Source organism: Paenibacillus sp. FSL E2-0151 (assembly GCF_037993015.1).
Taxonomy (GTDB): domain Bacteria; phylum Bacillota; class Bacilli; order Paenibacillales; family Paenibacillaceae; genus Paenibacillus; species Paenibacillus amylolyticus.
In genome coordinates, this window is sequence record NZ_CP150308.1 from 2,590,234 (window position 1) to 2,647,904 (window position 57,671).

Below are 57,671 nucleotides of genomic sequence, written 5' to 3' on the forward strand. Positions count from 1 at the left end.
GAGAATCAGTTACGTTATAACGCTTATATTCAGCAAGTGAACGAACAAATTAAAATCATGCGTGTTGGCGTGGAAGGGAGATAACCTAAATTGAACATTAGTAATAGTTTTAGTATCAGTAGCTCAGCTCTGACAGCCCAACGGTTGCGGATGGACGTAATATCTTCCAACATTGCCAACGCAGAGACTACACGCGCGAGCGTATCCAATGGTGAAGCGGTCCCTTACAAACGTAAAATGGTTGTGCTTGAGCCGAATAAAACGTCATTTGGTACGATGCTGCAAAATCAGATGAGAGGTAGCGGTTCAGGAGATGGCGTAAGAGTAACGGAGATTCGCGAGGATCAGTCACCTCTGAAGCCTGTGTATGACCCTTCTCATCCGGATGCAAACGCAGAAGGATATGTATTTATGCCTAATGTGGATATTGCGAAAGAAATGGTCGACATGATCTCTGCTTCGCGTTCATATGAAGCAAACGTAACAGCACTGAATTCAACCAAAGCGATGATCTCCAAAGCTTTGGAGATTGGAAGATAATCTGCTTAAAAATGAAAATAAGAAAAATACAAACCAGGGATGAAGGGGAGGGACATTAATGATTCAGAACAACATGTTTAGCACACAGGGGATACAACCGCTACAGATGAAGAGTGCAACCGAAAGTAAGCCTTCTACACCAGCCGAAACCATTCAGAGCTTCGGTACATACTTACAGAATGCATTAGGGTCCGTTGCAGCACAGGAGGCTCAATCGCATGAAATGTCGAATCAATTTTTGGTCGGCAAAGCGAATGTGGATCAAGTGATGATTGCTTCAGAACAGGCCTTGTTAAGCCTACAACTCACAACTCAAGTCCGAAACAAAGTGGTCGAAGCATACCAAGAAGTTATGCGAACGCAGTTATAAAATAACCTACTTGCGCTTCGATAATAGCGCTGATCATTACAACAAAGCAGCTGCGATGCTGCTCCTGATCGTCAACCTATGAAACGGCTAGGGTTGAGTAAGGACAGACTAAGCAAAGTTTCGGATGGGGTGACAGAGTGAATGAGAGAATCGCCCAGTACAGGGATAAGGCATCCCAGTATTGGAATAGTTTTAGCAAAAAGCAAAAAGTATTATTTATATCCACCTTCCTGTTCCTGATTTTGGCTGCAGTTGTACTCACGATGCAATTGTCCAAAACGGAATATGAAGTTGCTTTTACAGATTTGAATGCAAGTGATTCAGCGGGCGTGATCAGTTATCTCGATTCATCTAGCATTCCATACAAATTAAGTTCAGATGGCAAGACCATATCCGTACCGAGTACAAGTGTTGCAATTGCAAAGGTGAATGTTGGATCTCAAGGGATTATTCAGAATGGTTCATTAGGGTATAAGTCATTCGAGGAGTCATCATCCCCCATCGGGATGACGGATAAAGAGTTTGATGTAAAGTACAACAATGCTATAAACGGAGAAGTTGAACAGTTACTTCAGCGGATGCAAGGGATACAGGATGCTAAAGTACTCGTGAATATGCCGAAAGATAACATCTTTGCTGGTTTAGAAGAACAAGACAAAGCATCAGCATCGGTAGCTCTCCAATTCAAACCGGGTTATCATCCAAATCAGGCAGCGGTAGATGGCTACTTTAACTTGGTTAAGACTGCAATTCCTAATCTGCCTGTTGAGAACATCACAATTACAAACACAGATGAAGCAGAATTGATCCCAACTGCCCGAGGTGGCAGTGGCGGGTTGTCTTCCGAAGTTCAAGAGAACATGGCACTACAGAAAAAGTTTGAAAACGATGTCCGTAATAACGTAAAACAATTCCTTTCCCAGATTGTAGGCGAAGACAAAGTTAATGTATTGGTAGCCTCCAAGCTTAATTTTGACAAAGAAACACGTAAGGAAAATCTGGTCACACCTGTTGATGTAGATAATATGAAAGGCATCGAGATCAGTGTGCAGGAGATTCAAAAGAGTTACACTGGCGCAAGCAATCCAACAGGTGGTGTTGCTGGCACAGGACAAGAGGAAGTTCCGGGTTACCCATCATCTGATGCAACCGGTAACTCTACCTCCGAAGAATCATCAAGCACTATAAACTACGATGTTAATCGGATTGCCAAGGATATTATTTCCAGTCCGTATACTGTAAAAGACTTAACCATTAACGTTGCGGTTGAACCACCGAATGGAGAAACAGAATTACAGGGACCGGTTCAGGACGCAATTGAGAATATTTTGGTTAACATTGTTCGTGCTTCACTGGCAGACTCAGGCACTATAATAAGTGACGCCGATCTGACAAAGAAAGTTTCAGTTATGTCACAAGGCTTCCAGACTGCCTCTGCAGACAATACAGGTTTCCAGCTTTCCTCAACGATGATGTGGGGTGGAGGCGCACTCATAGCGGCATTGATCGCAGCGGTAGTTATTTTGTTAGTACGCCGTCGCCGCAAACAAAACGAAGTCGAAGAAGAAGAGATTCCTCTTCCAATAGCAACAGAGTTCCCGTCCATTACGCTGGACAGTGTAACGAACGAAAGTCAGGTGCGCAAACAATTGGAGAGTTTGGCCAAGAAAAAGCCAGACGAATTCGTCAATCTGCTGCGTACATGGCTGGCTGACGAATAGAGGTGAGCGCATTGGCAAAGGCAAGCAGTCAAGGTTTGACTGGCAAACAAAAAGCAGCAATATTGTTGATTACATTAGGTCCGGAAGTATCGGCTCAGATCTTCAAACATCTGCGTGACGAAGAGATCGAGCAACTTACGTTGGAGATTGCCAACGTTCGCAAGGTTGATTCTTCCGAAAAGGATATGATCATGGCCGAGTTTCACCAGATCTGTCTGGCGCAGGAATATATCTCTCAGGGCGGTATCAATTACGCCAGAGAAATCCTGGAAAAAGCTCTGGGTTCATCAAAAGCACTTGAAGTCATTAATCGTTTGACAGCTACGCTGCAAGTCAGACCATTTGACTTTGCGCGCAAAGCAGATCCGAATCAAATTTTGAACTTTATTCAGAATGAAAGCCCGCAAACGATTGCCCTGGTTCTGTCTTACCTGCAATTCGAACAGGCAGCAGCGATTCTATCATCCTTGCCACAAGAGAAACAGGCAGATGTCGCTCGCCGGGTGGCTGTTATGGATAGTACTTCGCCAGAAGTTATCTCTCAAGTGGAGCGGGTTCTGGAACAGAAGTTATCCTCTACCGTAACGCAGGATTACACCAATGCAGGTGGTATAGAATCGATCGTTCAGATTCTGAACGGAGTCGATCGGGGTACAGAACGTACCATTTTGGACTCGCTTGAAATTCAGGATCCAGAGCTTGCAGAGGAAATCAAAAAACGCATGTTTGTATTCGAAGATATCGTCAATGTGGATGATCGTTCGATTCAGCGTATTATTCGGGATATCGACAACGCAGATTTGCAGCTGGCGCTCAAAGTGGCAAGCGAAGAAGTTCGGGATGCCGTGTTCCGGAATATGTCGAAACGGATGTCCGAAACATTCAAAGAAGAGATGGAATTCATGGGACCTGTGCGATTGCGTGATGTTGAGGAAGCTCAGACTCGTATCGTAGGAACGATACGCAGATTGGAAGAAGCCGGTGAGATCATTATCGCACGTGGTGGAGGAGATGATATCATTGTCTAATTTGATTAAATCTTTCCAGTATGTACCGGTTGATGACCGTAAAAAACTTGAAAATCATCATCATTATGGTGGTGCTGAGGAGTCTGAAACGGAATTAAGTGGTGTGAGTGCTGAAGGTTCTGAAGTTGAAACACTTCAAGCACGCGTGGACGAAGAAACACAACGTCTCACCGCAGAGATGCTGGAAGATGCCAAGGAGTTTGCAGAAAAGCAAGTACGTGAAGCTTCGGAAGAAGCAGAGCGCATGCTTCAAGAGGCCCGTGAACAGATCGACAGCTGGTGGCAGGAACAACGGCAACAGGATGAACATCTGACCGAAGCACTTCGTTCACAAGGTTTCCAACAGGGTTTTGAAGAAGGCAAAGTACAAGCTGAACTGGATCTCCAGGTGCAGATCGAAAAGATGATGAATGAAGCCCAGGAAGTGCTCAAGGAAGCTTATGTAGCTAAAGATCAGATCATTCAGGAAGCCGAACCGTTCCTCGTGGAGCTCGCTTGCGGGATCGCTGAGAAAGTCATTGATAAGCAACTTACCATTGAACCCGATCATACATTGGAACTGATTCGTCAGAGTTTGTCACGTAAACGGGAGCAGGGTTTGATCACACTCTGTGTGGCACCTGATCAGTTTACATTTGTACAGGCAGCTCGTGAAGAATTGTCTCTGTCCATTGACTCTCAGGCAGAATTGCAGATTTTGCCTGATTCAACGGTCAAAGATAAGGGATGTGTCATTCGTTCTTCGTTTGGAAGTGTAGATGCGAGAATTGATACACAGCTTGCTGAGATTAAAAAAGAACTGGTCCGCATAGCACTTGAGGATGAGGAGCGAAAAAATCAACATGAAGGTTCTTAGTTCACAGCGATATATGGAACATTTGCGCCAATTCGATCCTGTTCGTATTAACGGCAAAGTTACTCAGGTCATTGGTCTTATGGTGGAGTCAGAAGGGCCAGATGCAAGTATCGGTGACGTATGTTATATCTATCCTGGGAAATCGGCCAAGCCTCTTCAGGCCGAAGTTGTTGGGTTTCGAGATAACAAAGTGCTGCTCATGCCACTGGGTGAACTTCAATCCATCGGTCCTGGTTGTGATGTAGTAGGTACGGGTAAACCACTCGGCGTTCAGGTAGGCTCCGAATTGCTCGGTAAAGTATTGGACGGACTTGGACAACCGCTGGACGGTTCCCTCCTTCCATCCAGAATGCCGATGTACTCTACCTCCAATACCCCGGTGAATCCAATGGATCGTCCACGTGTACTTGAAACGATGGGTGTTGGTGTAAGAGCTATCGACGGATTGTTGACCGTAGGTAAGGGACAGCGTGTAGGTATTTTTGCCGGTTCTGGTGTTGGTAAGAGTACATTGATGGGCATGATTGCTCGTAATACAGCAGCAGATGTCAATGTCATCGCGCTTGTGGGTGAGCGTGGACGTGAGGTGCGCGACTTTATTGAACGGGATCTGGGTCCGGAAGGACTGGAACGCTCCGTAGTCATTGTTGCAACTTCAGATCAGCCTGCCCTGATTCGGATTAAGGGAGCAGTTATTGCGACCACTATTGCAGAGTATTTCCGAGATCGTGGAATGAACGTGATGCTCATGATGGATTCGGTAACTCGATATGCGATGGCACAAAGGGAAGTTGGTCTGGCCGTAGGTGAACCTCCGGCAATGAGAGGATATACGCCATCGGTTTTTGCAAGTTTGCCCAAACTGCTTGAACGGGCAGGCACAGGGCCTACGGGTTCGATTACAGCCTTTTACACCGTTCTGGTTGATGGAGATGACATGAATGAACCGATCGCGGATGCGGTAAGGGGTATTCTGGATGGACACATTGTATTAAATCGATCCATTGCAAATAAAGGTCATTTTCCGGCGATTGATGTGTTAGCCAGCATAAGCCGTGTTATGAAGGATATTGCTCCAGAAGAGCAGTTGGAAGCCGTTAATAATATGAAACGTTTGATGGCTGTGTACAAAGAATCGGAAGATTTGATCAATATTGGAGCTTACCAGCGGGGATCAAATGCAGCCATAGATGAATCGATAGACCAGATTGATAGTATATGGAACTTTACCAAGCAGAAAGTCGACGAGAAAGTCACTTTAAGTGAAGTACAGGAACGTTTGATTCTTGAATTTGCAAGGAGATGAATGGGTAAACGATGAAATTTCGATATCATTTCCAGAAAGTTGTTGACCTGAAGAGTAATGAAAAAACACAGGCAGAGTGGATGTTATCCACAGCGATCGGTAAACTTCAGACGGAGGAAGAACATCTGATACAACTTCTTAATGATAGAAGTAATCTGATCGGCATTATCCAATCTGCTACGGAAAATACAGCGTCTGTAAACAGTCTGCAGGAGATGCAGCGTTATGTACATCACCTTGACGAGTGCATTTCACGCAAAAACAGTGATGTTAAACATGCTCAGGTCAATGTGCAACGGAATCAGACGTTTCTGAACGGTAAGATGGTTGATGAAAAAGTATGGCTTGGAGCGAGAGACAAGGCCAAGATCAAATTTCAGCAGGAGATGCTCCTCCGGGAACAGAACGATCTGGACGAGATGGCTACTGTACGCTTCGCTGCCAAAGCCGGACGCGCGAATTGATGTGAGCCGGACGCGAAGTTGTCTCGTGAAGGAGGAATGAACGATGGCTGTTAAAGATGATAGCGACATGGAAAAAGAGTCGGGAGGCGGTTGGGAAAAGTTTCTCATGATTTCTATCCCGATTGTATTCACCGTGGTATTACTAGGTGTACTACTTACGCTATTTAATGTAGATATTCGTAATAATTTGTTTGAATTCGCCAACAAGATACCGGTAGTTAAGGAATGGGTACCTGATCCTGTACTGGATCCGGAGAAGGAGAAGCTGGAGAAGAGTGAGCAGCAGGTTGAAAGTGCTGAAGCCACAATCGAAAAGCTGAAATCCCAAGTAACTGCCAAAGAAACAGAACTCAAGGCAGCACAGGAAGCAACAACAACTGAAGCAAAGAAGGCCACGGACCTTCAGAAGAAGTTGGATGATGCGGAAAAAGCGGCTGAAACGGCTACAGCAGCAACGCCGGAAACGGAATCTGATTATCAGAAACAAATCAAAGATTTGGCTAAAATGTATGCTGACATGAGCCCAAGCAAAGCTGCACCGATTTTGCAAAATATGACGAATGAGGAAATGGTATTGTTGTTGAATGCCATGCAGTCATCTGCTCGGACCAAGGTGCTTGAAAAGATGGACCCGAAAACAGCAGCCGATGTCACCATGATGATGAAGGATGCTAAACCGTCCGGAGATCTGGCACTGGATGCGCTGCAATCCAGATTGAAGAAAGAAACCGCAGCAACTTCAACTGCATCCACAACCACAAGCAAAAACCTGGATAAAAACCAGCTTAGTCAAACATTTGCTTCGATGTCTGCTTCAAGTGGTGCCAAGCTATTATTGGAAACATACAAGTTAAGTCCTGACAAAACATTGACCATCCTGAATTCAGTAGATGATGCAACACGCTCTCAATTGCTTGAGAACATGTCTTCAGAGGACTCGGTTGAAACTGCAAAAATTTTGAACAGATTAATGGGTAACAAGTAGAACTGATTACTCTGTATAACCGAGAGGAGGTGAAAATAAATGTCGATTGTATATCAAATGGCATCCACAGCATCTGCAAAAGCAACGGGGACAGGTCAGACAACCGGAGCACAATCGAAAGGTTCAGCTGCAGGTGCTAGCGGTGAATTTCTCCAAACTCTTGCACAATCGCTATCTGGAGGAAACACAGAAGGTGATAGTTCAAGCGCTACTGGAAGTTTAACTGCCAATCCGTTGTTGTTTTCCTTTGCTACAAGTGAAGAAGGAGAAGCGGCATCAATCACAGATATACTGAATTCGTTGTTCACGGACTTGGATTCACTTGACGAAGCTTTGGAAAATGACCCAGCTCTACTTGCAGGTTTGCAAACTCTGATTCAACAGATGTATACACAATTAAGTGATCCTTCAGGTACTAATGCAGAAGGTTCCGACGAGTCTTCGAACGGAGCCGAAAGTGTAAAAACAGTACCCGCAATTGAACTGTCGCAGCATCCTGCAGCAGTACGTTTTGTTCTGCAAGATATGCTTACACAATTAGTAGCTGGAATGAATGATCCTGAGAGTAACGTTGCGAAGAACGCTCCTGAATTCAAACATTTGTTACAATCTCTGCAGAGTCAGCTTCAAGAGGCTGGAGTGGATACCACTAGTAACAAAGGATGGACTGAACTGAAATCCATACTGGATACATTGACTGCAGTTAAGGATCAGACTGCACAAGTTGCTCCAAGTACTTCGCTTCAAACATCCAAACAGGATTCGGTCGTACCACAAGTTCTTGTTGCGGCAGTGGCGAATTCTGGATCCCAGGTGAAAGCTGAAGCTGAGACAACATCTGCTTCAAATGCAGGTGGAGAAGTGGAACACTCAACCATCATTACTGCAGGAGAGCTGTCCTTGCGCTCATCAGGTACAACAGCAGGAAAACCGGCTGAACCTGTAATGCAAACATCACAGTTTGCCAAGGAAATGACACAGTTTGTTGTTAACAAGCTGGATATTGTCCAGCAAAAAGGATTTTCCGAGGCGACCATCTCACTTCGGCCTGAGCATCTAGGTAAGTTGGATGTTCAAATTACCTTACAGAACGGGCAGTTGGTTGCACGGTTTATGACTGAGCATACGATGGCTAAAGACATGCTTGAACAACAAATGACGCAGCTGCGTTCATCACTTCAAGCCCAGGGAATTCAAGTGGAACGACTTGAGGTTACCCAGAACAGTTCAATCGGATCACAGATGTATCAGGACGGAGGCCGTCAGCCGGGAAGTAACTCTCAACAACAACGCCGTTCGCGTGAGCGTGAGGAACAATCGGATGATGCTATAGCTACAGCAGGGATTCAAGAAGAATTGCGTAACTGGCGTAGCGAGCAAGTCGAAGGAAATGAATTACAGAGAGATACGTTTAGTGCTGAGGCTTAAACAGAAATGAGGTGAGCATATGGCTAATGAAATTGTTTCAACGAATAATACCTGGCCGAACTATTCGGCAGCCAATAAAGCAACCACAAGTGCCGCAACAAAGGAATTGGGTAAAGATCAGTTTCTAAAAATCCTGATTACCCAGCTGCAAAATCAAGACCCGATGCAGCCGATGGAGGATAAGGAATTTATCGCTCAAATGGCACAGTTCAGCTCAGTGGAACAACTGGTCAATATTTCTACGCAGCTTAAAACATTGAACCAGTCCCTTGGTGCTGTATCCGGTATGATTGGCATGGAGGTAAGTTGGCTTTCTTCTAATAAAGATGATAACGGAACTCTTCGTCAGGGTATTGTAGATTCCATCATTGTAAGAGATAGCGTTCAATACGCAAAAGTGGGCAACGACGAGATTAAGCTGGATGAGATCATTCAGGTGAATTATCCAAAACAGGCAGAAGAGAGTCAAACTCCGGTACAGAACGTTCAGGATGTAACTCCTGAAACGAACGAGAGCCAGGAAGTTGAATCATCCGCTGAAACGGGTGATACGGAAGATAGCGGGAAAACGATATGAGTGATCGCATAACGGTTGGACAATTATACGCAGGCCCGATTACACCGAATATGCTTCAAAGACCCAAAACGGGAGAAGCTTTGGCTATACCCGAAAAACCTTTTGCAAAAGTGCTGGAAGATAACCTTCTGAAATTGAGCAATCATGCTGCCAAACGATTGGAACAGCGTGGTATTGAACTCAAGACTGAGCAAATGGAACAGATTGGTTCTGCTTTGGACAAAGCTGCTGCCAAAGGAGCCAAAGAGTCATTGATTTTAATGCAGGATATGGCTTTTATCGTCAATGTCAAAAATCGTACTGTGGTTACAGCTATGGATAGTGAGAGCATGAAGGATAATGTGTTCACTCAGATTGATAGTGCCGTAATCATTTCTTAACCGGCTGGCCCTTCTCGGGAGCCGGAATGCCGCTGACCGACTGATGCGGTAACCAAATGAAGACTGGGAGGATTTTTAAAAATGATAAAATCAATGTACTCAGGCGTTTCCGGGATGCGGGGTTTCCAAACAAAACTCGACGTAATTGGTAACAATATTGCGAACGTAAACACGGTTGGCTTCAAAGGCAGTCGGGTTATGTTCAAAGATATTATGAGCCAAACAACGGCAGGGGTAACTGCTCCTGGCGATGCAAGTGGTGGTGTCAATGCGAAACAAATCGGTCTTGGTGTAACGGTAGGTTCAATTGATACGCTGCATCTGGCAGGTAGCCCAATGACAACGAATAATCCAACAGATCTTCGGATTAATGGAGATGGATTCTTCTTGGTACGTTTGAGTGAAGATCAGGAAGTACCTTACCTGACTCGTGCAGGGGATTTCCATGTGGATGCTGCACGTAACCTTTTGACTTCGGATGGATTGTTTGTTCTGGATAACGGTGGTGGAAATATTACGATACCGGATGATGTTGTTTCCTTCACGATAGGTCAGGATGGAACAATTAACCAAACCATGGCAGACGGAACCATCGAAGCGGGTCCACAGATTGGAATAGGTAAAGTTGTCAATCCAGAAGGCCTTGAGAAAATTGGGGGCAACTTGTACCGTATGACAGCAAACGCGAATCCGGATGGGGCGCTGGAACCATTAACAGCGAACAGTGCTGAGGACGGAACAGGAGCAATCATTGCTGGACAGCTCGAGATGTCTAACGTGGATCTGACAGGAGAGTTTACTGAGATGATCGTAGCTCAACGTGGATTCCAGGCAAACTCCCGAATCATTACAACGTCGGATGAAATACTTCAGGAAGTTGTTAACCTGAAACGTTAATAACTGATTAATGAATTTTTAAAACGTGGGGGAGCTTGCTCCTCCCACTCTGATTAAGGGGGCTTAGCATGATTTCGGTTACGCGGTTAAATGGTTCTCCCATGTGGTTAAATGCGCTGATGGTTGAAATTGTGGAAGAGACGCCGGATACGTATATTACTCTGGTAACTGGAAAGAGACTGATTGTGCTTGAAAAAGCCGCTGACGTTATTTCCAAGATTAAAGATTACAACCGTGAAATCGGGGTTCAGGCAGCCACTATTAAAGTGCAGCAAACGGAGGAATCCTGATGAAAAAAATGATGCCCTGGCTTGCAACAATGTTGCTGGCGATAACACTCATTGTGGTGGTTGTGTTTGTATTTATGCAAGGACAGAACGGGAATAAGGACGACACACATACGGCGGCAGCCTCAGAAGCTAAGAAGATGACTGCGGATGAGATTGTAGAGGTTTCCTCTGAGCTTGGAGAAATTAAAACCAATTTGGCTGATACGGATCATGTTGTAGTTGTCAGCTTCTCATTCAAGTTGTCAGACAAAACAGCCAAAGAAGATTTCGAGAAAATCAAAGAAATTACAGTGAAGCCTATTATCATTCAGACGTTTGCGGATACAAAGTCTGAGGAGCTGGCTACAGCGAAGGGCCGCGTACAATTTAATGAGAGATTGACGGGACTAATTAATGAAGCTTTACCTGAAGGTAAGTTGAGCAGCACCAGTTTTTCAGCTTTTGTAATGGCGCCAATGTAAATGAACAGAACACGCTGTAGACCTGTAAGGGGGTGAGAACATGGTGGATGTATTATCACAAAATGAGATTGACGCCCTATTAGCAGCCCTTTCTTCTGGTGAAATGGACGCAGAAGAATTGAAGAAGGAAGAAACTCAGAAGAAAATCAGATCGTACGATTTTAAGCGGGCAGTGCGTTTTTCCAAAGACCATATCAGAAGCTTGACTCGTATTCACGAAAACTTTGCACGCTTTCTCACCACTTATTTTTCAGCCCAACTGCGGACGTTCGTTCAAATCAATGTCGTTCAGGTCGAACAGTTGCCTTATGATGAGTTTATCCGTTCTATTCCTAAGATGACGATATTGAACATTTTTGAAGCGGAGCCACTACAGGGACGAATGGTGATGGAAGTCCATCCAAACGTGGGATATGCGATGTTGGATCGCCTGCTTGGTGGAACCGGAATTGCTCCAACCAAGATCGCATCCATGACGGAGATTGAGACGACCATCATGGAGCGGATATTCAGCCGAGCATTTGAAAGTTTGCAGGAAGCATGGAAGACTGTGTTGGATATTTCCCCAAGGATGGAAGCGCTCGAGACCAATCCGCAATTTATGCAGATTGTATCTCCCAATGAGACCATTGCTCTGATCTCGCTCAGTACCAAAATTGGTGACACGACAGGCATGATCAATCTATGTATACCGCATGTCGTTCTTGAACCTATTATGTCACGGTTGTCAACTCATCAGTGGTTTGTTTCGGAGAAGAAAACGAGAGCTCCGGAGGAGTATGATGCTCTAAAAGAGCGTGTAAACAAAGCCAAGTTACCAATCGTTGCGGAATTGGGAGAATCGAGAATTTCAATTGCAGAATTTCTGGGTTTGTCCGTTGGCGATGTCATTACGTTGAACAAACCAGTTGATGAGGGACTTTCCATTAAAGTGGGTGACAAACTGAAATACATGGGCAGTCCGGGGACAATCAAAGACCGTGTGGCTGTGCAAATAGACAAGATTGTCACCGAAGGAGTTGAAGAATTTGACGAGTAAGGATTATTTATCCCAAGAAGAAATCGATGCTTTGCTCAGGCAATCGGAATCGATAAACAGCTCGGAACCCGCTGAAAAGACGGTTGATGATTTTTTGACCGAGCTGGAGCAGGATGCCTTGGGGGAGATTGGTAACATTACATTTGGTAGCGCGGCAACAGCCTTATCCACGCTATTAGGCCTCAAAGTAGATATTACAACACCTAAAGTTTCTATCATTAGTCGAACGCAGTTTGAAGAAGCTTTTCCTAAGCCACATGTTGCCGTTCATGTGAATTACGTGGATGGATTCGAAGGTATTAACTCACTTGTTATCAAGAAGAGAGATGCCCAAGTCATCGCTGATTTGATGTTGGGTGGAGAAGGAAATCCGGTCGATGAAGAACTGAATGAAATCCATATTAGTGCAGTACAGGAAGCGATGAACCAGATGATGGGTTCCTCTGCAACCTCAATGTCCACGATTTTTAATCGTTTTGTGAATATTTCCCCTCCGGGAATCGATATTCTCAATCTGGAGAGTGGAGAGGGTGTAAGTAATCTTCCAGCAGATGAGACACTTATCCAAGTTTCATTTCGTTTGTTAATCGGGGATCTGATCGATTCCAATCTGATGCAGTTGCTTCCAGTACATTTTGCCAAAAGCATGGTAGATATGCTGATTGGAGGCGCTCAGGAGTCAACTGCCAGCGCACCAGTGGCATCAACACCTGAACCTGCGCCATCAGCTGTACCAGCAACGCCACCACCGGTTGCGGAGCAGCCGCCCGTTCAGCACCAACAGGCTCCACAGGCTCCACAACAGCCTGCTCAGGACTATAACGGATATGGACAGGCCCCGATGGGTATGCCTCAAGGAATGCCGCCACAGCAGCCGTATGGCATGCCACCGCAGCAACCTTATGGTGCACCTCAACATTACGGTGGAATGCCAAATAGGAATGTTAACGTACAACCAGTTCAATTCGCCAATTTGCAAAATGGGGCGTATGGTCAGGTAGACGAAAACAATTTGAATTTATTGATGGACATTCCCCTTAAGGTCACCGTAGAATTAGGAAGGACCCAGAAGCAAATTAAAGATATTTTGGAACTGTCACAGGGTTCGATTGTCGAACTGGATAAGTTAGCCGGGGAACCTGTCGATATTTTGGTGAATAACAAACTGATCGCCAAGGGAGAAGTTGTCGTTATTGACGAAAACTTTGGTGTTCGTGTTATAGATATCGTTAGCCAATGGGACCGAATTCAGAAATTACAATAAGCACAATTTAGGGAGGACTTGAATCAAGATGGCAAACCGAATTTTAGTCGTAGACGACGCTGCATTTATGAGAATGATGATCCGGGACATTTTGTCCAAAAATGGATATGAGGTTGTTGGTGAGGCACAGGATGGCTCACAAGCAATTGAGAAATTTAAAGAGCTTCGTCCGGATCTAATCACAATGGATATTACGATGCCTGAGATGGACGGCATTGCAGCTTTGAAAGAAATCAAGAAGATTGATGCTAACGCTAAAGTAATTATGTGCTCCGCGATGGGTCAACAAGCGATGGTAATCGACGCTATTCAAGCAGGTGCTAAAGACTTTATCGTTAAACCGTTCCAATCTGACCGGGTTATCGAAGCGATCAGCAAGACACTGGGCGTTTAAGAGACATGATGATGGCTCAGGGTGATATTCCAGGAGGAGCTGGCGTGGGAAGTAATTATTATTTACAGCTTGTATGGGTGATTGTTGTCCTGGCCGTCATCCTGGCCCTTATTGTTTATCTGATCCGTTTTCTAAACAAAAGGAATCAGCAAATGTTCCGGCACGGCACAATTCGTACCCTGGGCGGAGTTGGACTGGGGCAAAACAAGTCGTTGCAAATTATGGAAATTGGTGGGTGTGTATATCTGCTTGGTGTAGGTGAAGACATCCAGTTGATAGATAAGGTTTCGGATTTGGAAGAGGCCCAAAGAATCATTGATTCCTTCGAACGAGATGCTGCTGCACAACAAGGAAATCTCTCACCTCTCATTGCCAAGCTCACAAAACGTTTCCGTAAAGAAGAACCGCCGCGGGAAATGGAACTAGAGGACACAACTTCTTTTCACGAAATGTTTGAATCCAAACTTCGGCAGATGCCTAACCGTAAAGAGAAGATGGAAAAGCTCCTGGATAAAGACAATACTACAGATCGGTCGAGGGATTCATGAAGAAAAAGATTTGGTTAGCGTGTTGTTTATTAGGACTTATCAGTCTGGCATCTGTAACGGTTGCCTTTGCCGAACCCATTCCGAATATTGATATTCAGATTGGAAACGGTGATGGAGGGACACCAAGCACGAGTTCACTGTCCATCATTCTGTTAATTACAGTGCTTAGTATTGCTCCAGCAATGCTTGTACTGATGACCAGTTTTACCCGGATTGTAATTGTGCTCGGTTTTATACGTACATCTTTGGGTACACAACAAATGCCACCCAATCAGGTGCTGGTCGGTTTGGCGCTATTTCTGACACTTTTCATTATGTCGCCGACGTTGTCTTCCATAAATCAGGTAGCGCTTCAGCCCTATCTCCAGGGAGAGCTTACGCAAACCGAGGCACTTGAAAAAGCAGCGGATCCCATGAAGAAATTTATGTTTAGTCACACCAGAGAAAAAGATCTTCTGCTGTTTATGAAGTACAATCAGACTGAACAACCAAAGACCTATCAGGATATCCCAATTACTGTTATGGTGCCGGCATATGTAATCAGTGAGTTGAAGACAGCATTCCAGATGGGGTTTATGATTTTTATTCCGTTTCTGGTTATAGACATTGTTGTCGCGAGTACACTCATGGCAATGGGGATGATGATGCTTCCGCCGGTCATGATCTCATTACCTTTCAAAATACTGCTCTTTGTCCTTGTGGACGGGTGGTATCTGGTTGTCAAGTCACTGTTACTGAGTTTTAACACTTGATCCGGAAAGTTAAAGGAGGACGGTCATGACTTCGGAATTTATTATCGGTCTGGCCGGGAAAGCGGTATACACGTCATTGCTGGCCAGCGCACCTATGCTTATACTAGCTCTGGTTGTAGGACTTGCAATCAGTATTTTTCAAGCGACAACTCAAATTCAGGAACAAACATTAGCTTTTGTGCCCAAGATTGTTGCCGTACTTCTGTCAGTACTTTTGTTTGGACCTTGGATCTTAAATATCTTGGTCGATTTCACGTTTAACATTCTCGATAATCTATACAGATACATAGGGTAGGCTTTAGCAGATGGAGACATTGTTGCAAAGTTTCCCTGTCGCTCTGCTTATGTTTTGTCGAATCACATCATTTTTTGTAACTGCGCCAGTTTTTTCGGCTCGAAATGTGCCGGCTTCAGTTAAAATAGGTATCTCTGCATTTGTCACATTATCTGTCTATCTGATTTACGGAATAGACCAGACCGTACCCACAGACCTGAGTTATGTCTTATTGATCATCAGAGAGATTCTAATTGGCCTGCTTTTAGGTTTTGTGGCTTATCTGTTGATGACGGCTGTTCAGACTGCGGGGACCTTTATCGATCTACAGATCGGTTTTGGTATGGCCAATGTATACGATCCAATGACAGGTGCTTCAGCTCCACTTACGGGTAACTTGAAGTATGCATTTGCTATGCTTCTGTTTCTGACAATGAATGGTCACCATTATTTGCTGGATGCGATAGTTTACAGTTACCGGTGGGTACCATTATCTAATGTGTTTTTCCTACGGTTGGCAGATGGAAGTATTGCTGAATTTTTGATTCAGACCTTAGGTCAATCATTTATGCTGGCTTTTCAGATGTCGGCTCCGATTGTAGTTGCGTTGTTTTTGACGGATGTTGGATTGGGTTTTTTGGCCAAAACTGCTCCTCAATTTAATGTATTTGCAGTTGGGTTGCCGCTTAAGTTACTCGTTGGTCTTGCTATTTTGCTTTTGCTGGTTCCCAGTTTCTCCTTTGTATTTAGTCAATTGTTCGAAGCGATATTCAGATCGATGGAAAAATTGCTTGGTACCATTGGACAAAGGCCCGGCTGAGTGAAACGGAGGAAAAGACACGGATGAAACTTCAACTCGACCTCCAGTTGTTTTCAGGGGAGAAGACGGAGAAAGCTACCCCGAAAAAGAGACAGGATACACGAAAAAAAGGACAGGTTGTAAAAAGCGCTGAACTATCTGGCGCATCCATTCTCCTAATCGTGTTTTTGATCATGATGGTATTCAGCAATTTCTATAAAGAACGTATAGTTCGTCTGTTTACAGATATCTTCATCAATCGATTGAGTATGGATATCACCGGAGAGAATGTGATGGCGCTTATGATGCGCTATGGCATTGAAGTTTTGTTATTGATCGCTCCCGTTTTGCTGGGTGCGTTCCTGGTTGCTTTGATCGTTAACTACATGCAAGTTGGTTTTCTTCTTGTAGGGGAAGGTTTGAAGCCAAAACTTGAGAAACTGGACCCGATTAAAGGTTTCAAAAATATATTCTCTCTCCGCTCATTAGTGGAATTTGCTAAATCCATTTTGAAAATGTCGCTTATCGGTTATCTCGTTTACAGTACAATTAAAGGCTACCAGTCAGATATTGCTTCACTTTCTCATTTTTCATTGGATGCTATTTTACATTTCGCTGCGTCGATTACTTTAAGTCTTGGTATCAAGATTGCAGTGGCATTAATGATACTTGCGATATTTGATTACATGTATCAAAAGTATGACCATGAGAAGAAGATTCGTATGTCCAAGCAAGACATCAAAGACGAGTACAAGAAAATGGAAGGTGATCCGCTGATCAAAGGTAAAATCCGGGAACGCCAGCGTCGTATGGCTATGCAGCGCATGATGCAGGAAGTGCCAAATGCGGATGTGATCATCACGAACCCGACCCACTTTGCGGTTGCGCTAAAGTATGAAGGTTCCGAGATGGAGGCACCACAGATTATTGCCAAAGGTCAGGATTATGTCGCCTTGCGTATTAAGGAAATAGCCAAAGAAAACGGTGTTATTACGATGGAAAACAAGCCGCTGGCACGGGCATTGTTCCAGAGAGCCGAGATTGGTGACGCTATACCGGCCGATTTGTTTCAAGCGGTAGCTGAAGTGCTGGCTTATGTATATAAACTAAAGGGCAGAACGAAATAAAAGGGGATCGGAGGCCGTACATTCATTGAAGATTAAAGATATAGCTGTCCTTGCGGGTATCATTGGCATTGTGTTGATGATGATTCTTCCGATCCCAACCTGGCTGTTGGACTTGTTGCTGGTCGTCAATATTTCAATTGCACTGATGATACTCCTTGTTGCAATGAACAGCAAAGAAGCGTTACAGTTTTCTATTTTTCCAGCTTTGCTGTTGATCACTACACTATTCCGACTGGCTCTGAACATTTCGACTACCAAGCTAATTCTTGGTGAAGGGGATGCTGGAGCTGTAGTTGCTACCTTTGGTAGCTGGATTGCTGGAGGGCAAATTGCAATTGGATTTATCGTGTTTTTGATCCTCGTTGTCGTTCAGTTTATCGTTATTACAAAGGGGTCTGAGCGCGTAGCTGAAGTTGCTGCCCGATTCACCCTTGATGCGATGCCTGGTAAACAAATGAGTATTGATGCGGATCTGAATGCGGGTCTGATCAACGAGCAACAAGCTCGTGAGCGTCGTTCCAAAATTGAACGTGAAGCCGATTTCTATGGAGCGATGGATGGAGCAAGTAAATTCGTAAAAGGTGACGCAATTGCAAGTATTATCATCCTCCTGATCAATCTCATTGGTGGATTTATTATCGGTATGACTGTGCATGGGATGGCTTTCGCAGATGCGATGGCAACGTACTCTGTACTGACTATCGGAGATGGATTGGTAAGCCAAATCCCGGCTCTGCTTATTTCCACAGCAGCAGGACTTATCGTCACCAGAGCGTCATCAGAAGGAAACCTGGCAGATGATATTACGGGGCAACTGTTTACATATCCAATACTAATTTATATCGTAGCTTTCGTTATTGCCATGCTCGGTTTCTTCACACCAATTCATGTTATTACTACGCTTCCGTTGGCAGGTGTGTTGGCATATGCCGCGTGGCGTATGCAGAATAATCTGAATTTGAAACAAGTAGCGGAAGAACAGTTGGAAGAAGAACAGCAGATTGAAGAGGTTAGAAGTCCTGAAAGTGTAATTAACCTGCTTCAGGTGGACCCTATTGAGTTTGAATTTGGTTATGGTTTAATCCCGCTTGCTGATAATCAGCAGGGTGGGGACTTATTGGATCGGATCATTATGATTCGGAGGCAGTGTGCTCTTGAACTGGGGTTGGTCGTTCCGGTTATACGGATTCGAGATAATATCCAGCTCAGACCCAATGAGTATGTTATCAAAATCAAGGGTAATGTGGTAGGTGGCGGAGAACTGTTGTTGAATCATTACCTTGCCATGAGTCCTGGCTATGATGAGGAGTCTGTGACAGGTATTGAAACGACGGAACCTGCTTTTGGACTTCCGGCACTATGGATTGATGAAGTAACCAAAGACAGAGCCGAACTTGCAGGATATACGGTCGTTGATCCGCCTTCCGTTGTGGCTACACATCTGACGGAACTGATTAAGAAACATGCGCATGAGTTACTTGGAAGACAAGAAACAAAAGCACTTGTGGATAATCTCAGAGAGAACTATTCTGCCCTTGTGGATGAACTGATCCCTTCTCTACTTTCCATTGGTGATGTACAGAAAGTGCTTGCCAAGTTATTGCGTGAGAAAATATCTATTCGAGATATGGTTACCATCTTCGAGACACTGGCTGACTATGGTACGTATACGAAAGATCCTGATGTGCTGACTGAATACGTCAGACAATCCCTCTCACGTCAGATTACTCAGCAGTTCTCACAGAAAGGTGAGACACTTCGAGTGATCACGGTTGGACCTGGTCTTGAGAAGAAAATTGCTGAAAGTGTGCAACAATCGGATCAAGGCAGTTATCTTGCGCTAGACCCTGTATCTACACAAAGTGTATATCAGAAGCTCAGTGAACAAGTGAACCGTTTGATTCAATCAGGTCAACAACCTGTTGTATTAACTTCTCCAACCATTCGGATGTATCTGCGTCAGGTTATTGAACGTACTATGCAGGACATTCCTGTGCTTTCCTACAGCGAGTTGGAGCCGAATGTTGAAATTCAAAGTATCGGGGTGGTGAACTTATGAGAGTAAAACAATACGTTGTTGAGACCATGCCCGAAGCTATGCTTCAAATTCGCAAAGACCTGGGAAGTGATGCCGTTATTCTGTCCACCAAAGAGATTAAGGTGGGCGGTGTAATGGGAATGTTTCGCAAAAAACGGATCGAAGTTGTAGCTGCAGTGGATAAGAAAGAAAACAAGCAAACAACAAAGCCAGTACAAAATCAATTCACGCCTGTACCTCGTGCATTTGTACCTGAGGCTTATCGGCAAACAGCTCGTTCGTTTGTTGCGGCTTCTGATGAGTCGGTGACAACGAATACAGCTGATCAAAGTGTACAGGACCAATCTGCGGCTGCACCGTCTGTGTTTGAATCGCGTAATATCGGTTCAAACATAGACAGCGGCTCAGGTTCTTCGAGCACGGATCATAAACCGCGACCGCAAGGGGCGGATTTTTCGGGTTCAACAACTGCTCCGAAGCCAACAGGTTCAGACCTGCAGCAGGATAAGTTAATGACTGAATTGCAGGATCTTAAACAGATGGTGACCAGGCTTTCAAAGCAAGGTACTTCTGCGGACCCTGTGCCAGAGGAACTGCATACGATCCGAGAACGTTTGACAGAACAAGATGTTTGGCCTGAAGTATGGGAATCCTGGTTTGATTCAATTCAAGCAAAATGGTCTGAGAATGGATTAAAAGAACAAGATGTAGAGCAAATAGTGAAGCTTGAGGTTATGCACTTTTTGGAGCAACGTATTGAAGAAGGCATTCTTCCTACCACGCGAATCGTCTATGTAGCTGGACCAACCGGTGTAGGGAAAACTACGACAATTGCAAAATTGGCTGCTGAACAAATGTTCAAAAAACAGCGTAAAGTTGGATTCATTACATCAGATACGTATCGGATCTCGGCGGTAGAACAGCTTAGAACGTATGCATCTATACTGAATGTTCCACTTGAGGTGGTGCAATCGCCTGGTGATACACAACGTGCCATTTCTCGATTAGAGAATTGTGATTTGATCTTTATGGATACAGCGGGTAGAAACTACAGAAATGAATTACTTGTTTCGGAACTGCAAAGTTTGCTTGCTCCTGTAGAGAATAGCGAAACCTTTCTGGTCATGAGTATGACTTCCAAAAGTGCTGATATGGTGCAGATCACGGAACATTTCAGTAAATATGGACTGGATAAGGTGATTTTCACCAAAATGGATGAGACTGGGAGCTGCGGTCCGCTATTTAACTTGTTACACCGTTTTCCACTCAAGCTCGCATATGTGGCAAATGGACAAAATGTTCCGGATGATTTGTTGAAACCAGATGCAGATTCGTTGTCCAAACAGTTGCTGGGAGAATGGTCACAATGAAGGATCAGGCAGCTACACTTCGAAGTATGGTCTCCGCGCCATTGGAAATGGAAGGCATTGAGCGAGATATTCGATCCTCGAAAATCATTACTGTGGCCAGTGGTAAGGGAGGTGTTGGCAAATCCAATTTCACACTGAACTTTGCCTTGGCATTGCAGGCTTTGGGGCAAAAGGTACTTGTATTTGATGCCGATATTGGAATGGCTAATATTGATGTTCTTATGGGTACGTCTTCTTCCTATAATCTTTACCACCTGTTGTACCGACAAAAATCCATAAGGGAAATCATACAACTGGGTGCCAGTGGCTTGCCTTACATTGCTGGAGGATCGGGCATGAAAGAGTTGTTCTCATTGTCTGATCGTGATCTGGAGTTTTTCGCCAGTCAAGTCGAGGATATTGCCCAGGAAATGGATTATGTCATCTTTGACACTGGGGCAGGACTCTCCAGAGAGAATATGAAGTTCATCGGTGCTGCTGATGAATGCCTGATTATAACTACACCTGAACCGACTTCAATAACCGATGCTTATGCTTTAGTCAAAGTTATGCACGGCCAGGAAAATGCTACACCCTTTCGGATGATCGTTAACCGGGTGGAAGACGAAAGAGAAGCGGAACGGGTGGCAGAAAAAATAGCTGGAGTGGCGAGGCGGTTTTTGCAGACGGATATTCCGCTGCTTGGGTATATTTCAGAAGACGCCCAGGTAGTCAAGGCGGTTAAAAGGCAAATGCCCTATAGTCTGGCTTATCCGAATGCCAAAGCCTCTAAAGATATAGAAAAACTTGCTCTTCGTTATCTGGCTGTACCTGCAACTCCGGGATCCGGAACCTTGACAGGAATCAGGGGATTTATGAATAAGTGGCTTAAACGAACAACATGATTTCTGAATAAAGGAAACAGGGGTGACACAACATGGCGGCGTATCAAGTATTGGTTGTCGATGATTCCGCTTTTATGCGTAAGATTGTTACGGATTTGATCCAAGCGGATCCGGAATTCAAGGTTACGGCAACGGCATCAAACGGTAGAGAAGCGATTCAAAAATCACTAGAATTGAAACCCGATATTATTACAATGGACGTTGAGATGCCCGAAATGAATGGGTTGGATGCATTAAAATCAATTATGAAGGAATCTTTCGTTCCTGTGATTATGCTCTCTGGTATCAATGAACAAGGCATGAAAGAAACCATTATGGCGCTTGAAGCCGGGGCATTTGACTTCATTCGCAAACCATCTATTTCACATGACCAGGATATTGCTCAAGTTGGTAAAGCCTTGGTTGAGCGCATGCGTGCTGCGATGAATGAGATCAAAAGAAAAGCTGATCGTGAGTTATCCATGAAAAATAGAGACATGTTGCGAGGAGCAGTTGCTCCCCCAACTCAGCCAGTACAGAAAGAACTGCCGGCTAGGGATCGAGCGGAGCCTGTGAAAAAAACGATCGAACCTGTCGAGACGATTCAACGCTCTCTTCGAGAGCGCACTGAAGCCTTTCAGGCCAAAGCCAAGAAACCAATTGAACCATTGTCACCTTCAAAACCAGGTCGCGTAGAGAATAAACCGGAGCCTTTGCCAAAGGCTGAGCGTAATTTGGGGACGAAGGCAGAAAAAGCAGTGAGGTCAGCTAATCCAGTACAGACTCCAAAGGAAGTTCGACTACCTAATGCAGCTAGAGTGGCAGCTGATCAAATAGCGGCAACTTCTGCCTCTGCAAAAGCCAAGGATGTAATCAAGCCTAATCCTGTTCCCAAAGGTGGAGGAGGGCTGGAAGGACCATTCAACAAACTTGTGGCAATAGGTTGTTCTACGGGTGGACCGAGGGCTCTCAAGACATTGCTCGAGCAGTTGCCTGCTGATTTGCCTGCACCGGTCATTATTGTGCAGCATATGCCGCCCAATTTCACACGTTCTCTGGCTCAACGATTGAATACATTCAGTCCACTGCATGTGGTTGAAGCTGAAGAGGGCATGGTTCTGAAAAAAGGAACCGCCTATATAGCACCCGGCGGATTCCATGTGAAAGTTAACAAAACAGCAGACGGGAAGTTTATCGTGAAGTTGACTGAAGATCAACCAGTGAATGGACATAGACCTTCAGTGGATACGATGTTTGAGTCACTTCTACCGTTTACATCTTTACAAAGGCATCTTGTTTTGCTAACGGGAATGGGAAGTGATGGAGCACGTATGATGAAGCGATTATACGAAGCTGGAGTTACATCAACCTTTGCCGAGAATGAAGAAACATGTGTTGTATATGGTATGCCGCGTTCTGCTGTAGAGCTGCAATGCGTTCGTCATCTTCTGCCATTGCAGGAGATTGCTTCTAAACTTGTTCAAGCAGTGAAATAACGGAGTGTAACTCACGGAGGAGGTGCCTCACAATGGACATGAACCAATATTTATCCATGTTTATTGATGAGTCTAATGATCATCTGCAATCGCTTAACGAAAACATGCTTCAACTTGAAGGCAATCCGGAAGACCTGGGCATAGTTCAGGTTATATTCCGCTCTGCTCATACCTTGAAGGGTATGGCAGCAACTATGGGCTTTGAAGATTTGGCATCACTGACACATAAAATGGAAAATGTGTTGGATCTGGTTCGTAATGAGAAGTTGAAAATGCAGGATTACATTTTTGATACCATGTTCAAGAGTCTGGACGCTTTGGAAACTATGGTTCAGGATATTACCGAAGGTGGACAAGGTAAAGCAGATGTGTCGTCAATCGTAGCTTCACTTCAAGCCATTGAAAATGGTGAAATGACAAACGGAAATGGACCTGCTACAGAAACAAACAAGCCGGCTAACGCTTCAATCTCTTCGGCTGTGGAGCTGGATGAATTCCAATATTCAGTGCTGGATCAGTCGATCGCCGAAGGTCATCGTGTGTTCTACGTGGATGTGCTTGTTAGCGAGCATAGCCAGTTAAAAGGTGTACGGGCTTATATGGTCTTTGATATGCTGGAACGTTCAGGTGAAGTCGTTAAAGCTTACCCATCCGTTCAGGATATTGAGCAGGAGAAGTTTGAGCGCAGTTTCTCGTTGTATTACATAACAACTAAAGAAGCGCACGAACTGGAAGAAGGCATCATGAGTATCTCTGAAATTGAAAGTGCAAAGCTCATTCAACTGGATCAGGAGACTCTCCAGCAGATGGCCAATCAGGTAGCAGCTACAGTTGAAGCGCCACCCGCACCAACAGCTGTAGCTGAGGTTCCTTCGCCAGATAAGAATTCTGTACCCAAAGAAGAAGCCACAACGGCACCAGCTAAAACAGCTGCACCGAAGCAAGCTGCTGCACCTTCACGTACCATTCGTGTGGATATTGAACGTCTCGACGTATTGATGAACCTGTTCAGTGAATTGTTGATTGACCGTTCACGTCTGGAGCAACTGGCCAGTGAAACAGGCAACAATGATTTATCCGATACAGTAGCTCATTTAAGTCGAGTTAGCACAGATTTGCAAAATATTGTACTGAAATTGCGGATGGTTCCGGTAGATACCGTATTTAATCGATTCCCGCGCATGATCCGTGATCTGGCTAAGACACTTGATAAAAAAATCGATCTGGTGATTACAGGTGCTGAGACGGAACTGGATCGTACGGTAATTGATGAGATTGGTGATCCGCTTGTGCATTTACTGCGTAACGCGGTTGACCATGGTGTGGAATCCATTGCAGAGCGTGTAGCTGCAGGTAAACCAGAGATGGGTACAGTAAACCTGCGTGCCTTCCACAGTGGAAATCACGTATTTATCGAGATTGAAGATGATGGTAAAGGTATCTATCGCGACAAGCTTTTGAAAACCGCGATCAAACGTGGAGTTGTAACCGAAGAACAAGGTGCCAAAATGAGTGATGATGAAGTGAATCAGCTGTTGTTCGCACCTGGTTTTAGTACTGCTGATATTATCTCGGATATCTCTGGCCGGGGTGTTGGCTTGGATGTAGTGAAATCGAAGATCACTTCGCTTGGGGGTAATGTAACGATTCATTCAACTCCAGGCAAAGGCACGAACTTCTCTGTTCAGCTTCCGTTGACACTATCCATTATTGCTGCAATGCTTGTACGACTTGGTTCTGAGAAATATGCTGTTCCGTTGTCTTCCATTGTAGAGACGGCCATTGTACAACGTGAGCAAGTTCGTAATATTCATGGCAATAAAATGATCACGTTCCGTGAGTCACTGATTCCGTACTTGTCTTTGAGCGAAGTATTCTCTGTACCGGATTTCAATGACGCTGATGAGCAAGAAACAGAAATTGTCGTGATTCGCAAAGGCGACCGTCTTGCAGCCGTAGCTGTTGAAGAATTTATTGGACAAAGTGAGATTGTTCTCAAATCAATGGGAACCTATCTTCCTGCTATTGAAGGAATCTCTGGAGCAACCATTCTCGGAGATGGACAAGTAGCCCTGATTCTTGATCCTAATGCATTTATTAAATAAGCATAGAGCTAAGTCTTACATTTAATAGGGAGGTTTTTTACATGGAAGAAGAGTTGAAAGTCATCGTCTTTAAATTGGGTTCCGAAGAGTATGGTATTGAGGTAGACAAGGTTCAGACGATTGAGCGCATGATGCCAATTACCCGTGTCCCCAAGACACTTTCCTTTGTAAAAGGAGTTATTAATCTACGCGGTGTTGTAATTCCAGTCATTGATCTACGCGGTCGTTTCTCCCTTCCGGAAACGGAATACACGGATCAGACTCGTATTGTTATCGTAGGTGTAGACGACATGCAAGTTGGCTTTATCGTAGATTCTGCTAATGATGTTATTGATATCAAAAGCAGTGCGATCGATAGCCCCCCAGAAGTGGTTGGCGGCGTCAAAGCGAGATACCTGCGAGGTGTTGCTAAATTGGAAGATTCACGCTTGTTGATTATGCTCAACCTAAACGAAGTATTAAATAAAAGCGAGATTGTACAGCTGGAAAGTGTTGAGGGCTAGTACCGTGGAGATGTTCAACCGATTTGAGGTATTCCAGATGGATGTGCTCAAAGAGGTCGGTAACATTGGAGCAGGCAACGCCGCAACGGCGTTGTCTCAACTCCTCAACAGACCGATTGACATGGGTGTACCTACAGTACAAATGCTCCCTTTTGAAGAAGTTGCCGAAAAAGTGGGCGGAGATGAACGCATCGTGGTTACCGTGTTTCTTCGTGTAGAAGGCGAAGCACCGGGAAATCTTTTCTTTATGATGACACCAGAGGCTGCTAAAATGTTGTTGAATAGACTTGCCGGGTTTGATCTGAAAGAAGGACTCGATTTTACAGATATGGAACAATCAGCGCTTTCCGAGATTGGAAATATTTTGGCTGGATCCTATCTTTCTTCTCTGGCAGATTTCACGAAGTTGTCTATGTATCCAACTGTCCCTGGACTTGCCATCGACATGGCGGGTGCCATTCTAAGTTATGGCTTGCTGCAATTTGGCGAGATGGGTGACGCTGCATTGTTGATTGACACATCTTTCTTTGAAGGTGAAGATCAAGTTGAGGGTCAGTTTTTCCTCATTCCGGATCCACCATCCTTTGCAAAGATATTTGAATCACTAGGGGTGCCACTGAGCCATGATTGAGGACAAAAGCGTCGTTAAAGTCGGTATGGCGGATTTAAACATCGCTCATCTTCCTGGTGTAATCCGTACGACTGGCTTGGGTTCGTGTGTGGGATTAACAATGTATGACCCACATTTGAAGCTGGCTGGAATGGCGCATGTCATGCTTCCTACTTCAGAGATCGCCCGTGAAGGGAAACTGAACACTGCGAAATATGCGGATACGGCGTTGCCTGAGCTTTTGGAAAAGATGATTAAACTAGGCGCTTCTCACTCACGTATTGTGTCTAAAATGGCCGGAGGCTCTCAGATGTTTGCCTTTGCTGGCGCTGGAGATACAATGCGTATTGGACCAAGGAATGCAGATTCTTGTCGAGAGTGGCTTCAAAAACTCAATATCCCTCTTCTAGCAGAAGATACGGGTGGGAATTATGGACGAACGATTGAGATGGATTGTGAAACTGGACTTTTGACTATTCGAAGCGTACAAATGGGTGTAAAGGAACTATAAGACTATGATAGGAAACTACCGCATTAATCTTGGAGCAGGCATCGTTGGGTTTATTCTTACTTTTTTTGTAGCATACAGCAGCAATGTGCTGATGACCAGTTTAATTCGCGGATTGATCGGATTCGTAGCCTGGTTTGTCCTTGCATATGGTTTACGCTGGGGATTGGGATTGCTGCTGAACCCTCAGATCGAGGGAAATGGGTATGGTTATGATTCACCAAGTGCTCAAGATCAAAGAGGTTCACAGGTGGACATTAAAATCGAAGACGATGGACAAGAGCTGAATGATTTGCTCAAGAGTGGACAGAACGCTTCATCTGGGGACGATCTTCCGCCATCTGAGACGAAAGCTCCAACGGGATTCGCCCCTTTGGATCCGCCTAAACTTGTCCGGACCAAGGATCCGGAGGAATTGGCGCAGGCCGTTCGTCACCTGACAGACAAATAAGGAGGGTGAAAGTAATTGAACGAGCGTAAAGCTTCACATTTGAACCATTCTGATCTGTGGGAAAAGTGGAAAGAACATGGAGATCTTGAAGCCAAGAAAACGTTGATTGAAAAGTATCTTCATATTGTAAATTATGTATCCGGTCGACTGGCTGTTGGTTTACCCAAAAATGTTCCCAAGGATGACTTGGAGAGCAATGGCGTTATGGGGTTAATTGATGCATTGGAGAAGTTCGACTATGAACGTGGTCTGCAATTTGAAACTTATGCATCATGGAGGGTCCGCGGAGCCATTCTTGACGGTCTGCGTCAAGGTGATTGGGTTCCGCGTTCTGTGCGTGAGAAGGCCAAGCGAATTGAAGACGCCTACCAACAGCTGGAACAAAGTTATCTCAGGTCTGTTAGTGATGAGGAAATGAGCGAGTACTTGGACGTATCCACTAAAGATTTTCAACATATGCTTCAGGAAGTGGCAGTCATGTCACTTTGCTCGCTGGAGGACCCAATTCGTGAGGAAGAGTCTGAGACTCGTCTGTCTTTGATGGTGGATGAGAAAGCCAAAAATCCGGATTATAAAGTGAATGAGTTTTATTTGAAGGAAGCTTTGGTGCAAGGGCTTGACAAGTTGACGGTAAAAGAGAGAACGGTTGTTTCACTCTTGTATTACGATGATCTTTCTCTTAGTGAAATTGCTGAGGTTATGTCTCTTTCTCCGTCTCGTATATCCCAGTTACATTCCAAGGCAATATTACGATTACGCGGCACGTTGGACAAACAGAAAGATTTGTTGATGCGTAAAGATTAATAGAGAGAAGTAATATCATTGGAGTTTGGGGAGTGGAAAGTCTAAAAGGGGGAAGAATTGCGGTGACACAGCGGACTGCTTTGGAACAATGTTTAAACATTGTTTTATCGGACGACAAATGCACAGCCTACCTTGAATTTTCCAAAGAGGAAGAAGGCTTTGCCTGCACGATCGATGAACTTGAACAATTTGTGGCAAACAAGGGCATCAAACAAGGTGTATCGCGAGAGGCATTATTACTTTTTGTGAACAACCCTGAAACCTATTTGAAAGATAAATACAAGATTGCAGAAGGTGTCGCTCCCATTCAAGGAACAGATGGCTTCATCAAGGTCCTGGTTGGAATGGACGATACGAATGAACGACGACCACTGGAATCGGAAGATGGAACTGTCGATTACAAAGAAGTGACCCGATTAAACAATGTCCGTAGTGGTCAGATCATTGCAGAGCGGATCGCTCCTAGCGATGGCATACCAGGCAGGGCAGTAACGGGTGAGGAAATTCCTTATCGTCCGGGAAAAGAAGCTCGGTTTAAAGTTGGGAAAAACGTTGTGATTAACCCGGATGGTTCTGCGATGTATGCTGCACTGGATGGGCTGGTTACCAAAACGGACGGTAACAAACTGAATGTGTTTCCGGTTTATGAAGTCAATGGTGACGTTGACTACAATAACGGTAATATCGACTTTGTAGGCACAGTTGTCATACGAGGCAATGTACTTACCGGATTTAAAGTAAAAGCAGCAGGTGACATTCGTGTCGTCGGAGGTGTCGAAGGAGCTGAACTGGAAGCAGGCGGCTCAATCGAAATTACCGGTGGTATTATTGGATATAACAAAGGACTGGTACAAGCAGGCCATAATGTTAAATGTACTTTCATTCAAGAAGGCAACGTAGATGCCGGTGAAGATGTTCTGGTTTCCCAAAGTATTATGCATTCTAATATTCGTGCTGGCCACGGTGTCATCTGTGCGGGAACCAAAGGTCTTATTGTTGGTGGCTCGATCCAGGCTGGTCAGAACGTCTCAGCGCGTGTTGTGGGCAACAGCATGTCCACGGTCACTTCCATAGAAGTTGGTGTGCTGCCAAAGCTGCGTAACGAACTCAATGATTTGCGTAAGGAAGTCAGAGAACAGATGGATTCCTTGGACAAAACGAAGAAAGCTTTGACATTGCTGGATCAATTAGCTGCCGCTGGACAACTAACTCCAGATAAGATGTCGATGCGAATCAAACTGAATGCTACGCAGAAATCTGCTCTTCGTATAAGTGAAGAAACGAAAATGCGTATCTTTGAAATTGAAAAGGCACTTGAAGATACAAGTAATGCTCGTGTTGATATTCTGAAGATGATTTATGGAGGCTCTAAAATAGTTATCGGCAGATACACGAAATTTATTAAAGATCCAGTGAGTCGAATTTCATTTTATTATCACGATGGTGATATTACGATGGTTCCATACGTTTAAGTACAGCATTCAGGCACAGGAAGAAATCCATTCGAAACCGTGAGGTGAGCGTATGAGTTTCAAAGCAGTGGAGTTGCAGATTGCGGTACCACGAACAAGTGAAGCGGGACGTTATCAAAGTGAAGCCCAGCAGCGACCGATTACGGATCAGAATCTTTTGGCAGAGCAAACGTCGAAAGAAGCAAATGAAGCAAGGCAACGAAGTGAAGCAATGGACGAAACTTCACAGACTTCGGTGCGTGATGGGCATAACCATGATGGAGATCAGCAGAGTGGTTCCGATGGACAGGAGACGGTTCAGGCTCAAGCTCAAGAAACTGTGAAACCTGCAGAGCACCCTTACAAGGGAAAACACATAGATCTGTCTTTATAATAAATGGTTGTTATGGACATGCAGTCTTGCGCACCGATGGTTGAATCAGAAGGAGAGAACCCAATTTGTCACCATGGATCATTATTGTCATATTAGGGGCCTGCGCCATCGCCTACGCTTGTATTATGCCACGGAAAAACAAGGTGCAAGAGCCTGGGCATCAACTGGTGCAGGAGATGGAATCTACGCTTGAGCACTACATGACCGAGATCGAAAATGATAATGATGCTCTTATTCAACGTGTGGCTGAAATGAAGGGAGAAGCGACAGCAGCCGATCAACGTATGCAATTGCAACTTCAGGAATTACAGCAGCGGTTGGATCAGCTGGAACAGAGCAAAAAGAACGAAGCTGTCGCATCACCTGTTCCACACTCCGGTAATGTATCTGTACAATCTTCCGAAGGTTTGCAAGCACAAGCACTCGTGAAAAGTGTACAAGCAGAGGCGGCCCAGCAGGCGTTAGAAGCAGACCAACAGACCAGTGAAGTCGAATCTTTGCCTGGGCGTGAATCGATTAAAGATCGATATGCAGAACTCTTTAATCTACATGCTGAAGGTAAGTCGATGGATGCCATATCCAAGCAGACAGGCATTCAGCGAGGTGAGGTACAGTTAATACTGCAACTGGCAGAACGGGAGGAAAGCTAAGTCATGGACAAGCGATCCTTATGGATTGGTCTGGGGAGCGGCATGATTATTGGTGCAGTTTTGCTTCAACTGGCCACAGTTGGACAAAATGCATTGTCGGATAGTAATCTGGACCCCGAGCAGACTGCCAATATGACCAAAGAACAGCTTGAAACAGCTGCAAAAAGCCTGGATATGAAGGTGGTCGGTTCTGAAGAGGAATTGTACACAGAAGCTGAGTGGGTAGAGAAGAAAAAGCAGGAAAGCAGTGAGTTGCAAGGGGAAACAGCAACACCACCTGAGACAGTAACCTCTACGGAAACACCTACCGAGCCTGAGAAGCCACAAGAGCCTGCTACAAGTGAAGTTGAAGGGCAGAAAGAGATAACTGAGCCGAAAACAACAGAACCTGTAACGCCAAGCAATCCGAAAGGCGCAACAGTATCATTTAAAGTACGTTCAGGCAACAGTCTGGCGATCGTTGCAGCAAACCTAAAAACTGCGGGAATCGTAGATGATGCTCAAGCATTCATAAAGGCTGGCAAGGCTGAGCGAATCAATACCAAAATCCAGGTGGGTACCTATGCGCTTGAAAAAGGCGAAAGTTTCAAATCCATTATCGCAAAAATCACGAAAGAACCGTCAAACTGAGCATGCTCGGACAGGACGGTTTTTGCGTATTAAACGGTACATTTTCAAAGCTTGATAATAATTAGCGCCTGAGTTACATATCAAGTTTAAAATGATTCGATACTAGCAAAAAACGAAAAGTAGTTTTTAGCTTCAAAGACTGTTGCATCGGACAGTCAGTTATGCTATATTAGATAACGGTGTTAAAACACACGCATGTGCTAATTTTGTTGAGGGTGCTTTCCTTATGGAGAGTCTTGGCGAAAAATGATGCCGGCGGAGGACACAATAAAAACCATATTAGGAGGTGTGTGAAGATGGCAGTAATCTCCATGAAGCAGCTTCTCGAAGCTGGGGTACACTTCGGTCACCAAACTCGTCGTTGGAACCCAAAAATGGATCGTTATATCTTCACTGAAAGAAACGGAATTTACATCATCGATTTGCAAAAAACGGTGAAAAAAGTCGAAGAGGCTTACAATTTCGTTAAAGGAATCGCAGGAGAGAATGGTAAAATTCTTTTCGTGGGTACTAAGAAACAAGCTCAAGATTCTGTTAAAGAAGAAGCTGAACGTGCTGGTCAATTCTACATTAACCAACGCTGGCTCGGCGGTACCCTGACTAACTTCCAAACTATTCAAAAACGTATTGATCGTTTGAAACAGTTGGAAGCTTGGGAAGAAGACGGTACATTCGCTGTATTGCCTAAAAAAGAAGTAATCTTGCTTCGCAAAGAAAAAGATCGTCTGGAGAAATTCTTGGGCGGTATTAAAAATATGAAAGGCCTGCCAAGCGCCCTGTTCATCATCGATCCACGCAAAGAGCGTATCGCTGTTGCGGAAGCTCGCAAATTGGGTATCCCAATTGTTGGTATCGTTGATACTAACTGCGATCCGGATGAGATCGATTATGTTATCCCAGGTAATGACGACGCGATCCGCGCTGTTAAATTGCTTACAGGTAAAATGGCTGATGCTGTAATCGAAGCTAACCAAGGCGAAGAAACTTCCGCTTAATAGATTCGAACATATGTTATAAACTAAATGAAAAGGGTGGTTGGCAGGTGGATAACCTCTCACTGCCCTTTTTTTAGAGTGTACGTACAATACTTAATGTTGGAGGGAATTTATAATGGCAGTTAATGCGAGTGCAGTAAAAGAACTTCGCGAAAGAACGGGCGCTGGTATGCTCGATTGCAAAAAAGCACTGGAAGAAGCAAACGGTGATGTAACAAAAGCAGCTGAATTGTTGCGTGAGAAAGGTCTTTCTGCAGCAGCAAGCAAAGCAGGCCGTGCAGCAACTGAAGGCGTTGTTGAATCTTACATCCACGCTGGTGGACGTATTGGTGTCTTGGTTGAAGTTAACTGTGAAACAGACTTCGTTGGTAAAACGGATCAATTTAAAGATTTCGTTAAAGATGTAGCTATGCAAATCGCTGCAGCTAATCCTAAATTCGTTACACGTGAAGAAGTTCCTGCAGATGAGCTGGAAAAAGAAAAAGAAATTCTGAAAGCTCAAGCTCTTAACGAAGGCAAACCAGAAAAAATCATTGAAAAAATGGTTGAAGGCCGTATCGGTAAATACTACGAAGAGTACTGCCTGCTGGAACAAACTTTCGTTAAAGATCCAGACAAAACGATCTCTCAATTGCTGAACGAAAAAATCAGCCAAATTGGTGAAAACATCTCCATCCGTCGTTTCGTTCGTTACGAACTGGGTGAAGGTCTTGAGAAAAAAGTAGACAACTTCGTAGAAGAAGTAATGTCCCAAGTAAACAAATAAGACGGTTTCTATAAACCGGCGAGCAGAATTGATTTTCGAAGATATAAGAATGATGAAACTTCGAAGCGTAAACTCCCTTATATCTCAGGAAAACAGTGCCATACCGGTTAAACGTTTTTCCTAAAAGAGCGGAACACAACTGTGTTCCTTTCTTTTTAAGCAGGAGGCCATGCGCGAGAAGTTTTGTTGGTTGAACACCAAGCGTGTTCGATTCAAAGTGGAGGGTGAATAATTGGAACAGCCAGTATTTAAACGTGTTGTCTTAAAGGTCAGCGGAGAGTCTCTTTCCGGTCAAAACGGCTACGGTATTGATGCAGATACGATCTCGTCGATTGCCCAACAGGTAAAAGAGGTTGTTGCACTTGGTGTACAGGTTGCTATTGTATGTGGCGGCGGAAACATCTGGCGTGGAATTGCCGGTAGCGAAAACGGCATCGATCGTGCAACTGCCGATTATATGGGTATGCTGGCGACAGTAATGAACTCGCTGGCACTGCAGGATGCTTTGGAACAGATTGAAGTGCCTACGCGTGTACAGACATCTATTGCAATGCAACAGATTGCAGAGCCTTATATTCGTCGTAGAGCTATTCGCCATCTGGAGAAAGGCCGGGTCGTTATTTTTGCAGCAGGTACAGGTAACCCGTTCTTTTCCACGGATACAACAGCAGCACTGCGCGCAGCGGAGATTGAAGCAGAAGTTATCTTGATGGCCAAAAATAAAGTTGATGGTGTATACTCAGCAGATCCGTTTAAGGACAGTACAGCTGTGAAATTTGATCAGTTGACTTACATGGATATTCTTAACAAAGACCTTGGTGTAATGGATTCAACGGCATCCTCGCTTTGTAAGGACAACAACATCCCGTTGATCGTATTTGCCATTACGGAACAAGGTAACATCAAACGTGTTGTTCTGGGCGAACGTATCGGAACAATCGTTAAAGGGAGTGTAGATTAATGCCACAAGCGGTTAAACAACATGCCGAAGAGCGTATGGAAAAAGCAATTCAAGCATTGCGTCGTGACCTGGCTACTTTGCGTGCAGGCCGCGCAACTCCAGCTCTTCTGGACCGAATTCAGGTAGAGTATTATGGAGCAATGACGCCATTGAATCAACTCGCTAATATCAGTACTCCGGATTCCCGTACACTGATGATTCAGCCTTGGGACAAATCCTCCATGAGTGACATCGAGCGTGCCATCATGAAATCGGATCTGGGTCTTACTCCAGCCAATGATGGTAGCATGATCCGTTTGTCTATTCCGGCATTGACGGAAGAACGTAGAGCGGAACTTGTTAAGCTGACGAAGAAGTTCGGTGAAGAAGGTAAAGTAGCGATTCGTAACATTCGCCGTGATGCGAATGATGACATCAAGAAACTGGAAAAGTCAGATATTTCTGAGGATGAATCCCGGAGACATCAAGATGATATCCAAAAATCGACCGACAAGTTTATTGCTGAAGTCGATAAGGTACTCGCTGCCAAAGAAAAAGAAATCATGGAAGTGTAAGACAAGCGCAGCCCCTCCAATACGGTGGGGTTTTGTCTCTTTTTCCAAGCTTCAGATAAAGAAACTTCAGGGATTTTGGAGGAACAGGAATGATCAAACGGGTTCGGTCGTGGTGGAATGGGGCTGACAAGCAGGAAACGCTGACTATATCCGAGGACAATATCCCGCAGCACGTCGCCATCATCATGGACGGCAATGGACGATGGGCCAAACGTTTGGGGCTGCCGCGTATAGCCGGGCACCAAAATGGCATGAAGGCGGTCAAACGTGCGACCATCGCGGCGGATGAACTGGGCATCAAATATCTGACGATGTACGCTTTTTCGACAGAAAACTGGACGCGTCCAAAAGAAGAAGTGGATTTTCTGATGCGACTTCCGCAAGAATTTCTAGCTATAGAGCTGGATGAACTTATAGAAAAAAATGTGCGCATTCGCATGATGGGTCAAGAGGAACATTTACCTTCTCATACCATTAATGCCTTGCGGGAAGCCATTCGTCTTACGGAACATAATACAGGTCTCGTTTTGAATTTTGCAATGAACTATGGAAGTCGTCGTGAAATGACGGACTGTGTTAAACAGATCGCTCTGCAGGTGAAATCGGGGGAACTATCGGCAGAGGATATAACACCTGAACTCATTGATAGACATATGCTGACGGTTGACATGCCTGATCCGGATCTGCTGATCCGGACGAGCGGAGAGTTGAGATTAAGCAACTTTATGCTTTGGCAGCTTGCATATAGTGAATTATGGTTTACGGATATATACTGGCCCGAATTTGGCAAAAAGCATTTGCTTGAAGCAGTAGCCGAATATCAGCGCAGAACAAGGCGTTACGGCGGTTTGAAATAGATGGAGGATGAAGCCGTTGAAACAGCGACTAACGACAGGAATCATAGCAGGTGTGTTGTTTTTAGGTTTTTGCATGCTGGGCGGACCCTGGTACCATGGTTTGGTATTGCTTATGGCTCTCATCGGTTATTATGAATTTGTTAAAATGACCGGGGTGATGCCTTTTTCAGGTGTAGCCCTGATTGGATATGCTGGTGTGTTTGCCATTGTGTTTCCTTGGGAAATGCTTTGGGAGGCAAGACCGCTATCCTTATTTCAGGTCATCTGGATAGTAATGCTTGTACTGATGACAGCTTCGGTTGTCACCAAAAATAAGGTTCCCGTGAATACAGTGGCCATGCTTTTCCTCGGCGTGTTGTATATAGGAATCGGTTTCTATTACATTGCAGAATCCAGACATCTGCATCATGGGTTGTTCTGGACGTTCCTGTTGCTGGGCTCCATATGGGCCAGTGATGCAGGAGCTTATTTTGTAGGGAAACTCATTGGTAAAAACAAACTGTGGCCTTCCATCAGTCCAAACAAGACTATAGAGGGTGCACTGGGTGGCATCGTAATTGCAATTGTTACTTCTGTTATTTTTGCATTAGTATCAGATGGTTTGCTTTCCTGGCAGAGAGCGATTGTGATCGGAATTGCCTGTGCAGTTGTAGGTCAGATGGGTGACTTGATCCAGTCTGCATACAAACGTGTATATAATATCAAGGATTCAGGCAGTCTTCTCCCAGGGCATGGAGGCATTCTTGATCGGTGCGACAGCTGGATTGTTGTTTTTCCATTCGTACATATACTAATGCTACTGCCCTACTAAAGAAGAACATGAGTCTGAGATAACAGCATTGTTCGCCGTAGGCATTGGATAATTAAAGATGAGGTGCAGCATGAAAAAAATTGCGATTCTTGGGTCAACCGGTTCCATTGGAACCCAGACACTGGATGTAGTTGACATGCATCCAGAACTCTTTCAAGTGGAGGGACTGGCTGCCGGAGGCAATACAGACCTGCTGATCGAACAAACCAAACGTTACCGGCCGAACAAAGTATCAGTGGGGTCCAAAGAACTGGCGGAGAAGATAGCTCCACATTTGCCAGCAGGAACGCAACTATTTTATGGCAACGAAGGACTCGTAGAAGTTGCGGCAGGAACCGATGCGCATACGGTTGTTACAGCGGTGGTGGGCAGTATTGGATTGGAGTCAACGCTTGCTGCCATAGATGCAGGCAAACAGATCGGACTGGCCAATAAGGAGACATTGGTTACAGCGGGGCATATCGTTACGACAAGAGCGGCTGCCAAAGGAGTCTCTTTACTGCCCGTTGATAGTGAGCACTCTGCGATATTCCAATGTTTAAATGGTGAAAACAGAGAACGCCTGACAGGCATCACGCTCACCGCTTCAGGTGGATCATTCCGTGATCTTACCCGTGAACAGTTGAAGAACGTGACTATAGAGGATGCACTTAAACATCCGAATTGGTCAATGGGCTCCAAAATCACGATAGACTCGGCAACGATGGTTAACAAGGGTCTTGAGGTCATTGAAGCACATTGGTTATTTGGTCTTCGATATGATCAGATTAATGTATTGCTTCACCCAGAGAGTGTTATTCATTCATATGTGGAATTTGATGACACAAGCATCATCGCACAACTGGGGAATCCGGATATGCGAGTTCCAATTCAATATGCACTGACTTACCCTGACCGCTTGCCATCACCAGCACAGCGTCTGTCTCTTGCTCAAGCTGGGAAATTACATTTCCGTGATATGGATATGGAACGGTTCCCGTGTTTAAGAATGGCGTATGAGTGTGGTAAAATGGGAGGAACCGCAACAACGGCGTTTAATGCAGCCAACGAGGTTGCTGTAGCCCGTTTCTTGCGTAAAGAGATTTCATTCCTTAAAATAGAAGATATTATTGCTTCTGTGCTGGAAGCACACCACAATGTGGACGAGCCTGATCTGCAGGAGATCGCACGTTGTGATCAGGAGAGCCGTAAGCTTGCGGCCAGTCTGTAATCTCTTTTTTCATAACAAATTGGAAGAAGTGATTCTCTTGTGCGGCATCAGAGAATAATGATAATCTAGAGGGACAGACTGCGGTATGTGCCGTGAAGGAGGATGGATAGGGATTGGAAACCATACAAGTGGTATTTCTAACGGTGCTCATGTTCTTTGTCATCGTGACGGTTCATGAATGGGGGCATTATTATTTTGCCAAACGCGCCGGTATTCTTGTACGGGAGTTTGCGATCGGTTTTGGTCCCAAATTGTTCTCATATAAAAGAAACGAGACCCAGTTTACATTGCGTTTGTTGCCTTTTGGTGGATATGCACGGATGGCAGGGGAAGATCCGGAACTGGTAGAGATCCAGGAAGGACAGACCATTGCGGTAAGATCAGCGGATGACCAGGTGAAGATGATCTATCTGGACCAGCTGGATAACCGTAAAAATGTAATACGTGGTGAAGTCATCTCCATTGATATGGAGAGAGCGCTGAAGCTTCAACTCGATGTAGATGGAGAGATTCAGGAGTATCGTATTCATCCTCAAGCAATGTTGGTAAGTCGAGGTAAACAAACGCAGATTGCACCGAAAGATCGTCAATTCGGCAGCAAAACTGTTGGACAGCGTGCATTGGCTATTTTTGCGGGCCCACTCATGAACTTTATCTTGGCCTTTGTGCTGTTTGCTGTATATGCGCAGATGGCAGGAGTTCCAGTGGAAAATCCAAAAAATCTTGTAATTGGTGAAGTGCTTGAAGGTGGGGCAGCGGATCAGGCGAACCTGCAAAAGGGCGATATTATCGAAACCATCAATGGTACTGCAATTGGTACGGATTCACAAAAAATGGTGTCGATGATTGCCGATTCCAAAGACAAGCCGATGGAATGGACGCTGCGCCGGGGTTCGGATACGTTTAATATAACGATTACTCCACGTGCTGTAGAAGGACAAGAGGGCGGTAAAGTGGGAATTGTACCTACGTTACCAACCCGATCTGTTGGATTTGTAGAGACATTTAAAGTCTCAGGCGTGGCCATGGTTGACACAACCAAAATAATATTTGAAGGTTTTAAACATCTGATCAATCAGTTCAACATGGATGATATTGGTGGTCCAGTTCGCACATTTGAAGTGACAGGACAAATTGCTAAACAAGGGATTGAGCAGTTAACGAGATGGGCAGCAATTTTGAGTCTATACCTTGGGATTTTCAACTTGCTACCAATACCTGCATTGGACGGCAGCCGTCTGGTATTTTTGGGAATTGAAGCGCTGCGCGGCAGACCTGTTGATCCCAATCGCGAAGGCATGGTGCATTTCGTCGGATTTGCGATGTTGTTTGTGTTGATGCTGGCAGTAACTTACAATGATATATTACGTTTAATTAACGGATAATTACGGTTGGACTACGCTCTGGACATTCAGAGATAGTCGTTATGGGAGGACGCTGGAGTCTTATGTCAAAGGAAAATGATAAACAGTTCGTGACTGAAATCACACCACAGGGTGAGGATTTCTCACGCTGGTACATTGATGTTATCAAAAAAGCTGATCTCATGGACTATGCACCCGTACGCGGTTGTATTGTGTTCAAACCAGACGGCTTTGAAATCTGGGAACATATTAAGGATGAGTTGGATCGTCGTTTCCGGGAAACGGGTCATCGCAATGCGTACTTCCCGATGTTCATTCCTGAGAGCTTCTTTCAAAAGGAAAAAGAGCACGTGGAAGGTTTTAACCCTGAATTACCATGGGTTACGGAAGCTGGCGGAGAGAAGCTGGAAGAACGTCTGGCAATCCGTCCTACATCCGAAACGATTATTGGTCACATGTATTCCAAGTGGATTCAGTCTTATCGGGATCTTCCGGTACTGATCAACCAGTGGGCTAACGTAGTTCGTTGGGAAAAAAGAACGTTGCCTTTCCTTCGCACAAGTGAGTTCCTGTGGCAGGAAGGTCATACAGCGCATGAGACGGAAGAAGAAGCACGTGAAGAAACGATGAAAATGCTTCAGATTTATCGTGAAGTGGTTGAGGAATACTTGGCTATTCCTGTAATTGTGGGTCAGAAAACCAAGTCCGAGAAGTTTGCGGGTGCGGTGGATACCTACTCGATCGAAGCCATGATGAAGGATGGACGTGCAGTACAAGCAGGTACATCTCACTACATGGGGACGAACTTTGCAAAAGCATTTGAAATCCAGTATCTTAGCCGGAATAATGTGCTGGAGCTGGCTTACACTACTTCATGGGGAGTAAGCACACGTTTGATCGGTGCATTAATTATGGTTCATGGAGATGACCGTGGTCTCGTACTTCCTCCTAAAGTCGCACCGACTCAAGTGGTCATGATTCCAATTGGACCTCCGAAAACACGTGATGCTGTTGTTGGGCGTGCAGATGAGTTGTTCACTGAGTTGAAAAAAGCTGGAGTCCGTGTGAAAATGGATGATCGCAGCGATGTTCGCCCAGGTTGGAAATTCAATGAATACGAGATGCGCGGTGTTCCGATTCGTCTAGAGATTGGTCCACGTGATATGGAAAATGGCGTTTGTGTACTCGTATCACGGATCACAGGTGAGAAGAAAGTGGTAGAACAAGCAAACCTGGTAGAAGAGATCCAGGCTATGCTGACACAGATCCAGGTAGATATGTTAGAGCGTGCTCGCACATTTATGTCGGATAACTTCTACTCCGTGGATACACTCGATGAGATGAAAGAACTGATGGAAAATAAACGCGGGTTTACACTGGCCGGATGGTGCGGTTCGGAAACTTGCGAAGATAAAGTAAGAGAAGTCACAGGTGCAACAAGCCGGAACATTCCGTTCCAGCCTGCGGAAGAAAAGCATACGTGCCTGGCTTGTGGTGAACAGGCAGAACACACGGTTGTGTTTGCAAGAGCATACTAAGTCAGGGTCACATGACTATATACATTGAACTAAACATTTACATGAGAACGTAGAGAACAGAAATAACCTGAAGAAGCGGAGCTAAAAGCTTTCTGAAAGAAAGCTACATCGGAAGCATACACTGCGCCTTTATCCCCGGATTTTCCCCTTTGTAAATGGGAATCAAAAAATCTGGGGGTAACAGCGATCGGAAGGTTGTTCTGTTATCGGAGTGGTAAGTGTAAATATCTTTTTGTTCAATGTATATAATGGCACGTACGGACTGTAAGAGTAATGAATGGAGAGCTTCTGTCGGATAAAATGAGTCGGTGCGAGTTCGGATCGGTGACATTTTTGAATGCAGGGGCTTTTCATGCTTTAAGGGGGTACAAGGAGGAACACGATGAGCGGATTCGAGGAGAAAAGAAAACGGTTTGAGTTGTTGATGAAACAGGCAGAGCTTCCGGCTGGTCTGTTAGAGCCCTATTTTTTGGATGGATGGATTGAACAAGTAGAGACCAATCGAAGTAATCGGGATTGGAATATTCTGATTGCAAAGGATACGTTGGTACCCGCTCCAATCTATCGCACATTTTGCCTGCATATCCAAGAGAAAATGAATCATATCGCCAAAATTTCATTTGGCTTCAAATACACGGACCAAGTACAAAATGGTGATATCGTCAGTGAATATTGGAATCTCTTTCTGGAGTGGGTTACCCGTGAGATTCCATCTGTAAATGGTTGGATGAACCGGACAACCTTTGAATGTGAAGAGGATCTCCTACAACTGACAATGAGTGATGCAACGTCGATGGAATTGGCTCGTAAGAAACAGATAGATCAGGCTATTACGAAATTCTATGAAAAATACTTTCATCTACCTCTTCGCATCAAGATGCAAGTGGGTGAAGTGGGAAGCAATAAAGAGGCCATGGAACAGTTCCAAGCCCAAAAACGTGTAGAAGAACTTGAGGTCATCGAGAAGATGATGAGTGAAGTGGACACAGAAATCCCGGTGGATGAGGAGCAGGGTGATCTGCGTTTGCAAATGGGTTATGACATCAAGGAACCTGCAGTACCTATGCAGGAAATCCAGGATGAAGAGAAAAAGGTCACGCTTCAAGGTTCGGTGTTTGGACTGGATCGTAAAGAACTGCGAAACGGAAATACGTTGTTTACCTTCTACCTGACCGACTTCACGGACTCCATGCAAATGAAGATGTTTGCCAAAACAAAAGAGGATGTTAAAATTCTCAGTTTGTTGGCTAACGGTAAATGGGTAAAAGTGCGTGGTCGTGTAGAATATGACCGGTTTATGCAAATTCCTGAACTGGCCATGATTCCATCGGATTTGATTGAAGTTAAAGCACCGCCGTCTCGCAAAGATAATGCACCAGAGAAACGGGTGGAGTTCCATTTGCACTCTACGATGAGTACGATGGATGCTGTAACTTCAATCGACAAATACGTGAAAATGGCAGCAGAGTGGGGACATAAGGCGATTGCAGTCACTGATCATGGTGGGGTGCAGGTATATCCCGAGGCTTCCAAGGCTGCTAAGAAAAACGGGATTAAAATGATCTACGGCCTCGAGGCCAATGTCGTGAATGACTCTGTTGCCGTTGTAATGGCTCCTCAGCCATTGGATCTCCAAACAGCAACATACATCGTATTTGATATCGAGACCACAGGTTTGTCGGTAACACAGAACAAAATCATTGAGATTGCAGCCGTGAAGATGCAAGATGGTAAAGAAATCGACCGGTTTGCAACGTTTGTGAATCCGCATGAACGCATTCCCTACAACATTCAGCAGTTGACCAATATTAATGATGACATGGTAAAAGACGCACCTGAGCTGGAGCCTGTCATTCGTGAGTTTGTGCAGTTTGCTGGTGATGGTGTGCTTGTTGCGCATAATGCACGTTTTGATATGGGCTTTATCCAGGCTTCGCTGAAGCAAATTGGAATGCCAGAGCTTCCTAACCCTGTCCTTGACACGTTGGAACTGGCGCGATTGTTATTTCCAAAAAATAAGAACCACCGTCTGAATACGATGGCAGATAAATATAAGGTTGGACTTGAAAGTCATCACCGTGCCATTGATGATACGATTGCACTCGCGGGTATACTGATCGGATTATTAAATGATGCTGCTCAGATGAAAGGGTTAACGAGGCTTGATCGCTTGAACGATTATGTAGGTGTCGACTTGTCGAATACAAGACCTTTCCATTGTGGAATCTATGCATTGAATGATGTCGGTAAGAAAAATCTATACAAGCTGGTATCTCTCTCTCATACGGAACATTTCAAGCGGGTACCGTGCATTCCCAAATCAAAACTGATTAATTTGCGTGAAGGGCTTGTTATTATATCGGGCTGTGAAAAAGGGGAGTTTTTCGAAGCGGTGCTTAACAAATCGCTCGAAGAAGCGGAAGAGATCGCTGAGTTCTATGACATACTGGAGATCCAACCACTTACCATGTATATGCATTTGGTGGATAAAGGGTTGGTGGCTACACCCGAAGAAATCAAAACAGCGATCCGTAAAGTCATCGATATAGGTGTAAAATTTAATAAACCAGTCATAGCCACAGGTAACGTGCACTATTTGGAACCGCGTGACAAGTTATATCGGGATATTACCATTCACGGAATTACAGGTTTTAGTCCACTCAAAGATCAACGTAAACCGGATGCACATTTCAGAACGACAGAGGAAATGCTGGAAGAGTTCCAGTTCCTGGGCCAAGATAAAGCTTACGAAGTCGTTGTTACAAATACGGTAGAGTTATCTGACCGCTTTGAGGAAATTAAGTTATTCCCGGACAAATTGTTTACTCCAATTCTGGAAGGTGCGGACGAAGAAATCCGTAATACCTGCTATGACACTGCCAAGTCTATCTATGGCGAGGAATTACCAGAAGTAATAGTTGCACGACTAGAGAAAGAGCTCATTCCAATTATTAAATACGGTTTTTCTGCCAACTATCTGATCTCGGAACGCTTGGTTAAAAAATCGAATCAGGATGGTTACCTCGTAGGTTCGCGGGGATCGGTTGGCTCCTCTGTTGTTGCTACATTCCTGGGTATATCCGAGGTTAATCCACTACCTGCTCATTATATTTGTGTGAATTCAGAATGCAAACACAGCGAGTGGTTCCTGGACGGCAGTGTTCGGAGTGGATTTGACCTTCCAGAGAAAGAGTGTCCGGATTGTGGTGGCACACTTAAAGGAGAAGGCCAGGATATTCCGTTTGAGACCTTCCTTGGATTTAAAGGAGATAAAGTTCCCGATATTGACTTGAACTTCTCTGGTGATTATCAGCCTCATGCTCATAACTATACGAAAGTACTATTTAGTGAGAAGAGTGTTTTCCGTGCGGGGACCATCGGTACGGTGGCTGAGAAAACAGCATTTGGTTTTGCCAAGAAGTACGAGGAACATCATCAGAAGAAATGGCGTGGAGCTGAATTGAATCGTTTGGCCTCTGGCTGTACTGGGGTGAAACGGAGTACTGGTCAGCATCCCGGTGGTATTGTCGTAGTACCTGATTATATCGAGGTCGAAGACGTTACACCTGTTCAGTTTCCGGCTGACGACGTTAATGCGGAGTGGAAAACGACACACTTTGATTATCATGCTTTTGAAGAAAACTTGCTGAAACTTGATATTCTGGGGCACGATGATCCAACTATGATGCGGATGTTGCAGGATTTGACAGGGGTCGATCCAACGACCATTCCGATGAATGATCCGAAAGTCATGAGCATGTTTAACTCAACCGAAGCTTTGGGTGTTACACCGGAACAGATTAGGTCGCCAGTCGCGACGTTTGGCGTGCCGGAGATGGGAACGAAGTTTGTACGTCAGATGCTTGTTGAATCCCAGCCGACGTCTTTTGCCGATTTACTGCAGATTTCCGGATTGTCCCATGGTACAGGGGTATGGCTTGGAAACGCTCAGGATCTGATTAAGAACGGAACGTGTAACATTAAGACGGTAATTGGTTGTCGGGATGATATCATGTTATTTCTGATCTATAAAACGGGAATGGACGCAAGTCTGGCATTTAAGATTACCGAGAGTGTTCGTAAAGGACGGGGTCTGCCACAGGAATGGATTGACGAGATGAAGAATTGTAAAGTGCCTCAATGGTACATTGATTCATGCCTCAAAATCCAGTACATGTTCCCGAAGGCTCACGCGGCCGCTTATGTTATTTCGGCAGTACGTACGGCGTTTTTCAAGCTGTATCATCCGATTGAATATTACGCAACTTACTTTACCGTTCGTGCGGATGAGATTGATATCGAACTGATGTGTCAGGGATATGACGCGATCTATCGCAAAATTACGGAAATTGAGCAATTAGGTTTCCAGGCACCTCCAAAAGAGAAAAACATGTTACCTGTCCTGGAAATGGGTCTGGAAATGGCAGCACGCGGATTCTCGCTGAAATCCATTGACTTATACCGTTCAGAAGCGACAAAGTTCATCGTTGACGGAAAAACACTAATCCCTCCATTTTCAGCTTTGGCAGGAATCGGGGATAATGCAGCTCGCAATATTGCTGCGGCAAGAGATCATGGTGAATTCCTGTCGGTGGAAGACTTCCAGCAGAAGTCGAAAGCAAGTAAGACCATTGTTGAACTCCTGTCGAATATGGGATGTTTCCGTGGCTTGCCAGAGAGCAATCAGCTTTCCCTTTTCTAGGATTGAATTTGGATCTAACCATAGCGATTGTTGAGGGAACGTAATTTTTCCTTCATTAGTAAGTAAACTGCCTGAAGCATCGCTTACTTGTCACTATTACCAGACTATGTTATAATTTTTGAAGTGAACGAGATAGTACGAATTTCTAAAGAGTGGGGAAACCCACTCTTTAGTCTTTGGTATACAAGAATCTTGGGTATTGAATAATCTGCCAGTGCTTTTTTTGCTGGTGTAACCTAAGTTGGAGGTTATTGGTTTTGAGCACAACGAACATTAAATCTACCGTGGAAGAAATGATCCAACCCTACTTGAACGAACAAGGCTTCGAGCTGGTTGACATCGAATACGTCAAAGAAGGCAGCAACTGGTTTTTACGGGTGTATGTCGACAAAGAGGGTGGCATCGACATCGACGATTGTGTCTTGATCAGCGAAAAGCTGAGCGCCAAGCTGGATGAGAACGATCCGATTCCAACCATCTATTTCCTTGAAGTGTCTTCTCCCGGTGCGGAGCGTCCACTGAAAAAACCTGAGGACGTTACCAAAGCTGTAGGCAAAAATGTTTTTGTTACAACCTACGAGCCGGTGAACGGATTGAAGGAATTTGAAGGCAAGCTGCTTTCCTTTGATGACGATGAACTCGTGATCGAAGCAGGCAAAAAACAGCATGCCATTTCTTATGATAAGGTTGCCAGTGCGCGCCTAGCTATTTTGTTTTAAGTGCCTTGTTCACTTTATTAATGAAAAAGACACATCTCACGATAACGGCAAGGTGCTCATGAGTTCAGAGCCTTTCGCCGTTTTACGTATGAGATGCCATGTTTGAAAGGGGGATCAACATTCATGAGTACGGATTTTATTGAAGCAATGAATGAATTGGAACGGGAAAAAGGGATCAGCAAGGATGTGCTGTTTGAAGCGATCGAGGCTGCACTAATTTCCAGCTACAAGCGGAATTTCAACACGGCCCAGAATGTGCGTGTTGACATGAACCGTAATACGGGAGTTATTCGGGTGTATGCCCGTAAATTGATCGTGGAAGAAGTCCTGGATTCACGTACCGAAATTTCATTGCCTGCTGCACGAGAAATCAACCCACACTTCCAGCTGGAAGATATTGCGGAGATTGAAGTTACGCCGCGTGATTTCGGACGTATCGCGGCACAAACTGCCAAACAGGTAGTGACCCAGCGGATTCGTGAAGCCGAACGCGGCCTGATCTACAACGCTTTCGTAGATAAGGAAGAAGATATCGTTACGGGAGTGGTGCAGCGTCAGGATTTGCGCAATATCTACATCGATCTGGGCAAAATCGAAGCGGCTTTACCGCTGACCGAATTGATGCCGAACGAGAAGTTTGTTCATGGTGACCGTATTAAGGCGTATATCACCAAGGTCGAGAATACGACGAAAGGGCCGCAAATCATTTTGTCCCGTACCCATCCGGGCCTCTTGAAACGTCTCTTTGAACTGGAAGTGCCTGAGATCTTTGACGGTGTAGTTGAAATTCGCTCCGTCGCTCGCGAAGCAGGGTTCCGCTCCAAGATTGCCGTTCATTCCCGCAACGAGGAAGTTGATCCAGTTGGATCTTGTGTAGGTCCTAGGGGAATGCGCGTGCAGACCATTGTGGGTGAGCTGCGCGGTGAAAAAATCGACATCGTTCGTTTCTCCGATCAGGTAGACGAATATGTTGCTAATGCACTGAGTCCTTCCAAAGTATTGGAAGTTCATGTATTTGAGGAAGAAAAGATGGCTCGGGTTATCGTTCCGGACTATCAACTGTCCCTCGCAATTGGTATCAAAGGCCAAAATGCCAGATTGGCAGCCAAATTAACCGGCTGGAAAATCGACATTAAGAGCGAGAGCCAGGCGGAACAGGAATTCGGCAGAGAAAAAGATTCTTCTTCTGAAATGCATCAGGATTCCGTCTCCGTCGACTAAAGTAAAGTACGGGGGGCGCTGACGTATGAAACCAAAAAAAGTGCCGCTGCGCAAATGTGTGGCATGCCAAGAAATGATGCCCAAAAAGCAGCTGATTCGCATTGTTAAAACGCCAGAGGATGAAGTGCTGATCGATTTGACTGGCAAAAAATCCGGACGTGGTGCCTATTTATGCGGCAAAGAGTCCTGTTTTAAGCTCGCACTCAAAAACCGGGCTTTGGATCGGGCGTTAAAAGGCAAAGTCTCACCTGAAATTTACGAGCAATTAGCAGCTGACTTCATCGCGGTTGAGGATGAATTCATAGCAGCACAGGAGCGTGAACATGACTAATATTAAAACGCTGTCTTATTTGGGACTCTCTATGCGTGCAGGTAAACTTGTAACAGGTGAAGAAATTGTACTTAAAGCGATCCGTTCTTCCGAAGCTAAAATGGTTATTGTTGCGGGTGACGCCTCAGCCAATACACAAAAGAAATTTCGCGATAAATGCGGAACTTATAAGGTTCCTCTGTTGATCGGATTTGACCGGGATAGTCTGGGTTCAAGTATCGGTAAAGACACGCGTGTTGTTCTTGCAGTAACGGATCGAGGGTTTGCAAAAATGATCTCCAAGCAAGTCGGTATAATGTCGGAGGTGGAGTATATTGAGTAAACAGGAAAACAAGGATAAATTGCGGGTTTATGAATATGCGAAGTCCCTTAATATGAGTAGTAAAGAAATTATAACCATTCTTAAAAAGCTGGAAATTCCCGTAAACAATCATATGAGTGTCATGGAGAATGGTTCAGTCGGTAAGGTGGAACAATTTTTTAAAGATATAAAATCCACTGCTGCTTCGAAACAAGGCAACGATGCAAAACCAGTTGCAACTTCGGCAGTACGTAGTGACAAACCAGTGGACAGCAACAAGCCGGCCGGCGGAGTGAACACGCCGATTAGCAGCAACCCATCCGGTAGTCCCGTACAAACAAAAATACAACAGGAAAAGCAGGTAGGTATGAACAATAGACCAAATTCCAACAATAACAATGGCACTCAAAGACCCAGCGGCCAAGACAGTCGCAACAGAACGAACTCTTCCCAAGGCTCAAGCCAAGGAGGACAATCAACTAACCGTCCAAGACCAGCTCAAGGTGGACAAAGCAGTACTGCATCCCGTCCGCAAGGAACGGGTGGTCAACGTCCGAATAACAGCGGTGGCGGTCAAGTAAGAACTTCAGGCCCTAACAGCGGTGGTAATACAGGTACTGCTGGCAACCGTAGCGGTGGCCAAGGTCAGAGCCAAGGACAAGGCCAACGTAGAAGCGGCCCAGGTGGTACTACTGGCAGCAACAACAATAGTGGTAACCGTTCGAACAGCGGTGGCGGTGGACGTCGTTATGATGACAACCGTGGCGGTAACTTCCGTGGTAACCGTGGTGGCAAGAACAACCGCAACAGAAATCAACAACAGTACCAACAACGTGAGAAAATTGATAACACACCTAAGAAAATCATCGTTCGTGGTGATATGACCGTTGGTGAAACAGCGAAGTTGCTCCATAAGGATGCTTCCGAAGTTATCAAAAAGCTCATCGCTATGGGTGTTATGGCAACAATCAACCAAGAGCTTGATATCGAAACGATCCTTCTGCTTTCAGGTGAATTCGGTGTTGAGGTTGAAGTGAAGATTGTGCTTGAAGATGACCGTTTCGAAACACTGGAAGAGAATGATGATGCTGCTGACTTGCAGGCTCGTCCACCAGTAGTTACGATCATGGGTCACGTTGACCATGGTAAAACTACTTTGCTGGATGCGATTCGTTCCACGAATGTATCCGATGGCGAAGCAGGCGGAATCACGCAACATATCGGTGCTTATCAAGTTGAAATTAACAACAAAAAAATCACGTTCCTGGATACTCCGGGTCACGAAGCGTTTACAGCGATGCGTGCACGTGGCGCACAAGTTACGGATATGACGATTATTGTCGTAGCTGCGGATGACGGTGTTATGCCACAGACCATTGAGGCGATTAACCATGCCAAAGCTGCTGGGCTACCAATCATCGTTGCTGTCAACAAAATTGACAAGCCGGGCGCTGATCCAGATAAAGTGAAACAAGAATTAACCAGCTATGAACTCGTTCCGGAAGAGTGGGGCGGAGATACCATCTTTGTTAACGTGTCAGCGAAACAAAGAATGGGTCTGGAAGGTCTGCTTGAAATGATTCTGCTCGTTGCAGAAGTGAATGAATACAAAGCGAACCCGGACAAACGTGCCCGTGGTACAGTGATTGAAGCCGAGCTGGATAAAGGACGTGGCCCAGTTGCACGTATCCTCGTACAGCACGGTACATTGAAAGTCGGCGATGCTTTCGTTGCAGGTAACTGCTTCGGTCGTGTTCGTGCGATGGTCAATGACAAAGGTCGCAAATTGAAAGAAGCTGGACCTTCAACACCTGTAGAAATCACAGGTCTGACTGAAGTTCCAGGTGCGGGAGATCCATTCATGGTGTTTGAAGATGAGCGCAAAGCGCGTTCCATCGCTGACAAACGTTCGATCACGCAACGTGAATCCGATCTGGGTACGCATACTCGTGTGACGTTGGATGATCTGTTCCAGCACATCAAAGATGGCGAGATCAAAGATCTGAACGTAATCATCAAAGGTGATGTACAAGGTTCGGTTGAAGCATTGAAAGGTTCCCTTGCGAAGATCGAAGTTGAAGGTGTACGCGTGAAAATTATTCATAGCGGCGCTGGTGCAATCACAGAATCCGACATCATTTTAGCTGCAGCATCCAATGCTATCGTGATCGGTTTCAACGTTCGTCCTGATAACCAGGCGAAATCAACTGCAGATCAAGAGCAAGTAGACATTCGTCTGCATCGCGTGATCTACAGTGTTATCGAAGAAATTGAACAAGCGATGAAAGGTATGCTTGATCCGATCTACAAAGAAAAAGTTATCGGTCATGCTGAAGTTCGGAGCACGTTCTCCATCAGTAAAGTGGGTACCATCGCTGGTTGTATGGTTACCTCGGGTAAAATTACGCGTTCTGCGGAAGCACGCCTGATTCGTGATGGCATTGTCCTTTACGAAGGTAAGCTGGATTCCCTGAAACGTTATAAAGATGATGCCAAAGAAGTAGCACAAGGTTACGAGTGCGGTATCACACTTGATAAATATAATGATCTCAAAGAAGGCGACGTTATCGAAGCTTTCATTATGGAGACAGTACAACGATAAGCAAGGAAGCATGAGGTGAACAACAATGGCTAAGATTCGTACAGGTAGAGTGGGCGAGCAGATCAAGAAAGAAATAAGTCTGCTCATCCAGTCTGAACTGAAAGATCCACGTATCGGCTTTATTACGGTAACGGGAGTCGAAGTGACAGGAGACTTGTCGCAAGCCAAAGTTTATCTGAGTGTCTTCGGTGAACAGGAACAAAAAGATAACACGCTGAAAGCTCTGGCAAAAGCAAATGGATTTTTGCGTTCGGAGCTGGGCAAACGTATCCGGTTCCGGCATGTTCCCGAGTTGATATTTAAGATTGACGAATCCATCGCTTATGGCAGCCGAATTGAGAAGCTGCTTGGCGATATTGGTTCCGACAAGAACGAATCCCAGTAACAGAATAGAGGAGACGGCAATGCACACTTATGAACAGGCGCTCCAGGCCGGAAAGCAATTTCTACTGGAGCATGATGATTACCTGGTCGTGTCGCATGTACAGCCGGACGGTGACGCAGTCAGCTCGACGGTAACGGTGGGCTGGCTGCTGTCATGTCTGGGTAAGACATTCACGATGATTAATGAAGGTGAAATCCCCGGGCGCATGCAATTTCTGTGGGAAGCAGGCAACATTGTGAACATGACCGAACAACCACCGCAGCGAAAATATAAAGCTGTTATCTGTGTGGATTGTGCAGACTTTGCCAGAGTAGGTTTGACACGTCATTATTTCGAAGATGATGCTGTTATCTTGAATATTGATCATCACCCTACAAATGACGGTTATGGTACAGTCAACATCATTAAGTCAGATGCTGCTGCTACGGCTGAAATCTTGTTCGATTTTCTTAACCTGTTCCAAGTAACATGGGATCAAGATGTTGCGACGGCAGTTTATACAGGATTGCTTACCGATACAGGTGGATTCCGCTATGCCAACACCAGCCCAAATGTAATGAAAACGGCCTCCAGACTGCTTGAACATGGCGTGAATGGACCCTATCTCGCCCAGACCTTGTTGGAGCAGGTGACTCTTCCGCAAGTTCGGATTTTGAATCAGGCACTATCAAGCCTGCAGATGACAGATGATGGAAAGATAGCCTGGGTTGTTATTACACCAGATGATATGGTGGCTTGTGGAGCAGCTAATGAAGATCTTGAAGGGGTAGTGAACTATCCACGCAACATTCAGGGCGTGGAAGTTGGTATCTTTTTCAAAGTCATCAACGAGAATGCAGTCAAGGTTTCTTTGCGTTCAGCTGGTAAGATTGATGTTGCTGCACTAGCACAGACCTTTGGCGGAGGCGGGCATGTGCTCGCAGCCGGATGTCGTCTGGAAGGCAGACTTGATGATATTGTCGCAAAAGTACTGAAGCAGGTGAATTCACAATGGTAAAGCCATTTGAAGGTGTACTTCCGGTATATAAACCGGCGGGTTTTACTTCTCATGATGTTGTAGCCAAAATGCGTCGCATTCTCAAAATGAAGCGCATTGGGCATACGGGCACACTTGACCCACAAGTTACAGGCGTTCTGCCGCTCTGTCTTGGACGGGCGACACGTGTGGTAGAGTACATGCAGGAGCTTCCGAAGGAATATCTGGCTACGCTCAGACTGGGACTGTCTACTGACACAGAGGATATGACAGGGGAAGTCATTGAGCGGGCTGAAACGACTGTGGAAGTAACACAGGAACAGGTTCAACAGGTGCTTGAGCAGTTTCTGGGCACGATCTCACAGGTACCACCCATGTATTCTGCCGTAAAGGTAGACGGCAAACGTCTTTATGAGCTTGCTCGTGAAGGTAAGACGGTAGAGCGTAAGAGCCGTGAGGTCACAATCTATGAGCTCGAACTTACTGGGATTGAGACTCAGGGTGAGACCACCGATATATCCTTCCGGGCCTTATGTTCAAAAGGAACTTATATTCGGACATTGTGTGTAGACATTGGTCGGCAACTCGGATATCCATCAACCATGGTTCAACTGGAGCGTACGATATCGGCAGGTATCTCTGCAGATCGTTGTCTTCGAATTGAAGAAGTGGAACAACTTATGGCTGACGGGACTTTGGCGGAGGCGCTGATTCCTGTTGACGAGGCTATTGCTTCAATTCCGGCCCATAAGGTTGGAGAAGAACTAACCAAAGGAGCACTGCAAGGTCAGAAACTGTCTGCGCGTCTTCTGGAACCGCCTGTGGAGCAACCTGGTTTGCTGCGGTTGTATGCTCAGGATGGTACGTTTCTGGGGATATTTGAGCGGGATGAACTAAAACCAACGGTGAGGGCAGTTAAAGTCTTTTTGCCGGAATAAAGAGGTTTCGGGCTTGGAGTTGTGGTGATGCTCTAGCTTGGCCTATCTAGTGAAATGCAGGTGAATGATTGTGAAAACCGTAATGCTAACCTATCCGCAGACGTTACATTCGACTGAGCTGAGCACACTGCCCCAAGTGCTTGCGATTGGTCAATTCGACGGACTGCATCTCGGACATGCAAGTGTCATTTTATCAGCTGTCCGCATTGCGCGGGAAACGGGCATGCAGGCAGCGGTCATGACCTTTCATCCACATCCGAAGGAAGTTATGCGCAAAGGGGATTACGAGGGTTATTTAACTCCCTTGAGAGATAAAGAAGAGATCTTGGCAGGAATGGGCGTTGATGTACTCTATGTGGTGGAGTTCAATGAAGATTTCTCACGGTTGACGCCGCAACAATTCGTACACGACTTGTTGATTCCTCTTCAGACGCGAACAGCGGTGGTGGGTTTTGACTTCCGTTTTGGTCACAAGGGTGCAGGGGATGAACAACTTCTTCGTACTTTGGGAGAAGGAGAGATGATGGTGGAAACCGTTCCTCCTTTCTTGTTAAATGGAGAAAAAGTGAGCAGTTCTCTCATTCGTGGCCTGTTGAAGCGTGGGGAGATGGATGAGGCCAGTCAGTGGCTTGGCCGACCTTACAGCATCAGAGGAACTGTCATTCACGGGGAGAAGCGTGGACGAACGATTGGATTTCCTACAGCCAACCTTGAACTCACAGATCATTACGTTACCCCGTCGAAGGGTGTTTACGCTGTTCGTGTGCAGTATGGCGGACAGGAACTGCCTGGCGTAATGAATCTCGGTGTGAAACCTACGTTTCACGAAAGCGGGATGAAACCTACGTTTGAAGTGCACCTGCTTGATTTTGATGGACACTTATATGACCAGGAACTAAAGGTTGAGCTCGTTCACTATATTCGTGCAGAACGAAAGTTTGACTCCATTGAGGCATTAATTAGCCAGATTCGTGAAGATGCATTAACTGCCGGCCGCCTGTTATCTTAAAGGTTCAGTATTAAATGCATGTTTACATTTACTTTAACTAGGCAATTATGATATACTGTACTACGTTGTCGATTGAGACAACATTAACCTTGGCTTGGTTGCTTGCTCTCACCGGCGGTGACGAGGCTAATGGCGATTATATTGAAGGAGGTGAACAGGATGGCATTGACTCAAGAACGTAAACAACAACTGATCGACGAGCACAAAACTCACGAGTCCGATACAGGATCTCCAGAGGTGCAAGTTGCTATCCTTACGGAAAACATCACAAGTTTGACAGACCACTTGCGTACGCATAAGAAAGACCACCACTCACGTCGTGGACTTTTGAAAATGGTAGGTCAACGTCGTAAGCTTTTGGCTTATGTGAAAAACAAAGATGTTAAACGTTACAGCGCACTGATCGAAAAACTCGGATTGCGTCGTTAATTATCGTACATGTTTTCAAAATCAACCTGGCTGTTATCCGTCATTCTTTTGTCTAAAAGGACAAGCGGAACTTACAGCCGGGTTGTTTTGTAGATGAACATGTTGCCATATATTTGTAGATGGGGCTCCGTGAGGAGCTTTTGTTGTGCAGGTTAGCATGTTGAAAGATCCATACATAGCTAATGAATGCATGACAAGCAGGAAATACTGTGAATATGCAGAATCCATTGAATTAGGAACGAATAAAAGGAGGGGTTTCATGGAACAGCGTGTTGAAATGCAGCTTGGTGGAAGAAAACTTACGCTTGAGACCGGGCGTTTGGCCAAGCAGGCTAATGCTGCCGTTAAGGTAACATACGGGGATACCGTGGTATTGTGTACCGTGACAGCATCAAGTGAGCCGAAAGATCTGGACTTTTTCCCATTAACGGTGAACTATGAAGAAAGATTGTACGCCGTAGGTAAAATCCCAGGAGGATTTATTAAACGTGAAGGCAGACCGAGTGAGAAAGCCATTCTTTCAAGCCGTCTGACAGACCGTCCAATTCGTCCTTTGTTCCCGGAAGGCTTCCGGAATGATGTACAAGTTTTGAATATCGTTATGAGTGTGGATCAGGATTGCGAACCGCAAATCGCTGCAATGATTGGTACATCGGCAGCATTGAGCATTTCGGATGTTCCATTCAGCGGACCGATTGGTGGCGTGAAAGTGGGACGTATTGATGGCGAGTTCATCATTAACCCAACGATTGCACAGCTTGAAGTCAGTGATATTGAACTGGTCGTTGCAGGAACCAAGGATGCCATCATGATGGTTGAGGCCGAAGCAAACGAAGTGCCGGAAGAAGTGATGCTCGAAGCAATCATGTTTGGACATGATGAGATCCAAAATATTATTGCTGTAATCGAACAACTTGTGCAAGTTGCTGGAAAAGAAAAAATGGCTGTTAAGTTGCGTACCGTTAATACTGAAGTTAACAGTAGCGTGCGTGAATTCGCCAGCGCTCGTCTGGTCGAAGCGGTTAAAATCGCCGAGAAACATGCTCGTCAAGATGCAATCGATGTAGTGAATGACGAAACCGTTGCTCACTTTGAAGAGAAATATATTGAAAGTCCGGAATTGTTCAAAGACGTGAAGGAAGTTCTGCACGATATCGTCAAAGAAGAAGTGCGTCGTCTGATCACGCATGATAAAGTTCGTCCGGATGGACGTGGACTTGCTGAAATTCGCCCAATTGAATGTGATACATCTCTGTTGCCACGTGCACATGGTACAGGACTGTTTACGCGTGGTCAAACGCAAGCACTTAGCGTTTGTACACTTGGTGCACTGGGTGATGTTCAGATTTTGGACGGAATCAGTCTTGAAGAAACGAAACGATTCATGCATCACTATAATTTCCCACCATTCAGCGTAGGCGAAGCGCGTCCATTGCGTGCTCCAGGCCGTCGCGAAATCGGACATGGTGCTCTGGGTGAGCGCGCGCTTTCCAAAGTGATTCCTTCCGAAACGGATTTCCCATACACGATTCGTTTGGTATCTGAAGTTCTTGAATCCAACGGCTCATCATCTCAGGCAAGTATCTGTGCCAGCACTTTAGCTATGATGGATGCAGGTGTACCAATCAAAGCTCCAGTTGCGGGTGTAGCTATGGGTCTGATCAAAGATGGAGATCATGTATCCATTCTGAGTGATATTCAAGGTATGGAAGATCACCTCGGTGACATGGACTTTAAAGTAGCTGGAACACCTGAAGGTGTAACTGCAATCCAAATGGACATCAAAATTGCTGGTATTAATCGTCAAATTTTGTCTGATGCATTGGCGCAAGCCAAAGAAGGCCGTATGCACATTTTGGGCAAAATGAACGAAATTTTGAAAACTCCACGTGAGCAGTTATCACAATATGCGCCTAAAATTACAACGATGCATATCAATCCGGACAAAATCCGTGATGTTATCGGTGCAGGTGGTAAAATCATCAATAAAATCATCGAAGAAACCGGTGTTAAAATTGATATTGAACAGGATGGACGTGTCTTTATCGCTTCTTCCAACCAGGAGATGAATGATAAAGCCAAAGCGATCATCGAAGGTATTGTGCGCGAAGTATTGGTCGGCGAGATTTATGTCGGCAAAGTAAAACGCGTAGAAAAATTCGGCGCATTTGTTGAAGTACTTCCGAACAAAGAAGGTCTGGTACACATCTCGCAACTGTCAACTGAACGTGTTGCCAAAGTGGAAGATGTTGTAGCTATCGGTGATTCCATTACGGTAAAAGTAACGGAAATTGACCCACAAGGTCGAATCAACTTGTCCCGTAAAGCAGTTTTGACTGCTGAAGCTCCGGCTCAATCCTAGGATACCGAAGCGACAGGTTATAAATGGATAGATTGAATGAAGAGACAGAATGTGAATTTCTGGCTCTTTTTTTAACGTTTAAATACGTAAAGCAAGGATGAAACCATGGCTCAGCATTCATATTTTTGCCCTTGTCCTCATATGATGGGGACAAAGACGGCGGGAGGATGGAGCTGTGGGAAACCAATCCAAAAAGCTGGCGGCTGTTCTGGCGGGTGTGACTGCGGTCATATTGATCGGACAAGTTGGCAGTGTACGTACATACATTACGGAGATCCGTGATGGGCCAGGTACGCAAAATGCTTTTGACATGTTTAAGGAGGCAACTGGAGAAGATGCGCTGTTGTCTGCGATTCGGGATAAAGCGGCTGAAACGAAAATTGCTCCGATAAATGCCAGAGTGGATCGGGTATGGAAAGCGATTCCTGGTTATAATGGCATGGAGATTGATGTGGAAGCGACATACCGTAAGGCGCTGAGTGGAACATTGAATACCAAAATAGCGTATGTCTACCGTCAGATTGAGCCGGAGATCCAGCTTAAGGATTTGGGTGCACATCCGATCTATCGGGGGAATGCAAACAAACCGATGGTTTCTTTTATGATTAATGTGGCCTGGGGGAACGAATACATTAAACCGATGCTGGATACGCTCGATGCCGAGAAAGTGAAGGCTACTTTTTTTCTGGATGGAAGTTGGTTAAGCAAAAATGTTGAACTGGCCAAAGAAATTCAGAAACGTGGGCATGAGATGTCCAACCATGCATATTCTCACCCTAATATGAGTCGATTGAGCGCAGAACGGGCTAAGCTGGAAATTAGCAAAACCCAGGATCTGCTCCATAAAACACTGGGCGTAGAAAATCGTTGGTTTGCTCCGCCTTCCGGTGACTTTAATCAGAAGACCGTTGACATTGCTTCATCCATGGGACTGAACACCGTGTTATGGACAGTAGATACTGTGGATTGGCGTAAGCCAAGCCCAGATGCCGTTGTTGCCAAAATTGCAAAAAATACCGAGGCTGGAACGTTAATTCTAATGCACCCTACAGCTGCTTCTTCGGGAGCTTTAAAGGGCATGATTCAATTCATACGGGCCAAAGGTTTGGTGCTCGGAACAGTAAGTGAGACGCTGTCTTCGGAACGTGTAAATACCTCTACGGTTGAGTGAACGTTGTTTTTTTGTTAATATCAAACAGTTGGAACCAAATGTCGATTTCAATTTCAAGGTTGAGATCAAGGCAATTATAGAGATGTAGGAGGGCCA

59 protein-coding genes (1 of these 59 running past the window's edge) are annotated in these 57,671 nt (G+C 45.1%); all 59 read left to right on the top strand.

The genetic code is table 11. The features are described from left to right. Positions 1–84, top strand: the end of a protein-coding gene (gene flgB / locus MHI55_RS11930) for a flagellar basal body rod protein FlgB (RefSeq protein WP_036609373.1). The gene continues 324 nt to the left of window position 1, outside the view; only the last 84 of its 408 coding nucleotides appear in the window; its start codon lies off the left edge, out of view; it ends in the stop codon at positions 82–84. 6 nt (positions 85–90) lie between these two features. Then, on the top strand, positions 91–540 hold the full coding sequence (gene flgC / locus MHI55_RS11935; RefSeq protein WP_017689191.1) for a flagellar basal body rod protein FlgC: 450 nt from the start codon (positions 91–93) through the stop codon (positions 538–540). A gap of 58 nt (positions 541–598) precedes the next feature. Further along, complete coding sequence (fliE, locus tag MHI55_RS11940) at positions 599–910, top strand: flagellar hook-basal body complex protein FliE (protein ID WP_017689190.1); 312 nt, start codon at positions 599–601, stop codon at positions 908–910. 137 nt (positions 911–1,047) lie between these two features. Then, positions 1,048–2,631: a flagellar basal-body MS-ring/collar protein FliF gene (fliF, locus tag MHI55_RS11945; protein ID WP_282321925.1), complete on the top strand. Its 1,584-nt coding sequence runs from the start codon at positions 1,048–1,050 to the stop codon at positions 2,629–2,631. An 11-nt stretch (positions 2,632–2,642) separates the two neighbouring features. Further along, on the top strand, positions 2,643–3,659 hold the full coding sequence (gene fliG, locus MHI55_RS11950) for a flagellar motor switch protein FliG (protein ID WP_036609368.1): 1,017 nt from the start codon (positions 2,643–2,645) through the stop codon (positions 3,657–3,659). After that, positions 3,652–4,515, top strand: a complete 864-nt coding sequence (locus tag MHI55_RS11955; protein WP_340390108.1) for a FliH/SctL family protein — start codon at positions 3,652–3,654, stop codon at positions 4,513–4,515. Before fliG ends, MHI55_RS11955 begins: the two co-directional genes overlap by 8 nt. Further along, positions 4,502–5,821 (top strand): flagellar protein export ATPase FliI, encoded by a 1,320-nt coding sequence (gene fliI / locus MHI55_RS11960; RefSeq protein WP_036609365.1) that lies wholly within the window; start codon positions 4,502–4,504, stop codon positions 5,819–5,821. The genes MHI55_RS11955 and fliI overlap by 14 nt, the downstream gene beginning before the upstream one ends. 11 nt (positions 5,822–5,832) lie before the next feature. After that, the gene (fliJ, locus tag MHI55_RS11965; RefSeq protein WP_036670362.1) at positions 5,833–6,285 is read left to right on the top strand and encodes a flagellar export protein FliJ; all 453 of its coding nucleotides are present in this window, start codon (positions 5,833–5,835) and stop codon (positions 6,283–6,285) included. Positions 6,286–6,328: 43 nt separating this feature from the next. Then, a complete protein-coding gene (locus MHI55_RS11970) occupies positions 6,329–7,270 on the top strand; it encodes a DUF4088 family protein (RefSeq protein ID WP_091017300.1) in 942 nt (313 codons plus the stop codon). Between the two features lie 39 nt (positions 7,271–7,309). Beyond that, positions 7,310–8,698 (top strand): flagellar hook-length control protein FliK, encoded by a 1,389-nt coding sequence (locus MHI55_RS11975; protein WP_338708467.1) that lies wholly within the window; start codon positions 7,310–7,312, stop codon positions 8,696–8,698. 19 nt (positions 8,699–8,717) lie between these two features. Further along, complete coding sequence (locus tag MHI55_RS11980) at positions 8,718–9,275, top strand: flagellar hook capping FlgD N-terminal domain-containing protein (RefSeq protein ID WP_047842480.1); 558 nt, start codon at positions 8,718–8,720, stop codon at positions 9,273–9,275. Further along, positions 9,272–9,655 (top strand): TIGR02530 family flagellar biosynthesis protein, encoded by a 384-nt coding sequence (locus tag MHI55_RS11985; protein WP_076249816.1) that lies wholly within the window; start codon positions 9,272–9,274, stop codon positions 9,653–9,655. Before MHI55_RS11980 ends, MHI55_RS11985 begins: the two co-directional genes overlap by 4 nt. Positions 9,656–9,736: 81 nt before the next feature. Beyond that, the gene (flgG, locus tag MHI55_RS11990; RefSeq protein ID WP_237175959.1) at positions 9,737–10,552 is read left to right on the top strand and encodes a flagellar basal body rod protein FlgG; all 816 of its coding nucleotides are present in this window, start codon (positions 9,737–9,739) and stop codon (positions 10,550–10,552) included. Between the two features lie 68 nt (positions 10,553–10,620). Next, complete coding sequence (locus tag MHI55_RS11995; protein WP_017689179.1) at positions 10,621–10,842, top strand: flagellar FlbD family protein; 222 nt, start codon at positions 10,621–10,623, stop codon at positions 10,840–10,842. After that, entirely contained in the window at positions 10,842–11,303 is a 462-nt protein-coding gene (locus tag MHI55_RS12000; RefSeq protein WP_036609360.1) for a flagellar basal body-associated FliL family protein, read from the top strand. Before MHI55_RS11995 ends, MHI55_RS12000 begins: the two co-directional genes overlap by 1 nt. Before the next feature lie 40 nt (positions 11,304–11,343). Then, entirely contained in the window at positions 11,344–12,342 is a 999-nt protein-coding gene (gene fliM / locus MHI55_RS12005; RefSeq protein ID WP_036609359.1) for a flagellar motor switch protein FliM, read from the top strand. Beyond that, positions 12,332–13,606 carry a flagellar motor switch phosphatase FliY gene (gene fliY, locus MHI55_RS12010; RefSeq protein WP_340390110.1) on the top strand — a complete coding sequence of 425 codons (1,275 nt, stop codon included), beginning with the start codon at positions 12,332–12,334 and terminating at the stop codon, positions 13,604–13,606. Before fliM ends, fliY begins: the two co-directional genes overlap by 11 nt. Before the next feature lie 28 nt (positions 13,607–13,634). Further along, on the top strand, positions 13,635–14,000 hold the full coding sequence (locus MHI55_RS12015) for a response regulator (RefSeq protein ID WP_017689175.1): 366 nt from the start codon (positions 13,635–13,637) through the stop codon (positions 13,998–14,000). An 11-nt stretch (positions 14,001–14,011) separates the two neighbouring features. Further along, the gene (locus tag MHI55_RS12020) at positions 14,012–14,548 is read left to right on the top strand and encodes a flagellar biosynthetic protein FliO (RefSeq protein ID WP_100529395.1); all 537 of its coding nucleotides are present in this window, start codon (positions 14,012–14,014) and stop codon (positions 14,546–14,548) included. Then, on the top strand, positions 14,545–15,300 hold the full coding sequence (gene fliP, locus MHI55_RS12025; protein WP_036609355.1) for a flagellar type III secretion system pore protein FliP: 756 nt from the start codon (positions 14,545–14,547) through the stop codon (positions 15,298–15,300). Before MHI55_RS12020 ends, fliP begins: the two co-directional genes overlap by 4 nt. Before the next feature lie 25 nt (positions 15,301–15,325). After that, positions 15,326–15,595 (top strand): flagellar biosynthesis protein FliQ, encoded by a 270-nt coding sequence (fliQ, locus tag MHI55_RS12030; RefSeq protein WP_017689172.1) that lies wholly within the window; start codon positions 15,326–15,328, stop codon positions 15,593–15,595. Positions 15,596–15,605: 10 nt separating this feature from the next. Beyond that, on the top strand, positions 15,606–16,394 hold the full coding sequence (gene fliR, locus MHI55_RS12035; protein ID WP_036609353.1) for a flagellar biosynthetic protein FliR: 789 nt from the start codon (positions 15,606–15,608) through the stop codon (positions 16,392–16,394). A gap of 23 nt (positions 16,395–16,417) precedes the next feature. Continuing rightward, a complete protein-coding gene (gene flhB, locus MHI55_RS12040; protein WP_179086416.1) occupies positions 16,418–17,500 on the top strand; it encodes a flagellar biosynthesis protein FlhB in 1,083 nt (360 codons plus the stop codon). 25 nt (positions 17,501–17,525) lie between these two features. Further along, on the top strand, positions 17,526–19,559 hold the full coding sequence (gene flhA, locus MHI55_RS12045; protein WP_036609349.1) for a flagellar biosynthesis protein FlhA: 2,034 nt from the start codon (positions 17,526–17,528) through the stop codon (positions 19,557–19,559). Next, entirely contained in the window at positions 19,556–20,908 is a 1,353-nt protein-coding gene (gene flhF / locus MHI55_RS12050; RefSeq protein ID WP_076249813.1) for a flagellar biosynthesis protein FlhF, read from the top strand. Before flhA ends, flhF begins: the two co-directional genes overlap by 4 nt. Beyond that, the gene (locus tag MHI55_RS12055) at positions 20,905–21,792 is read left to right on the top strand and encodes a MinD/ParA family protein (RefSeq protein ID WP_036670376.1); all 888 of its coding nucleotides are present in this window, start codon (positions 20,905–20,907) and stop codon (positions 21,790–21,792) included. The genes flhF and MHI55_RS12055 overlap by 4 nt, the downstream gene beginning before the upstream one ends. 32 nt (positions 21,793–21,824) lie before the next feature. After that, the gene (gene cheB / locus MHI55_RS12060; protein WP_047842490.1) at positions 21,825–23,267 is read left to right on the top strand and encodes a chemotaxis-specific protein-glutamate methyltransferase CheB; all 1,443 of its coding nucleotides are present in this window, start codon (positions 21,825–21,827) and stop codon (positions 23,265–23,267) included. A 32-nt stretch (positions 23,268–23,299) separates the two neighbouring features. Then, positions 23,300–25,372: a chemotaxis protein CheA gene (locus tag MHI55_RS12065; protein ID WP_076249812.1), complete on the top strand. Its 2,073-nt coding sequence runs from the start codon at positions 23,300–23,302 to the stop codon at positions 25,370–25,372. Positions 25,373–25,413: 41 nt separating this feature from the next. Continuing rightward, on the top strand, positions 25,414–25,875 hold the full coding sequence (locus MHI55_RS12070) for a chemotaxis protein CheW (protein ID WP_036609340.1): 462 nt from the start codon (positions 25,414–25,416) through the stop codon (positions 25,873–25,875). Positions 25,876–25,885: 10 nt separating this feature from the next. Beyond that, positions 25,886–26,506, top strand: a complete 621-nt coding sequence (locus MHI55_RS12075) for a chemotaxis protein CheC (RefSeq protein ID WP_091017763.1) — start codon at positions 25,886–25,888, stop codon at positions 26,504–26,506. After that, positions 26,499–26,996, top strand: coding sequence for a chemotaxis protein CheD (locus MHI55_RS12080; RefSeq protein WP_017689162.1), 498 nt, complete (start codon positions 26,499–26,501; stop codon positions 26,994–26,996). The genes MHI55_RS12075 and MHI55_RS12080 overlap by 8 nt, the downstream gene beginning before the upstream one ends. Positions 26,997–27,000: 4 nt before the next feature. After that, positions 27,001–27,444 carry a hypothetical protein gene (locus MHI55_RS12085; RefSeq protein WP_017689161.1) on the top strand — a complete coding sequence of 148 codons (444 nt, stop codon included), beginning with the start codon at positions 27,001–27,003 and terminating at the stop codon, positions 27,442–27,444. 15 nt (positions 27,445–27,459) lie between these two features. Next, the gene (locus tag MHI55_RS12090; RefSeq protein ID WP_076249811.1) at positions 27,460–28,248 is read left to right on the top strand and encodes a FliA/WhiG family RNA polymerase sigma factor; all 789 of its coding nucleotides are present in this window, start codon (positions 27,460–27,462) and stop codon (positions 28,246–28,248) included. A 62-nt stretch (positions 28,249–28,310) separates the two neighbouring features. After that, entirely contained in the window at positions 28,311–29,720 is a 1,410-nt protein-coding gene (locus tag MHI55_RS12095; protein WP_076249810.1) for a FapA family protein, read from the top strand. Positions 29,721–29,772: 52 nt separating this feature from the next. Further along, positions 29,773–30,093: a hypothetical protein gene (locus tag MHI55_RS12100; RefSeq protein WP_076249809.1), complete on the top strand. Its 321-nt coding sequence runs from the start codon at positions 29,773–29,775 to the stop codon at positions 30,091–30,093. Positions 30,094–30,158: 65 nt separating this feature from the next. Further along, positions 30,159–30,743 carry a hypothetical protein gene (locus MHI55_RS12105; protein ID WP_036670381.1) on the top strand — a complete coding sequence of 195 codons (585 nt, stop codon included), beginning with the start codon at positions 30,159–30,161 and terminating at the stop codon, positions 30,741–30,743. Between the two features lie 3 nt (positions 30,744–30,746). Next, positions 30,747–31,373 (top strand): endolytic transglycosylase MltG, encoded by a 627-nt coding sequence (locus MHI55_RS12110; RefSeq protein WP_076249808.1) that lies wholly within the window; start codon positions 30,747–30,749, stop codon positions 31,371–31,373. A gap of 296 nt (positions 31,374–31,669) precedes the next feature. Beyond that, complete coding sequence (rpsB, locus tag MHI55_RS12115; protein WP_017689155.1) at positions 31,670–32,368, top strand: 30S ribosomal protein S2; 699 nt, start codon at positions 31,670–31,672, stop codon at positions 32,366–32,368. A 115-nt stretch (positions 32,369–32,483) separates the two neighbouring features. Then, a complete protein-coding gene (gene tsf, locus MHI55_RS12120) occupies positions 32,484–33,134 on the top strand; it encodes a translation elongation factor Ts (RefSeq protein ID WP_036609326.1) in 651 nt (216 codons plus the stop codon). A 232-nt stretch (positions 33,135–33,366) separates the two neighbouring features. Next, positions 33,367–34,095 carry a UMP kinase gene (gene pyrH / locus MHI55_RS12125; RefSeq protein ID WP_017689153.1) on the top strand — a complete coding sequence of 243 codons (729 nt, stop codon included), beginning with the start codon at positions 33,367–33,369 and terminating at the stop codon, positions 34,093–34,095. Beyond that, the gene (gene frr, locus MHI55_RS12130; protein WP_036670384.1) at positions 34,095–34,649 is read left to right on the top strand and encodes a ribosome recycling factor; all 555 of its coding nucleotides are present in this window, start codon (positions 34,095–34,097) and stop codon (positions 34,647–34,649) included. The genes pyrH and frr overlap by 1 nt, the downstream gene beginning before the upstream one ends. Positions 34,650–34,738: 89 nt before the next feature. Continuing rightward, positions 34,739–35,506, top strand: a complete 768-nt coding sequence (locus MHI55_RS12135) for an isoprenyl transferase (protein WP_017689151.1) — start codon at positions 34,739–34,741, stop codon at positions 35,504–35,506. A 16-nt stretch (positions 35,507–35,522) separates the two neighbouring features. Beyond that, a complete protein-coding gene (locus MHI55_RS12140) occupies positions 35,523–36,317 on the top strand; it encodes a phosphatidate cytidylyltransferase (protein ID WP_100529403.1) in 795 nt (264 codons plus the stop codon). Positions 36,318–36,387: 70 nt separating this feature from the next. Continuing rightward, entirely contained in the window at positions 36,388–37,527 is a 1,140-nt protein-coding gene (locus tag MHI55_RS12145; protein ID WP_076249807.1) for a 1-deoxy-D-xylulose-5-phosphate reductoisomerase, read from the top strand. A 113-nt stretch (positions 37,528–37,640) separates the two neighbouring features. After that, positions 37,641–38,912, top strand: coding sequence for an RIP metalloprotease RseP (gene rseP, locus MHI55_RS12150; protein WP_076249806.1), 1,272 nt, complete (start codon positions 37,641–37,643; stop codon positions 38,910–38,912). Between the two features lie 62 nt (positions 38,913–38,974). After that, complete coding sequence (gene proS, locus MHI55_RS12155) at positions 38,975–40,429, top strand: proline--tRNA ligase (RefSeq protein ID WP_036670387.1); 1,455 nt, start codon at positions 38,975–38,977, stop codon at positions 40,427–40,429. Between the two features lie 382 nt (positions 40,430–40,811). Then, positions 40,812–45,131 (top strand): PolC-type DNA polymerase III, encoded by a 4,320-nt coding sequence (locus tag MHI55_RS12160; RefSeq protein WP_076249805.1) that lies wholly within the window; start codon positions 40,812–40,814, stop codon positions 45,129–45,131. A 257-nt stretch (positions 45,132–45,388) separates the two neighbouring features. After that, positions 45,389–45,850 (top strand): ribosome maturation factor RimP, encoded by a 462-nt coding sequence (rimP, locus tag MHI55_RS12165; protein ID WP_036609311.1) that lies wholly within the window; start codon positions 45,389–45,391, stop codon positions 45,848–45,850. Positions 45,851–45,973: 123 nt separating this feature from the next. Then, the gene (gene nusA / locus MHI55_RS12170; protein ID WP_036609309.1) at positions 45,974–47,071 is read left to right on the top strand and encodes a transcription termination factor NusA; all 1,098 of its coding nucleotides are present in this window, start codon (positions 45,974–45,976) and stop codon (positions 47,069–47,071) included. A 25-nt stretch (positions 47,072–47,096) separates the two neighbouring features. Continuing rightward, complete coding sequence (locus MHI55_RS12175; protein WP_036609307.1) at positions 47,097–47,402, top strand: YlxR family protein; 306 nt, start codon at positions 47,097–47,099, stop codon at positions 47,400–47,402. Beyond that, positions 47,395–47,724 (top strand): ribosomal L7Ae/L30e/S12e/Gadd45 family protein, encoded by a 330-nt coding sequence (locus tag MHI55_RS12180; RefSeq protein ID WP_017689142.1) that lies wholly within the window; start codon positions 47,395–47,397, stop codon positions 47,722–47,724. The genes MHI55_RS12175 and MHI55_RS12180 overlap by 8 nt, the downstream gene beginning before the upstream one ends. Further along, positions 47,717–50,305: a translation initiation factor IF-2 gene (gene infB, locus MHI55_RS12185; RefSeq protein ID WP_036609305.1), complete on the top strand. Its 2,589-nt coding sequence runs from the start codon at positions 47,717–47,719 to the stop codon at positions 50,303–50,305. The genes MHI55_RS12180 and infB overlap by 8 nt, the downstream gene beginning before the upstream one ends. A 25-nt stretch (positions 50,306–50,330) precedes the next feature. Then, positions 50,331–50,690, top strand: a complete 360-nt coding sequence (rbfA, locus tag MHI55_RS12190; RefSeq protein ID WP_017689140.1) for a 30S ribosome-binding factor RbfA — start codon at positions 50,331–50,333, stop codon at positions 50,688–50,690. A 19-nt stretch (positions 50,691–50,709) separates the two neighbouring features. Continuing rightward, entirely contained in the window at positions 50,710–51,687 is a 978-nt protein-coding gene (locus MHI55_RS12195) for a bifunctional oligoribonuclease/PAP phosphatase NrnA (RefSeq protein WP_076249804.1), read from the top strand. Continuing rightward, positions 51,681–52,604: a tRNA pseudouridine(55) synthase TruB gene (gene truB / locus MHI55_RS12200; RefSeq protein WP_076249803.1), complete on the top strand. Its 924-nt coding sequence runs from the start codon at positions 51,681–51,683 to the stop codon at positions 52,602–52,604. The genes MHI55_RS12195 and truB overlap by 7 nt, the downstream gene beginning before the upstream one ends. An 82-nt stretch (positions 52,605–52,686) precedes the next feature. After that, positions 52,687–53,613 carry a bifunctional riboflavin kinase/FAD synthetase gene (locus MHI55_RS12205; RefSeq protein WP_101313479.1) on the top strand — a complete coding sequence of 309 codons (927 nt, stop codon included), beginning with the start codon at positions 52,687–52,689 and terminating at the stop codon, positions 53,611–53,613. A gap of 159 nt (positions 53,614–53,772) precedes the next feature. Continuing rightward, positions 53,773–54,042: a 30S ribosomal protein S15 gene (gene rpsO, locus MHI55_RS12210; RefSeq protein WP_017689136.1), complete on the top strand. Its 270-nt coding sequence runs from the start codon at positions 53,773–53,775 to the stop codon at positions 54,040–54,042. Positions 54,043–54,301: 259 nt separating this feature from the next. Next, positions 54,302–56,404 (top strand): polyribonucleotide nucleotidyltransferase, encoded by a 2,103-nt coding sequence (gene pnp / locus MHI55_RS12215; protein WP_101313440.1) that lies wholly within the window; start codon positions 54,302–54,304, stop codon positions 56,402–56,404. Positions 56,405–56,579: 175 nt separating this feature from the next. Further along, positions 56,580–57,575, top strand: a complete 996-nt coding sequence (locus tag MHI55_RS12220) for a polysaccharide deacetylase family protein (RefSeq protein ID WP_340390113.1) — start codon at positions 56,580–56,582, stop codon at positions 57,573–57,575. The last annotated feature ends 96 nt before the right edge of the window (positions 57,576–57,671 follow it).

Bases quoted from the DNA above. Each gene is read 5' to 3' on its own strand.
- MHI55_RS12180 (WP_017689142.1), top strand. From the start codon at position 47,395: ATGACTAATATTAAAACGCTGTCTTATTTGGGACTCTCTATGCGTGCA.
- MHI55_RS12080 (WP_017689162.1), top strand. From the start codon at position 26,499: ATGATTGAGGACAAAAGCGTCGTTAAAGTCGGTATGGCGGATTTAAAC.
- MHI55_RS12015 (WP_017689175.1), top strand. From the start codon at position 13,635: ATGGCAAACCGAATTTTAGTCGTAGACGACGCTGCATTTATGAGAATG.
- proS (WP_036670387.1), top strand. From the start codon at position 38,975: ATGTCAAAGGAAAATGATAAACAGTTCGTGACTGAAATCACACCACAG.
- MHI55_RS12075 (WP_091017763.1), top strand. From the start codon at position 25,886: ATGTTCAACCGATTTGAGGTATTCCAGATGGATGTGCTCAAAGAGGTC.
- MHI55_RS11975 (WP_338708467.1), top strand. From the start codon at position 7,310: ATGTCGATTGTATATCAAATGGCATCCACAGCATCTGCAAAAGCAACG.
- flhF (WP_076249813.1), top strand. From the start codon at position 19,556: ATGAGAGTAAAACAATACGTTGTTGAGACCATGCCCGAAGCTATGCTT.
- MHI55_RS12145 (WP_076249807.1), top strand. From the start codon at position 36,388: ATGAAAAAAATTGCGATTCTTGGGTCAACCGGTTCCATTGGAACCCAG.
- fliR (WP_036609353.1), top strand. From the start codon at position 15,606: ATGGAGACATTGTTGCAAAGTTTCCCTGTCGCTCTGCTTATGTTTTGT.
- rpsO (WP_017689136.1), top strand. From the start codon at position 53,773: ATGGCATTGACTCAAGAACGTAAACAACAACTGATCGACGAGCACAAA.
- MHI55_RS11980 (WP_047842480.1), top strand. From the start codon at position 8,718: ATGGCTAATGAAATTGTTTCAACGAATAATACCTGGCCGAACTATTCG.
- fliI (WP_036609365.1), top strand. From the start codon at position 4,502: ATGAAGGTTCTTAGTTCACAGCGATATATGGAACATTTGCGCCAATTC.
- frr (WP_036670384.1), top strand. From the start codon at position 34,095: ATGCCACAAGCGGTTAAACAACATGCCGAAGAGCGTATGGAAAAAGCA.
- MHI55_RS12100 (WP_076249809.1), top strand. From the start codon at position 29,773: ATGAGTTTCAAAGCAGTGGAGTTGCAGATTGCGGTACCACGAACAAGT.
- MHI55_RS12055 (WP_036670376.1), top strand. From the start codon at position 20,905: ATGAAGGATCAGGCAGCTACACTTCGAAGTATGGTCTCCGCGCCATTG.
- MHI55_RS12205 (WP_101313479.1), top strand. From the start codon at position 52,687: ATGCTAACCTATCCGCAGACGTTACATTCGACTGAGCTGAGCACACTG.
- MHI55_RS12195 (WP_076249804.1), top strand. From the start codon at position 50,710: ATGCACACTTATGAACAGGCGCTCCAGGCCGGAAAGCAATTTCTACTG.
- MHI55_RS11970 (WP_091017300.1), top strand. From the start codon at position 6,329: ATGGCTGTTAAAGATGATAGCGACATGGAAAAAGAGTCGGGAGGCGGT.
- fliM (WP_036609359.1), top strand. From the start codon at position 11,344: ATGGTGGATGTATTATCACAAAATGAGATTGACGCCCTATTAGCAGCC.
- cheB (WP_047842490.1), top strand. From the start codon at position 21,825: ATGGCGGCGTATCAAGTATTGGTTGTCGATGATTCCGCTTTTATGCGT.
- MHI55_RS12070 (WP_036609340.1), top strand. From the start codon at position 25,414: ATGGAAGAAGAGTTGAAAGTCATCGTCTTTAAATTGGGTTCCGAAGAG.
- MHI55_RS12000 (WP_036609360.1), top strand. From the start codon at position 10,842: ATGAAAAAAATGATGCCCTGGCTTGCAACAATGTTGCTGGCGATAACA.
- nusA (WP_036609309.1), top strand. From the start codon at position 45,974: ATGAGTACGGATTTTATTGAAGCAATGAATGAATTGGAACGGGAAAAA.
- flhB (WP_179086416.1), top strand. From the start codon at position 16,418: ATGAAACTTCAACTCGACCTCCAGTTGTTTTCAGGGGAGAAGACGGAG.
- MHI55_RS12175 (WP_036609307.1), top strand. From the start codon at position 47,097: ATGAAACCAAAAAAAGTGCCGCTGCGCAAATGTGTGGCATGCCAAGAA.
- MHI55_RS12065 (WP_076249812.1), top strand. From the start codon at position 23,300: ATGGACATGAACCAATATTTATCCATGTTTATTGATGAGTCTAATGAT.
- pnp (WP_101313440.1), top strand. From the start codon at position 54,302: ATGGAACAGCGTGTTGAAATGCAGCTTGGTGGAAGAAAACTTACGCTT.
- fliP (WP_036609355.1), top strand. From the start codon at position 14,545: ATGAAGAAAAAGATTTGGTTAGCGTGTTGTTTATTAGGACTTATCAGT.
- rbfA (WP_017689140.1), top strand. From the start codon at position 50,331: ATGGCTAAGATTCGTACAGGTAGAGTGGGCGAGCAGATCAAGAAAGAA.
- MHI55_RS12135 (WP_017689151.1), top strand. From the start codon at position 34,739: ATGATCAAACGGGTTCGGTCGTGGTGGAATGGGGCTGACAAGCAGGAA.
- truB (WP_076249803.1), top strand. From the start codon at position 51,681: ATGGTAAAGCCATTTGAAGGTGTACTTCCGGTATATAAACCGGCGGGT.
- MHI55_RS12085 (WP_017689161.1), top strand. From the start codon at position 27,001: ATGATAGGAAACTACCGCATTAATCTTGGAGCAGGCATCGTTGGGTTT.
- tsf (WP_036609326.1), top strand. From the start codon at position 32,484: ATGGCAGTTAATGCGAGTGCAGTAAAAGAACTTCGCGAAAGAACGGGC.
- fliE (WP_017689190.1), top strand. From the start codon at position 599: ATGATTCAGAACAACATGTTTAGCACACAGGGGATACAACCGCTACAG.
- MHI55_RS12160 (WP_076249805.1), top strand. From the start codon at position 40,812: ATGAGCGGATTCGAGGAGAAAAGAAAACGGTTTGAGTTGTTGATGAAA.
- MHI55_RS12020 (WP_100529395.1), top strand. From the start codon at position 14,012: ATGGCTCAGGGTGATATTCCAGGAGGAGCTGGCGTGGGAAGTAATTAT.
- MHI55_RS11985 (WP_076249816.1), top strand. From the start codon at position 9,272: ATGAGTGATCGCATAACGGTTGGACAATTATACGCAGGCCCGATTACA.
- flgG (WP_237175959.1), top strand. From the start codon at position 9,737: ATGATAAAATCAATGTACTCAGGCGTTTCCGGGATGCGGGGTTTCCAA.
- fliQ (WP_017689172.1), top strand. From the start codon at position 15,326: ATGACTTCGGAATTTATTATCGGTCTGGCCGGGAAAGCGGTATACACG.
- fliJ (WP_036670362.1), top strand. From the start codon at position 5,833: ATGAAATTTCGATATCATTTCCAGAAAGTTGTTGACCTGAAGAGTAAT.
- MHI55_RS11995 (WP_017689179.1), top strand. From the start codon at position 10,621: ATGATTTCGGTTACGCGGTTAAATGGTTCTCCCATGTGGTTAAATGCG.
- MHI55_RS12110 (WP_076249808.1), top strand. From the start codon at position 30,747: ATGGACAAGCGATCCTTATGGATTGGTCTGGGGAGCGGCATGATTATT.
- rpsB (WP_017689155.1), top strand. From the start codon at position 31,670: ATGGCAGTAATCTCCATGAAGCAGCTTCTCGAAGCTGGGGTACACTTC.